The sequence below is a fragment of the Pseudomonas laurylsulfativorans genome (assembly GCF_002906155.1).
GTDB lineage: Bacteria > Pseudomonadota > Gammaproteobacteria > Pseudomonadales > Pseudomonadaceae > Aquipseudomonas > Aquipseudomonas laurylsulfativorans.
Map to the genome: position 1 here is coordinate 1 of NZ_MUJK01000011.1, position 57671 is coordinate 57671.

General features: G+C 60.1%; 47 protein-coding genes and 2 tRNA genes (1 of these 49 running past the window's edge). 35 read left to right on the plus strand and 14 right to left on the minus strand.

All coding sequences use genetic code 11. From position 1 onward, the window contains the following. Positions 1–233 precede the first annotated feature (233 nt). The 4 genes from B0D71_RS25035 to rsgA all read right to left on the minus strand — a co-directional run bounded on the left by B0D71_RS25035 (position 234) and on the right by rsgA (position 3325). On the minus strand, positions 234–725 hold the full coding sequence (locus tag B0D71_RS25035; RefSeq protein ID WP_103397098.1) for a toll/interleukin-1 receptor domain-containing protein: 492 nt from the start codon (positions 723–725) through the stop codon (positions 234–236). Beyond that, complete coding sequence (locus B0D71_RS25040; RefSeq protein ID WP_103397099.1) at positions 725–1684, minus strand: caspase family protein; 960 nt, start codon at positions 1682–1684, stop codon at positions 725–727. Before B0D71_RS25040 ends, B0D71_RS25035 begins: the two co-directional genes overlap by 1 nt. A gap of 2 nt (positions 1685–1686) precedes the next feature. Beyond that, on the minus strand, positions 1687–2094 hold the full coding sequence (locus B0D71_RS25045) for a TIR domain-containing protein (protein WP_103397100.1): 408 nt from the start codon (positions 2092–2094) through the stop codon (positions 1687–1689). A gap of 199 nt (positions 2095–2293) precedes the next feature. Then, positions 2294–3325 carry a small ribosomal subunit biogenesis GTPase RsgA gene (gene rsgA, locus B0D71_RS25050; RefSeq protein WP_008016907.1) on the minus strand — a complete coding sequence of 344 codons (1032 nt, stop codon included), beginning with the start codon at positions 3323–3325 and terminating at the stop codon, positions 2294–2296. 107 nt (positions 3326–3432) lie between these two features. On the opposite strand from rsgA, the gene orn reads away from it, so the two are divergent. Beyond that, complete coding sequence (gene orn, locus B0D71_RS25055) at positions 3433–3975, plus strand: oligoribonuclease (RefSeq protein WP_103397101.1); 543 nt, start codon at positions 3433–3435, stop codon at positions 3973–3975. Positions 3976–4128: 153 nt separating this feature from the next. Next, the gene (locus B0D71_RS25060) at positions 4129–4740 is read left to right on the plus strand and encodes a trimeric intracellular cation channel family protein (RefSeq protein WP_090452809.1); all 612 of its coding nucleotides are present in this window, start codon (positions 4129–4131) and stop codon (positions 4738–4740) included. Here the strand turns inward: B0D71_RS25060 and queG are convergent. Next, on the minus strand, positions 4722–5801 hold the full coding sequence (queG, locus tag B0D71_RS25065) for a tRNA epoxyqueuosine(34) reductase QueG (RefSeq protein ID WP_103397102.1): 1080 nt from the start codon (positions 5799–5801) through the stop codon (positions 4722–4724). The genes B0D71_RS25060 and queG overlap by 19 nt on opposite strands. 63 nt (positions 5802–5864) lie before the next feature. Here queG and B0D71_RS25070 point away from each other — a divergent pair, with 63 nt between their 5' ends. The 12 genes from B0D71_RS25070 (at position 5865) to B0D71_RS25125 (ending at position 20852) form a co-directional block, all read left to right on the plus strand. Next, complete coding sequence (locus B0D71_RS25070) at positions 5865–7364, plus strand: NAD(P)H-hydrate dehydratase (protein ID WP_103397103.1); 1500 nt, start codon at positions 5865–5867, stop codon at positions 7362–7364. Next, positions 7352–7822 carry a tRNA (adenosine(37)-N6)-threonylcarbamoyltransferase complex ATPase subunit type 1 TsaE gene (gene tsaE, locus B0D71_RS25075; protein WP_103397104.1) on the plus strand — a complete coding sequence of 157 codons (471 nt, stop codon included), beginning with the start codon at positions 7352–7354 and terminating at the stop codon, positions 7820–7822. The genes B0D71_RS25070 and tsaE overlap by 13 nt, the downstream gene beginning before the upstream one ends. Further along, positions 7823–9253 (plus strand): N-acetylmuramoyl-L-alanine amidase, encoded by a 1431-nt coding sequence (locus B0D71_RS25080; RefSeq protein ID WP_103397105.1) that lies wholly within the window; start codon positions 7823–7825, stop codon positions 9251–9253. Beyond that, positions 9250–11160: a DNA mismatch repair endonuclease MutL gene (gene mutL, locus B0D71_RS25085; protein ID WP_103397106.1), complete on the plus strand. Its 1911-nt coding sequence runs from the start codon at positions 9250–9252 to the stop codon at positions 11158–11160. Before B0D71_RS25080 ends, mutL begins: the two co-directional genes overlap by 4 nt. Continuing rightward, complete coding sequence (gene miaA / locus B0D71_RS25090) at positions 11160–12131, plus strand: tRNA (adenosine(37)-N6)-dimethylallyltransferase MiaA (protein ID WP_103397107.1); 972 nt, start codon at positions 11160–11162, stop codon at positions 12129–12131. The genes mutL and miaA overlap by 1 nt, the downstream gene beginning before the upstream one ends. 92 nt (positions 12132–12223) lie before the next feature. Beyond that, positions 12224–12484, plus strand: a complete 261-nt coding sequence (gene hfq / locus B0D71_RS25095) for an RNA chaperone Hfq (protein ID WP_003221112.1) — start codon at positions 12224–12226, stop codon at positions 12482–12484. Positions 12485–12496: 12 nt separating this feature from the next. After that, entirely contained in the window at positions 12497–13798 is a 1302-nt protein-coding gene (hflX, locus tag B0D71_RS25100; protein WP_103397108.1) for a ribosome rescue GTPase HflX, read from the plus strand. A gap of 96 nt (positions 13799–13894) precedes the next feature. Next, positions 13895–15070, plus strand: a complete 1176-nt coding sequence (gene hflK / locus B0D71_RS25105; protein ID WP_103397109.1) for an FtsH protease activity modulator HflK — start codon at positions 13895–13897, stop codon at positions 15068–15070. Continuing rightward, on the plus strand, positions 15070–15939 hold the full coding sequence (hflC, locus tag B0D71_RS25110) for a protease modulator HflC (RefSeq protein ID WP_103397110.1): 870 nt from the start codon (positions 15070–15072) through the stop codon (positions 15937–15939). The genes hflK and hflC overlap by 1 nt, the downstream gene beginning before the upstream one ends. 308 nt (positions 15940–16247) lie before the next feature. Next, the gene (locus tag B0D71_RS25115; RefSeq protein ID WP_008048076.1) at positions 16248–17435 is read left to right on the plus strand and encodes an ATP phosphoribosyltransferase regulatory subunit; all 1188 of its coding nucleotides are present in this window, start codon (positions 16248–16250) and stop codon (positions 17433–17435) included. 54 nt (positions 17436–17489) lie between these two features. Then, the gene (locus tag B0D71_RS25120; RefSeq protein WP_046819834.1) at positions 17490–18779 is read left to right on the plus strand and encodes an adenylosuccinate synthase; all 1290 of its coding nucleotides are present in this window, start codon (positions 17490–17492) and stop codon (positions 18777–18779) included. A gap of 138 nt (positions 18780–18917) precedes the next feature. Next, positions 18918–20852, plus strand: coding sequence for a methyl-accepting chemotaxis protein (locus B0D71_RS25125; RefSeq protein WP_103397111.1), 1935 nt, complete (start codon positions 18918–18920; stop codon positions 20850–20852). A 103-nt stretch (positions 20853–20955) separates the two neighbouring features. Here B0D71_RS25125 and B0D71_RS25130 read toward each other — a convergent pair whose 3' ends face one another. The 4 genes from B0D71_RS25130 to B0D71_RS25145 form a co-directional block, all read right to left on the minus strand. Then, the gene (locus B0D71_RS25130; protein ID WP_103397112.1) at positions 20956–22512 is read right to left on the minus strand and encodes an ABC transporter permease; all 1557 of its coding nucleotides are present in this window, start codon (positions 22510–22512) and stop codon (positions 20956–20958) included. After that, positions 22512–23522 carry an extracellular solute-binding protein gene (locus B0D71_RS25135; RefSeq protein WP_103397113.1) on the minus strand — a complete coding sequence of 337 codons (1011 nt, stop codon included), beginning with the start codon at positions 23520–23522 and terminating at the stop codon, positions 22512–22514. Before B0D71_RS25135 ends, B0D71_RS25130 begins: the two co-directional genes overlap by 1 nt. A gap of 273 nt (positions 23523–23795) precedes the next feature. Further along, positions 23796–23882 (minus strand) — tRNA-Leu (locus tag B0D71_RS25140). 167 nt (positions 23883–24049) lie between these two features. After that, positions 24050–24136: transfer RNA gene (locus B0D71_RS25145), tRNA-Leu, on the minus strand. 225 nt (positions 24137–24361) lie between these two features. Here B0D71_RS25145 and rnr point away from each other — a divergent pair. From rnr to B0D71_RS25200, 11 genes are all read left to right on the plus strand, one after another. Further along, positions 24362–26998, plus strand: coding sequence for a ribonuclease R (rnr, locus tag B0D71_RS25150; RefSeq protein WP_103397114.1), 2637 nt, complete (start codon positions 24362–24364; stop codon positions 26996–26998). Next, positions 26995–27762 carry a 23S rRNA (guanosine(2251)-2'-O)-methyltransferase RlmB gene (rlmB, locus tag B0D71_RS25155; protein WP_103397115.1) on the plus strand — a complete coding sequence of 256 codons (768 nt, stop codon included), beginning with the start codon at positions 26995–26997 and terminating at the stop codon, positions 27760–27762. The genes rnr and rlmB overlap by 4 nt, the downstream gene beginning before the upstream one ends. 315 nt (positions 27763–28077) lie before the next feature. After that, the gene (gene rpsF, locus B0D71_RS25160) at positions 28078–28500 is read left to right on the plus strand and encodes a 30S ribosomal protein S6 (RefSeq protein WP_008048087.1); all 423 of its coding nucleotides are present in this window, start codon (positions 28078–28080) and stop codon (positions 28498–28500) included. 28 nt (positions 28501–28528) lie between these two features. Next, a complete protein-coding gene (gene rpsR, locus B0D71_RS25165; RefSeq protein ID WP_002551829.1) occupies positions 28529–28759 on the plus strand; it encodes a 30S ribosomal protein S18 in 231 nt (76 codons plus the stop codon). A gap of 36 nt (positions 28760–28795) precedes the next feature. Beyond that, positions 28796–29689, plus strand: coding sequence for a YybS family protein (locus tag B0D71_RS25170; RefSeq protein ID WP_103397116.1), 894 nt, complete (start codon positions 28796–28798; stop codon positions 29687–29689). Positions 29690–29708: 19 nt separating this feature from the next. Continuing rightward, on the plus strand, positions 29709–30155 hold the full coding sequence (rplI, locus tag B0D71_RS25175; RefSeq protein WP_007973276.1) for a 50S ribosomal protein L9: 447 nt from the start codon (positions 29709–29711) through the stop codon (positions 30153–30155). Between the two features lie 121 nt (positions 30156–30276). Continuing rightward, the gene (gene dnaB, locus B0D71_RS25180) at positions 30277–31674 is read left to right on the plus strand and encodes a replicative DNA helicase (protein ID WP_034149637.1); all 1398 of its coding nucleotides are present in this window, start codon (positions 30277–30279) and stop codon (positions 31672–31674) included. Positions 31675–31960: 286 nt separating this feature from the next. Then, positions 31961–34264, plus strand: a complete 2304-nt coding sequence (locus B0D71_RS25185) for a YgiQ family radical SAM protein (protein WP_103397117.1) — start codon at positions 31961–31963, stop codon at positions 34262–34264. A 342-nt stretch (positions 34265–34606) separates the two neighbouring features. Further along, on the plus strand, positions 34607–37882 hold the full coding sequence (locus tag B0D71_RS25190; RefSeq protein WP_103397118.1) for a transglutaminase family protein: 3276 nt from the start codon (positions 34607–34609) through the stop codon (positions 37880–37882). An 88-nt stretch (positions 37883–37970) separates the two neighbouring features. After that, positions 37971–40457 carry a circularly permuted type 2 ATP-grasp protein gene (locus tag B0D71_RS25195; RefSeq protein ID WP_103397119.1) on the plus strand — a complete coding sequence of 829 codons (2487 nt, stop codon included), beginning with the start codon at positions 37971–37973 and terminating at the stop codon, positions 40455–40457. Further along, positions 40457–41347, plus strand: a complete 891-nt coding sequence (locus B0D71_RS25200) for a transglutaminase family protein (protein ID WP_103397120.1) — start codon at positions 40457–40459, stop codon at positions 41345–41347. Before B0D71_RS25195 ends, B0D71_RS25200 begins: the two co-directional genes overlap by 1 nt. A gap of 160 nt (positions 41348–41507) precedes the next feature. Here the strand turns inward: B0D71_RS25200 and B0D71_RS25205 are convergent, their stop codons facing one another. Both B0D71_RS25205 and B0D71_RS25210 read right to left on the minus strand, forming a co-directional pair. Further along, entirely contained in the window at positions 41508–41687 is a 180-nt protein-coding gene (locus tag B0D71_RS25205) for a hypothetical protein (RefSeq protein ID WP_103397121.1), read from the minus strand. A gap of 68 nt (positions 41688–41755) precedes the next feature. After that, the gene (locus B0D71_RS25210) at positions 41756–42343 is read right to left on the minus strand and encodes an LOG family protein (protein WP_103397122.1); all 588 of its coding nucleotides are present in this window, start codon (positions 42341–42343) and stop codon (positions 41756–41758) included. Positions 42344–42688: 345 nt separating this feature from the next. Between B0D71_RS25210 and azu the strand changes: the two genes are divergently transcribed. Continuing rightward, positions 42689–43135, plus strand: coding sequence for an azurin (gene azu / locus B0D71_RS25215; RefSeq protein WP_085727283.1), 447 nt, complete (start codon positions 42689–42691; stop codon positions 43133–43135). Between the two features lie 170 nt (positions 43136–43305). Here azu and nadE read toward each other — a convergent pair whose 3' ends face one another. The 3 genes from nadE to B0D71_RS25230 form a co-directional block, all read right to left on the minus strand. After that, positions 43306–44133: an ammonia-dependent NAD(+) synthetase gene (gene nadE / locus B0D71_RS25220; RefSeq protein WP_103397123.1), complete on the minus strand. Its 828-nt coding sequence runs from the start codon at positions 44131–44133 to the stop codon at positions 43306–43308. 4 nt (positions 44134–44137) lie between these two features. Next, complete coding sequence (pncB, locus tag B0D71_RS25225) at positions 44138–45364, minus strand: nicotinate phosphoribosyltransferase (RefSeq protein WP_103397124.1); 1227 nt, start codon at positions 45362–45364, stop codon at positions 44138–44140. 204 nt (positions 45365–45568) lie between these two features. Beyond that, positions 45569–46474, minus strand: a complete 906-nt coding sequence (locus B0D71_RS25230) for a LysR family transcriptional regulator (RefSeq protein WP_103397125.1) — start codon at positions 46472–46474, stop codon at positions 45569–45571. A gap of 175 nt (positions 46475–46649) precedes the next feature. Here B0D71_RS25230 and amaB point away from each other — a divergent pair, with 175 nt between their 5' ends. From amaB to B0D71_RS25285, 9 genes are all read left to right on the plus strand, one after another. Then, a complete protein-coding gene (amaB, locus tag B0D71_RS25235; RefSeq protein WP_103397126.1) occupies positions 46650–48140 on the plus strand; it encodes an L-piperidine-6-carboxylate dehydrogenase in 1491 nt (496 codons plus the stop codon). A 155-nt stretch (positions 48141–48295) separates the two neighbouring features. Further along, a complete protein-coding gene (gene amaA, locus B0D71_RS25240; RefSeq protein ID WP_103397127.1) occupies positions 48296–49579 on the plus strand; it encodes an L-pipecolate oxidase in 1284 nt (427 codons plus the stop codon). A gap of 363 nt (positions 49580–49942) precedes the next feature. Continuing rightward, positions 49943–51076: an ABC transporter substrate-binding protein gene (locus B0D71_RS25245; RefSeq protein WP_103397128.1), complete on the plus strand. Its 1134-nt coding sequence runs from the start codon at positions 49943–49945 to the stop codon at positions 51074–51076. Between the two features lie 250 nt (positions 51077–51326). Then, entirely contained in the window at positions 51327–52241 is a 915-nt protein-coding gene (locus tag B0D71_RS25250; RefSeq protein ID WP_103397129.1) for an ABC transporter permease subunit, read from the plus strand. 3 nt (positions 52242–52244) lie between these two features. Continuing rightward, entirely contained in the window at positions 52245–53528 is a 1284-nt protein-coding gene (gene livM, locus B0D71_RS25255; protein WP_103397130.1) for a high-affinity branched-chain amino acid ABC transporter permease LivM, read from the plus strand. Next, the gene (locus B0D71_RS25260) at positions 53525–54397 is read left to right on the plus strand and encodes an ABC transporter ATP-binding protein (protein ID WP_103397131.1); all 873 of its coding nucleotides are present in this window, start codon (positions 53525–53527) and stop codon (positions 54395–54397) included. Before livM ends, B0D71_RS25260 begins: the two co-directional genes overlap by 4 nt. Further along, on the plus strand, positions 54394–55110 hold the full coding sequence (locus B0D71_RS25265; RefSeq protein WP_103397132.1) for an ABC transporter ATP-binding protein: 717 nt from the start codon (positions 54394–54396) through the stop codon (positions 55108–55110). The genes B0D71_RS25260 and B0D71_RS25265 overlap by 4 nt, the downstream gene beginning before the upstream one ends. 852 nt (positions 55111–55962) lie before the next feature. Next, positions 55963–56724, plus strand: coding sequence for an SDR family oxidoreductase (locus B0D71_RS25280; protein WP_103397135.1), 762 nt, complete (start codon positions 55963–55965; stop codon positions 56722–56724). 220 nt (positions 56725–56944) lie between these two features. Beyond that, positions 56945–57671 carry the 5' portion of a cation diffusion facilitator family transporter gene (locus tag B0D71_RS25285; RefSeq protein ID WP_103397136.1) on the plus strand. The gene runs 179 nt beyond the window's last position, so the window shows 727 of its 906 coding nt (coding positions 1–727); it begins with the start codon at positions 56945–56947; the stop codon falls past the right edge of the window.

Here is a 57671-nt window from a genome sequence, read left to right on the forward strand (position 1 = left end):
TCGAGGCGCGGGGCGACACCCCCACTCAGACGCCGGATAGATGAAAGCAAGCCAAACACGCATCAAATACAGTATTGCAGAAAAGGGGGTAACCATAGATGTAGGAGCCAGCTTGCTGGCGATGGTCGTTAACGATTACGCGTACTGTCTGGAACCACTCGGCGAGCTTGAATCCATCGCCAGCAAGCCGGCTCCTACAGGTGTTGGGCAAGAGAACGGGGAGTGGAGCGTCGTCAGAAGCCGCGGATAATTCGCGACTTGAGCTCGGCGTGAAAGCGATCGGCGTTGGATTTATTGATGCTGCGCGCTGACTCGCTGCCGGTCACCGATTCCAGTGACATCGAGCGCTTGAGCGTGGCTTCGTTTCGATAGGCATCTATAAAGAAATCTATGTCCCGGTCGCTGGTCAGCTTCGGCCATTTGTCCAGGTACAGCGGCAGCTCGGTGGGGCCGGTCTTGAACGAGCAGATGCGCCGATTGGTGATGGTCGCTTCACCGATTTCGAATGGCACCCACCAGGACAGTGCGGTTTTCTCCGATACCACCGCCAGCAGGTGCGTGCATTCGCTGATGTTGCGGGTGATCACCCCGGTGATGTCGTCGGTGGTCTGGGATTCGGCATCCAGTACGTCGAGGTAGGTCTTGATGTTGGCCTGGATCAGGCGCGCGTTGATTTTGACCGCGTGGGCGCGATCCATGTGGCGGTAGCTGATAAACACTGGCATCAGAAATGTCCCTTGATCGCGAGTTCACGGTAATAGGCACCGAGGGCGGTGAGGCGGCAGCCGGTAGAGTGGATGGCGGCGTAGTACATGTGTTCGGCGTCCACCGGCTCGACCAGGCTGTGGCGGTTGCACTTTTGCAATTGGGCGAAGACCTCGCCTTGTTCCGGGTTGAACTCGGGTTCAGTGGGCTCAAAGCTGGGGGCAAGGGGGTAGACCGACTCCGCTTCGGCGAACCATTCAGGGAGTTTGCGCAGGATTTCCTTGGGGATCAGCGGCGAAACCTCGCGCAGGGAAATGAACTGCGAGACGTTGGTCTTGAACACCGGGCGCTGTTCCCAGGCATCGAGGGCGTTGTCGACAAACGAATAGAGGCTGCCAGGGGTGATCTTGCCCAGGATGTTCGCCGCTCCGCCGTGCAGGGCCTGGAGCAACAGTGCGGTGAATACGCCGTGCTGCACACCCTCCATCGCAGGCTCTTCCTTTTTGCATGCGGTCAAAATCGTCATGCCTTCGCCGACCACGCTGCCTTCACTGCGCAAGGCGCGCAATTCGCCGGCCGATCCGCTCTGGCAACAATCGAGAATGATCACCTTGTTTTTGATTTTAGTGGCTTTGCTCGCCCAGTTGAGGATATCGCTGAGGCGAATTCCGTCCTTGGCGCTCTTGTAGTCCTGCGGGATCAACATGCCTTCGTCGGTGTCGGTATCGAAGCTGCCGTGGCCGGCGAAATACAGCAGCGCGACATTGCAGTCCCCGGAAAACAGCTCGCGGATCTGGTCTTCGAGTTTTTCCCGGCTCAGGTAGTCCTCGGCGGAGGTCAGTACGATGTTCTTGAAGTTCGGATCGCCGTTGGCGTCGGTCTTCAGCACCGAGGCCATGGCCATGGCGTCATTGCTGCAACCGCTCAGGCGCGAAACGTGGGTGTAGTCATTGATGCCGATAAACAGTCCCTTGCGCATGGTTACACCGCCGTATGCTGGCGAATCGCATTGATGATGCTGTTGGTGTTCCACGCACATTCGGCGTGTGCCGCGTCGCGTACCACCGTGGAAATGCGCTCGGCACCGAACGGCTTGATCGCAATGATCACCTTGCCCATGCGCTTGGCGATCTCGATTTCCTTGTTGATCCACTTGCTGTAGGTGGAATACATCCCGGCCATGATCAGCACCGCCGAACAGGGACGGATCTTGTTTTCGATGGCCTCCTCAAGTTGTTTGTCGGTTTTCGCGCCGACAATCGGGTTGTCCGGTGGCACCGAAAAATTCTTGTAGGTGAAACCAGGCTTGGCGTTGAGCAGGCGCACGAGATTGTCGTGGGCGTGTGGGTAGTTCCACGAGTGGCTGATGAACAGATGGTAGGTTTGCATGGGTGTCCCTCGGTGTCGCTGGAGTGCGAAGAGGGTTTGAACTTAGGCGATTGCAGGGTGGCTACAAGGACCTGCGGCGGAAAGAGAAATGCCCTACAGGGGTGCCCGCGCACGTCTTACAGAAAGATCCGATGTTTAAGCAGGAGGAGGATTCAGACGCCGGCCGCCCCGCTGAAGGCAGGGCGGTCGGAACGACTGTTTAGTAGCCGTTTTCCGGCAGGCTGGCGATGATCGAGCGGTAGCTGTTCATCCGTTGCTGCTGCACGCGGCCGTCTTCAAGGGCCTTGAGCAGGGCGCAACCGGGTTCGCGGTCATGCTTGCAGTCGCGGAAGCGGCAGGTGCCAAGCAGGTCGTTGAACTCGATGAAGCCGGCTTCGACGTCGGCTCGACTGACGTGGCCCAGGCCGAATTCGCGGATGCCCGGGGAGTCGATCAACTCGCCACCGCCGGGGAAGTGGAACAACCGCGCGGTAGTGGTGGTGTGGGTGCCCTGGCCGGACAGTTCGGACAGCGGGCCGACGCGGGTTTCGACATCCGGCAGCAGGCTGTTGACCAGCGACGACTTGCCGACACCGGACTGGCCGACGAACACGCTGATGCGCCCGTCCAGTTGCGCCTGCAATTGTTCCATGCCGTTGCCGTGGTGGGCCGACACTTCCAGCACCGGATAGCCAAGGGTGCGGTACACCGCGAGCAAGGCATTCAGCGCCGGGGCGTTGTGTTCATCGATCAGGTCGAATTTGTTCAGCAGCAACAGCGGCTTGATGCCCGCATGCTCGGCGGCTACCAGGTAGCGGTCGATCAGGTTGGCATGAGGCTCGGGCAGCGGTGCAAACACGATGACAATCATGTCGACGTTGGCCGCCACCGGCTTGAGCTGGCCGCGGCTGTCCGGTCGGCACAGCTCGGTGTTGCGCGGCAGTTGCGCCACGATCACGCCGATGCCCTGGTTGCCGGCACGCCAGACCACCTGATCGCCGGTCACCAGCGCCGGCAGGTTGGCGCGCAGGTGACAACGGAACACCTGGCCGGCCAGTTCGCCGTCGCGGGCCTCGACCTCGACCTGCACACCGAAGTGCGCGATCACCAGGCCGTGCTGTTCCGGGCCCAGGTCGCCACCTTCGAGTGCCTCGACAGCCGAGGACTCGCGTTTGGCGGCGCGGGCAGCGCGTTCGCCTTGAATCTTTTCGATGCGCCAGTTTTGGCGGCGATTGAGTTGGCGTTTGGCCATGGGTGTTCCGTATAAAGAATGCAGCGATTAGGTAAAACGGCCGCGAGTTTAGCACGCCCGGCCACCGGCCTAGGCTAAACTGCGCAGCATTGCCTAGGAGCCGTCACATGCAAAATTCGCAGAACCTGATCTGGATCGACCTGGAAATGACCGGTCTGAACCCGGACACCGACGTCATCATCGAAATGGCCACCATCGTCACCGACAGTGAGCTGAACACCCTGGCCGAAGGTCCGGTGATCGCCATTCACCACAGCGACGCAGTTCTCGCCACCATGGACGAGTGGAACACCCGCACCCACGGCAACTCGGGCCTGACCCAACGTGTACGCGACAGCCGCATCAGCATGGCCGAAGCCGAAGCCGAAACCATCGCCTTCCTGGAGAAGTGGGTGCCAAAAGGCAAATCGCCGATCTGCGGCAACAGCATCTGCCAGGACCGTCGCTTCCTATATACCCACATGAAATCCCTGGAAAGCTATTTCCATTACCGCAATCTCGACGTGTCGACGCTCAAAGAGCTGGCTGCGCGCTGGGCACCGGACGTGCGTGACAGCTTCAAGAAGGGCAGCACCCACCTGGCCCTGGACGACATTCGCGAATCCATCGCTGAACTGCAGCACTACCGCAAGCATTTCATCAAGGCCTGAACTTGAGGCCCGACCTTGTAGGCGCTGGCTTGCCAGCGATGGAGCCCATGAGGACGCCATCGCCTGCAAGCCGGCTCCTACAAGTAGTGATGCCCTCTTTTGGTGCTCCAGCGAACTGAGTAGACTGCGCGCCTTTCTGCAAGGACCGCCACTATGCTGCTGATGCTCTACCTGATCGCCATCACCGCCGAAGCCATGACTGGCGCCCTCTCTGCCGGCCGGCGCGGCATGGACTGGTTCGGTGTAGTGCTGATCGCATGTGTCACGGCGCTGGGTGGTGGGTCGGTGCGCGATGTGCTGCTTGGGCATTACCCGCTGACATGGGTCAAACACCCGGAGTACCTGGTGCTGACCACGGCTGCCGCCATGATTACGGTATTCACAGCGCGCTGGATGCGGCATCTGCGTTCACTGTTCCTGGTGCTCGACGCCATGGGCCTGGTGGCCTTCACCCTGATCGGCTGCATCACCGCCCTGGAAATGGGCCATGGCATGTTGGTCGCTTCTGTCAGCGGTGTGATCACCGGCGTTTTCGGCGGCATCCTGCGGGATATTTTCTGCAACGATATTCCGCTGATCTTCCGGCGTGAGCTCTATGCCAGCGTTTCGTTTGCGGCGGCATGGTGTTACATGCTCTGCATCTATCTGCAATTACCCGATGAACAATCGATTTTGATCACCTTGTTCGGCGGTTTTCTGTTGCGCTTGCTGGCGATACGTTTTCATTGGGAGATGCCCAAATTCGTCTACAACGACGAAGCCTGACGTTCGGCATGTTGCCGCAGCGCCCATTCGACATGTTCACGTACCAGTTCTGAAGGGTGCTCACGTCGCGCCTTCAGCGCCTCCAGTACCGGAATCGTTGAAGGCGCATTCCCCAACCCCACCGCCAGGTTGCGTAACCAGTTTTCGTAACCGGTCCGGCGCAGCGGCGAGCCTTCGGTACTGCTGAGAAACTTCTCTTCATCCCACATGAACAGTTCCGCCAGCCCGGCATTGTCCAGGTTGTGCCGCGGCTTGAAGTCGTTTTCACCGGACGGCCGGGCGAAGCGGTTCCACGGACAGACAATCTGGCAATCATCGCAACCGAACACCCGATTGCCGATCAGCGGTCGCAGGTCTTCAGGGATCGCGCCTTTGAGTTCGATGGTCAGGTAGGAAATGCAGCGCCGGGCATCCAGCACATAGGGGCCGACGAAGGCGTTGGTCGGGCAGATGTCGAGGCACGCACTGCAACGACCGCAATGTTCGGTGGCGTGGGGCGGGTCCACCGGCAGTGGCAAATCGACGAATAGTTCGGCGAGGAAGAAATAGCTGCCTGCCTTGCGATTCAGAACCAGGGTGTTTTTGCCGATCCAGCCCAGGCCGGCCTGTTCGGCGATGGCTTTTTCCAGCACTGGGGCGCTGTCGACAAAGGCGCGAAAGCCAAACGGGCCGATTTCTGCCTGAATCTTGTCCGCCAGTTGTTGCACGCGTTTGCGGATCAGCTTGTGGTAGTCACGGCCCAGGGCATAACGCGAGACGTAGGCTTTTTCCGGTTGGGCGAGCATTTTTGCCATTTGCGTGTCGCCCGACAGGTAATCCATACGCAGCGAAACCACGCGTAACGTGCCGGGCACCAGTTCTTCCGGGTGCGAGCGTTTGCTGCCATGGGCGCCCATGTAGTCCATTTCGCCGTGGTAGCCGGCGGCGAGCCAGCGCTCCAGGTGCTGCTCGTGCTCGCCCAGGTCGAGGCCGCTGATGCCGACTTGTTGAAAGCCCAGCTCGCGACCCCAGTCCTTGATGGATTGGGCGAGGGCAGGCAGGTCTGTGGTAATAGCGGGCATGAGGCGAGAGAAACCGGAGCTGAGGTGCGTATAATTCTGCCAGACATCGGAGCCCGAAGACGCATGCCGCACACTAAAGATGAATTACCCGACGCGCTGTACAGCGCCGCGCAAGTGCGGGCACTCGACGCGAGCCTGATCGCCGCCGGCACGCCGGGCTTCGAATTGATGCAGCGCGCCGCGCGGGCGACGTGGCGGGCGTTGGTGCGACAATGGCCGACAGCGAACGAACTGAGTGTACTTACCGGTCATGGCAACAATGCCGGGGACGGGTATCTGGTGGCAGCATTGGCCCAGCGTGCCGGTTGGTCGGTTCGGGTGCTGGCGGTGGGAGATCGGCAGCGCCTGCAGGGGGATGCGGCATTGGCCCATGCCGAAGCAGTGTCTGCAAGCGTCTCCATCGAGCCCTGGGGTGTCCAGTCCGAATTGCGCGGCATTGTGTTGGACGCCTTGTTGGGTACTGGCCTGACCGGTGAAGTGCGCAAGCCGTACGTCAGTGTCATCGCCGCGATCAATGCCAGTGGACTGCCAGTTGTTGCGGTGGATATCCCTTCCGGGCTATGCGCCGACACCGGTCGCCTCCTCGGCTGCGCGGTGCGAGCGGATCTGACGGTCACCTTCATCGGCCTGAAACTGGGCTTGTTCACCGGCGATGCGGCGGATGTCGTGGGTGAGCTGGTTTTCAATGACCTGCACGCCGATCCGCAGTTGCTTGAGGGGGCGCAGACGAGTGCCCGGCGTCTTACGGCTAATAATCTGCCGCGCCTGGCCCCCCGGGCCCCGGCTTCCCATAAAGGCCGATTCGGCCATGTGCTGCTGATCGGCGGTGATCGCGGGTTTGGTGGTGCAATCCTGCTCAGTGCGCAAAGCGCCTTGCGCAGCGGCGCGGGCATGGTCTCGGTGGCGACCCGCAGCGAACATGTCCCCGCCGCGCTGGCGCGGATTCCCGAGGCAATGGTGCTGGGCACCTCGTCAGCCAATCAGTTGATGGGTTTGCTTAAAAAAGTTTCTGTGCTGGTTGTCGGTCCGGGGCTGGGGCAGGCTGGCTGGGGGGGCAGCCTGTTGTCGGCCGCCGCCAACGCACCGCTACCGCAAGTCTGGGACGCCGATGCACTGAATATGTTGGCCGCGGAACGTGTGAGTTTGCCCGAGGACTGCGTGATCACGCCGCATCCGGGGGAGGCCGCGCGTTTGCTCGGAATGAGTACGGCCCAGGTTCAAGCTGATCGATCCGCTGCGGCCCATGCATTGAGCAAAAAATATACAGCGGTCGTGGTGCTCAAGGGCGCCGGGAGTCTGGTCGCCAGTCCTGATGGGCGTCTGGCGCTGTGTCATCAGGGGCATCCGGCGATGGCTACGGCGGGTTTGGGCGATGTACTGGCCGGTTTGATCGGCGCGTTGCTGGCCCAGGGCATGGAGGCATTCGATGCGGCCTGCCTGGCGGTCTGGCTACATGCCAGTGCCGGTGAGCAACAAGGTAAATTGGGCCGTGGGCTGGCGGCCAGTGATCTGATACCAGCCATTCGTCAGTTGTTGGAGGAGCAAGCACCGTGTCTGAAGTAACCCTGTACCTGGCCGATGAGCAGGCCATGAGCGACTTTGGCGCACGCATTGCCGGAATCACCCGGGGCCACGGCCTGATCTTCCTCGAGGGCAACCTGGGGATGGGCAAAACCACGTTGTCCCGAGGCATCATCCGCGGTCTTGGGCATGTCGGGGCCGTAAAAAGCCCCACCTTCACCTTGGTTGAACCCTACGAGATCGGCGACATCCGTGCTTTCCATTTCGATTTGTACCGTCTGGTCGATCCGGAAGAACTGGAGTTCCTCGGTATCCGCGACTACTTCGAAGACGATGCCCTGTGTCTGATCGAATGGCCTGATAAAGGTGCAGGCTTTTTGCCAAAGCCGGACCTGACCATTACCATTAGCCCGCAAGACAGCGGGCGTTCGCTGAAAATTTTGTCCCAGGGCTCGCGTGGCGAGGCCTGGTGTGCCGCTTTGGCATTGGAATCCAAATAGATGATGGGGTTAGGTATGCGCTTTCGCGCGTTGGTGGCTGCCGTAGGGGTGTTGTTTTTGGCGGTGACCGTCGACGCTGTGGCCGACTCGAAGGTCAACAGTGTTCGTCTGTGGCGGGCCCCGGACAACACTCGACTGGTGTTTGACCTGACGGGGCCGGTGCAGCACAGCGTCTTTACCCTGACGGCTCCGGATCGCCTGGTCATCGACATCAATGGCGCGACCCTCGGTGCGCCGCTCAACGTCAACACCTCGAACACCCCGATTACCGCCATGCGCTCGGCTCAACGCACGCCGACCGACCTGCGGGTGGTCATCGACCTGAAAAAGGCGGTAACGCCGAAAAGCTTCTCCCTGGCGCCGAACGCCCAGTATGGCAACCGCTTGGTGGTCGACCTGTTCGATAACGCCGCGGATGCCGCGCCTCCTCCTGCGCCGACACCGTCGGTCGCCACTGTGCCTGCAGTGCCGGTCACGCCTGCCGAACCGGCAATCAAGTTGCCGCCGGCCCCGGCCGGCAAACGCGACATCGTTGTGGTCATCGACGCCGGACACGGTGGCGAAGACCCGGGAGCATCGGGTTCTCGCGGCCAGCGTGAGAAAGACGTGGTGTTGCAGATCGCCCGCGAAACGCAGCGTCAGATCAGCGGCATGAAAGGCTTCCGCGCCGAACTGACCCGTACCGGCGATTACTTCATTCCGTTGCGCGGCCGTACCGAAATCGCCCGCAAGAAAGGCGCCGACCTGTTCGTCTCGATCCACGCCGACGCAGCGCCTTCTGCCGCCGCTTTCGGTGCCTCGGTATTTGCCCTGTCTGATCGCGGCGCGACTTCGGAGACGGCCCGCTGGCTGGCCGACAGTGAAAACCGGTCCGACCTGATTGGTGGTGCCGGCAATGTCAGCCTCGATGACAAGGACCGCATGCTCGCCGGTGTGCTGCTTGACCTGTCGATGACGGCATCCCTGACATCCAGCCTGAACGTTGGCCAGAAGGTGCTGAGCAACATTGGCCGGGTGACGCCTCTGCACAAGCAGCGGGTCGAACAGGCGGGGTTCATGGTGCTGAAGTCGCCGGATATTCCGTCGATTCTGGTGGAAACCGGGTTTATCTCCAACGCCAACGAAGCCTCGAAGCTTGCCGCATCAGGCCACCAGCAGGCGCTGGCGCGTTCGATCAGCAGTGGCGTGCGCCAGTTCTTCCAGCAGAACCCGCCACCGGGCACCTACATTGCCTGGCTGCGCGACTCTGGCAAGATTGCGCAGGGGCCACGTGATCACCGCGTCAACCCGGGCGAGACCCTGGCAATGATCGCCGTGCGCTATCAGGTATCGCCCGCGACCCTGCGCAGTGCCAACAATCTGTCGAGCGATGAGCTCAAGATCGGTCAGCACCTGACTATTCCGGGCACTGAATTGGCGGCCAAAGAATGAATCAGGTCGTGAACAACAGCGCGCGAATCGAGCTACTCAGCCCGCGACTGGCGAACCAGATTGCTGCGGGTGAGGTGGTCGAGCGCCCGGCTTCGGTGATCAAGGAGCTGCTGGAAAACAGCCTCGACTCCGGTGCCAAGCGCATCGACGTCGATGTCGAGCAGGGCGGCGTCAAGCTGCTGCGGGTGCGCGACGATGGCAGCGGCATTTCCGCCGATGATCTACCGCTAGCCCTGGCCCGTCACGCCACCAGCAAAATCCGCAACCTGGAAGACCTCGAACAGGTCATGAGCCTGGGTTTCCGCGGCGAGGCCCTGGCATCGATCAGTTCCGTCGCGCGGCTGACCCTGACCTCCCGTACCCGCGACGCCGATCAGGCCTGGCAAGTCGAGACCGAAGGCCGTGACATGGCGCCCCGGGTACAGCCGGCGGCCCATCCGGTGGGCACGTCGGTGGAAGTGCGCGACCTGTTTTTCAACACGCCGGCACGACGCAAGTTTCTCAAGAGCGAAAAAACCGAATTCGATCACCTGCAGGAAGTGATCAGGCGTCTGGCCCTGGCGCGCTTCGATGTGGCGTTCCATCTGCGCCACAACGGCAAGACCATCCTCAGCCTGCACGAGGCCCATGATGATGCGGCCCGTGCCCGGCGCGTGGCGGCGATCTGCGGTCCGGGTTTCCTGGAGCAGGCACTGCCGATCGAAATCGAGCGCAACGGTCTGCATCTATGGGGTTGGGTCGGCTTGCCGACCTTCAATCGCAGCCAGGCCGACTTGCAGTATTTCTTCGTCAATGGCCGTGCTGTGCGCGACAAGCTGGTGGCCCACGCGGTACGCCAGGCCTATCGCGACGTGCTGTTCAACGGCCGGCACCCGACCTTCGTACTGTTTTTCGAAGTAGATCCGACCGGCGTCGACGTCAACGTGCACCCGACCAAACACGAAGTGCGCTTCCGTGAAGGGCGCATGGTTCACGATTTCCTCTACGGCACCTTGCACCGCGCCTTGGGCGATGTGCGACCGGACGATCATCTGGCGGCGCCGGTTGCCACGGCGAGCGTTCGGCCCACCGGCCTCGAAGCCGGTGAGTTCGGGCCTCAGGGCGAAATGCGCCTGGCCGCCAATGCTCTACTGGAGCAGCCTCAGGCCCAGCCGTCGTTCAATACGCCGGCGGGTTCGGGTGCTGGCGCGGGTTATCAGTATCAATACACGCCGCGTCCGCAGTCCGGTGTTCCTGTTGCCGAAGCCCAGGCCGCCTATCGCGAGTTTTTTGCGCCGCTGCCCGAGGCCAATGCCGTTGCGCTACCGGCCGGGCAGGACGACATCCCGCCGCTGGGTTATGCGCTGGCACAACTCAAGGGCATCTATATTCTTTCGGAAAACGCTCAGGGTCTGGTGCTGGTGGACATGCATGCCGCCCACGAGCGGATCATGTACGAGCGACTGAAGGTGGCGATGGCCAGCGAAGGCCTGAGCGGCCAGCCGTTGTTGGTGCCGGAGTCCCTGGCCGTCAGCCAGCGTGAAGCCGATTGCGCCGAGGAACATGTCGCCTGGTTCCAGCGTCTGGGCTTTGAGTTGCAGCGCCTGGGCCCGGAAACCCTGGCGATCCGGCAAATCCCGGCACTGCTCAAGCAGGCAGAAGCCAACCGGCTGGTCGCCGATGTCCTGGCTGATCTGATGGAGTTCGGCACCAGCGACCGCATTCAGGCGCACCTGAACGAATTGCTCGGGACCATGGCCTGCCACGGCGCGGTTCGTGCGAATCGGCGCCTGGCCCTGCCGGAAATGAACGGTCTGCTGCGTGACATGGAGAACACCGAGCGCAGCGGTCAATGCAACCATGGCCGACCGACCTGGACCCAATTGGGCCTGGACGATCTGGACAAACTGTTTTTGCGCGGTCGTTGATGAGCCAGCTCCCACCTGCGATTTTCCTGATGGGCCCGACCGCCGCCGGCAAGACCGACCTGGCCATCGAGCTCACCAAAGTCCTGCCGTGCGAGTTGATCAGCGTCGATTCGGCGCTGGTCTACCGTGGCATGGACATCGGTACTGCCAAGCCTTCCAAAGAGCTGCTGGCGCAGTATCCGCATCGCCTGATCGATATTCTCGACCCAGTTGAAAGCTATTCGGCTGCGGATTTCCGCCGCGACGCCCTGGAAGCCATGGCCGATATCACCGCACGCGGAAAAATTCCGCTGCTGGTGGGCGGCACGATGCTCTATTACAAGGCTTTGGTTGAAGGTCTGGCGGATATGCCGGCTGCCGACCCCGACGTCCGTGCGCAAATCGAAGAGGAGGCTGCACGCCTTGGCTGGCAAGCCTTGCACGAACAATTGGCGGTGATTGATCCGGAGTCTGCGGCGCGAATACATCCGAACGATCCCCAGCGGTTGAGTCGAGCGCTGGAAGTTTATCGTGTCAGCGGTCAAAGCATGACTGCCCTGCGTTTGAAACAATCTGTGCAAAGTACTGAAGCAGCCGCTTCGGGACGGCAACAATTGCCCTATACTGTCGCAAACTTGGCTATTGCCCCGGCAAATCGCCAGGTACTGCACGAGCGAATTAAACAAAGATTCACTTTAATGTTGGAACAGGGATTCATTGACGAGGTCGTAGCCCTGCGTAAGAGAAGTGACCTGCATGCCGGGTTGCCGTCTATACGTGCAGTAGGCTACCGCCAAGTCTGGGACTACCTGGATGGCAAGCTGACGTCAGCCGAGATGCAGGAGCGTGGAATCATTGCCACGCGCCAGTTGGCGAAACGCCAGTTCACCTGGCTGCGCAGTTGGACTGATCTGCATTGGCTGGACAGTCTGGATTGCGACAATCTGCCGCGCGCCTTGAAATACCTTGGGACCATCTCCATATTGAGCTGAGTCCTTGCAATTGCCGTCTATCCTTGGGGGTGTGGCGGCTAAAGCCATCTGATTACCTATTTTTATATTGAATCCTTAAAGGAGTGCGGCACATGTCAAAAGGGCATTCGCTACAAGACCCTTACTTGAATACTTTACGTAAAGAGAAAGTTGGGGTGTCCATCTACCTGGTCAACGGTATCAAACTGCAAGGCACGATCGAGTCGTTCGACCAGTTCGTCATCCTGCTGAAAAACACCGTAAGCCAGATGGTCTACAAACACGCTATCTCTACAGTGGTGCCGGTTCGTCCAATTCGTCTGCCTAGCGCAACCGAATCCGATGCAGGTGACGCTGAGCCAGGTAACGCCTGATAGGAGTCTCCTTTGTTCTTTGAGCGCCACGGTGGTGGTGAGCGAGTCATCCTCGTTCACTTGGAAGGTCAGGACCCTGAGGCGCGCGAAGATCCGCAGGAGTTTCAGGAATTGGCTAATTCGGCGGGCGCCGAGACCGTTGCGTTTTTTAACGTGCCGCGTCATCGGCCAACCGCCAAATTCCTGATTGGCAGCGGCAAGGTCGAGGAACTACGCGACCTGGTCCATGCCGAAAAGGCCGATCTGGTGATTTTCAATCACATCCTCACGCCCAGTCAGGAACGTAACCTCGAACGTGTTTTCGAGTGTCGCGTGATCGACCGTACCGGTCTGATTCTCGATATTTTCGCCCAGCGCGCCCGTACCCATGAAGGCAAGCTCCAGGTAGAACTGGCCCAGCTTGACCACATGAGCACCCGGCTGGTTCGTGGGTGGACCCACCTTGAGCGTCAGGGTGGTGGTATCGGCATGCGTGGACCGGGTGAGACCCAGCTGGAAACCGACCGCCGTTTGCTGCGGGTTCGCCTGCGACAGATCAAGGGTCGGTTGGAAAAAGTGCGCAGCCAGCGCGAGCAATCGCGACGTGGCCGATCACGTGCGGATATTCCTACCGTGTCCCTGGTGGGGTATACCAACGCCGGTAAATCCACACTCTTCAATAACGTGACGAAATCCGACGTGTACGCGGCTGACCAATTGTTTGCCACGCTGGACCCGACCTTGCGCCGTCTGGAATTGGACGATCTGGGGCCGATTGTTCTGGCTGACACTGTAGGTTTCATACGCCACTTGCCCCACAAGCTGGTCGAAGCATTTCGGTCTACGCTCGAAGAGTCGAGCAATTCCGACCTGCTGTTGCACGTGATCGATGCGGCCGAACCGGATCGCATGTTGCAGATCGAGCAGGTGATGGTGGTGCTGGGCGAGATCGGGGCCCAGGACTTGCCGATCCTCGAGGTCTATAACAAACTCGATTTGCTTGACGGCGTTGAGCCACAGATCCAGCGCAATGCCGAAGGCAAGCCGCAACGGGTCTGGCTGTCGGCGCGTGATGGCACTGGTCTGGAATTGCTTGAACAAGCCATTGCCGAGTTGCTGGGCAGTGATTTGTTTGTCGGTACCTTGCGCTTGCCGCAACGATTCGCTCGACTGCGTGCGCAGTTTTTCGAACTCGGTGCGGTGCAGAAAGAAGAACACGACGAAGAAGGCATCAGTTTGCTGGCCGTTCGTTTGCCCCGGGTCGAGTTGAATCGACTGGTAAGCCGCGAAGGATTGCAGCCGATGGAGTTCATCGAGCAACACACTTTGCAATAAAAGCCTGGGAAAGCGGTTGTGCCGTGGTGACAGGCATTCTGTAGCATTGGTCGGCGCGCCGTGGGTGCGTCTTTGCTTTATCAGATGGAGAGCGCTATGGCTTGGAATGAGCCGGGTGGCAACTCGAATAATCAGGATCCTTGGGGTGGCAAGCGTCGTAACAACGGCGACCGCAAGGGACCACCGGATCTCGACGAGGCCTTCCGAAAGCTGCAGGAAAGCCTGAACGGTTTGTTCGGTGGTGGTAAGAAACGTGGTGGCGACGACGGCGGTGGTCCGGGCAAGAGTGGCGGCTTTGGCGGCCTGCTCGGCATCGGTCTGGTCGTGCTGGCCGCCGTTTGGCTGTACAGCGCGGTTTATGTCGTCGACGAGCAGGAGCAAGCCGTGGTGCTGCGCTTCGGCAAGTACTACGAAACCGTGGGTCCGGGCCTGAATATCTATTTCCCGCCGATCGACAAGAAGTACATGGAAAACGTCACGCGTGAGCGTGCCTACACCAAGCAGGGCCAGATGCTGACTGAAGACGAAAACATCGTCGAAGTGCCGCTGACCGTGCAGTACAAGATCAGCAACCTGCAGGACTTCGTGCTGAGCGTCGATCAGCCGGAAATCAGCCTGCAGCATGCGACCGACAGCGCCTTGCGCCATGTGGTGGGTTCCACCGCGATGGACCAGGTACTGACTGAAGGTCGTGAGTTGATGGCCAGCGAGATCAAGGAGCGTCTGCAACGCTTCATGGATACCTATCGCACCGGTATCACCGTCACCCAGGTGAACGTTCAGAGCGCAGCGGCACCGCGTGAAGTCCAGGAAGCCTTCGATGACGTGATCCGTGCCCGGGAAGACGAACAGCGTTCGCGCAACCAGGCCGAAACCTATGCCAACGGCGTCGTGCCGGAAGCCCGTGGTCAGGCCCAGCGCATCCTTGAGGATGCCAATGGTTACCGTGACGAGACCGTCTCGCGCGCCAAGGGTGAGGCCGATCGCTTCACCAAACTGGTCGCCGAGTACCGCAAGGCTCCTGAAGTTACCCGCCAGCGTCTGTACCTGGACACCATGCAGGAAGTCTTCAGCAACACCAGCAAGGTACTCGTGACCGGCAACAAGAACGGCCAGAGCAACCTGCTGTACCTGCCGCTGGACAAGATGGTCGAAAGTGGTCGCAGCGTCAGTGCTCCGATAAGCAGTTCGGCAGCCTCCAGCAATGAAGCGAATGCGCGTGCGGCAGCAGACCTGCAGCAACAGCAAGCACGTACCAGGGAGAGTCGCTGATGAGCAATAAATCGCTGATCGCCCTTATTGTCGGCGTCGTCGTGGCGATCGCTGCCTGGAACTGCTTCTACATCGTGGCTCAGACCGAGCGTGCGGTGTTGCTGCAGTTCGGTCGCGTGGTTCAGGCCGATGTTCAGCCAGGCCTGCATGTGAAAGTGCCTTACGTTAACCAGGTGCGTAAATTCGACGCACGCCTGATGACGCTGGATGCACCGACACAGCGCTTCCTGACGCTGGAAAAGAAAGCCGTGATGGTCGATGCCTACGCCAAGTGGCGTGTGAAGGACGCAGAGCGTTACTACACCGCGACTTCCGGCCTCAAGCAGATCGCCGACGAGCGTCTGTCCCGTCGTCTGGAGTCGGGTCTACGTGACCAGTTCGGTAAGCGCACCCTGCACGAAGTGGTCTCTGGTGAGCGCGATGCGCTGATGGCGGATATCACGGCTTCGCTGAACAAGATGGCCGAGAAAGAGTTGGGCATCGAAGTTGTCGATGTCCGGGTCAAGACTATCGACCTGCCGAAAGAAGTGAACCGCAGTGTGTTCGAGCGTATGAGCACCGAGCGTGAGCGTGAAGCTCGCGAGCACCGCGCCAAGGGTAACGAGCTGGCCGAAGGCATCCGTGCCGACGCCGATCGTCAACGCCGCGTGCTGCTGGCTGAAGCCTATCGTGAATCCGAAGAGGTTCGCGGTGATGGCGATGCCCAGGCCGCTGCTATCTATTCCAAGGCCTACGGTCAGGATCAGGAGTTCTACGCGTTCTACCGTAGCCTGCGTGCCTACCGTGAAAGCTTCGCGAACAAATCCGACGTTATGGTCCTCGACCCAAGCAGTGACTTCTTCCACTACCTGGAAAAAGCCAAGCCTTGATACGGCGTTGACCTGAATCACTCCGCCGGGCGGCTAAAAGCTCTGGCGGGGTGATCCTTTGGGAAAACGTGTGTATGATGCGGCAGCCGGGAAATTCCCGGCTTTTTTGCGTCTGCACGTTTGATTGCTGTATTTGAGCAGATGCCGGGCCATTGGCTCGACAGTTTTTCGAGGAAAGTGGTTGGCGAAGCCGGTAAAAGGCTTTTCGCTTCGTCGCTCATGCGCGTGGTTTGTGCATAAGCCGATCATTTTCTGCTTCACTCAAGGCTCGCCGACTGGCTGGCTGCCCGGAGATAGGGGAAGGCGTAATGGCAACGGTAGACCGCTGGCTTCTGCCAGATGGCATCGAAGAAGTACTGCCACCGGAAGCTGCGCGTATTGAAGTCGCGCGTCGTCAGGTGTTGGATCTGTTCCAGAGCTGGGGTTACGAGTTTGTCGTGACTCCCCATATCGAGTACCTGGAATCCCTGCTGACTGGCGCAGGCCAGGATCTGGATCTGCGCACCTTCAAGGTCATCGACCCGCAATCGGGTCGGCAGATGGGTTTCCGGGCCGACATCACGCCGCAAGTGGCGCGCATCGATGCGCATACCCTGCGCCGGGAAGGTCCGAGCCGCCTGTGCTATGCCGGTAGCGTGCTGCATGCCCAGCCTCGCGCCTTGTCGTCCTCGCGTAGCCCGATTCAACTGGGTGCCGAGCTGTACGGCGACGGTAGCCCAAGCAGCGACGTCGAAGTCATCAGCCTGATGCTGGCCATGCTGCAACTGGCCGATGTGCCGGATGTGCACATGGACCTCGGTCATGTCGGTATCTACCGTGGCCTGGCCCGCGCGGCTGGTTTGTCCGGTGAAGTCGAGCAGCAGTTGTTCGATGCCTTGCAACGCAAGGCCATCGACGAGGTCATTACCTTGACCGAAGGCTTGCCTGCCGATCTGTCGGGCATGTTGCGTGCGTTAGTCGATCTGTGTGGTGGCCGTGAAGTATTGAGTGCTGCCCGCGAGCGTCTGGCCAAGGCGCCGGCCCCTGTACTGGCAGCGCTGGACGACTTGCTGGCGATTGCCGAGCGGCTGTCCGTGCGTTTCCCAGAGCTGCCGTTGTACTTCGACCTGGGCGAGCTGCGTGGCTACCACTACCACACCGGTGTGGTGTTCGCCGTGTTCGTGCCGGGTGTTGGCCAGTCCATTGCCCAGGGCGGTCGTTACGACGACATCGGCGCCGACTTCGGTCGCGCCCGTCCGGCAACCGGCTTCTCTACCGATTTGAAAACCCTGGTGACCCTGGGGCGTGCTGAGATCGAGCTACCGTCTGGCGGTATCTGGATGCCTGACAGTACGGATGCGGCACTCTGGCAGCAGGTTTGCCAGTTGCGCAGTGAGGGTCAGCGTGTCGTTCAGGCCTTGCCTGGACAACCTTTGGCCGCCGCCCGTGAAGCGGACTGCGACCGGCAATTGATTCAGCAGAACGGGCTTTGGCAAGTATCGCCACTGGCTTCTTGAGTTTTCCCGCCGGCTGCCGCCGGCACCAAGTTTGCGCGAATGAGGACAAGTGTTATGGGTAAGAATGTCGTAGTCCTGGGCACCCAATGGGGTGATGAGGGCAAAGGCAAGATCGTTGATCTGCTGACCGAACATGCTGCCGCCGTAGTGCGCTACCAGGGTGGCCACAACGCGGGTCACACGCTGGTGATCGACGGCGAAAAAACCGTCTTGCACCTGATCCCGTCGGGCGTGCTGCGCGAAGGCGTTCAGTGCCTGATCGGCAACGGCGTGGTGGTCGCACCTGACGCCCTGCTGCGCGAGATCACCAAGCTGGAAGAAAAAGGTGTGCCGGTGCGCGAGCGCCTGCGTATCAGCCCGTCCTGCCCGCTGATCCTGTCCTTCCACGTTGCGCTGGACCAGGCCCGTGAAAAGGCCCGTGGCGAGCTGAAGATCGGTACTACCGGTCGCGGCATTGGCCCGGCCTACGAAGACAAGGTTGCACGTCGTGGCCTGCGTGTGGGCGACCTGCTCAACATGCCGCGCTTTGAAGACAAGCTGCGTGAGCTGGTGGATTACCACAACTTCATGCTGGTGGGTTACTACAAAGAGCCAGCCATCGAATTCGACAAGACCCTGGCCGAATGCAAAGAATACGCTGAGCTGCTCAAGCCGCTGATGCTGGACGTGACTGCCGAGCTGCACGACCTGCGTCGCGCTGGCAAAGACATCATGTTCGAAGGCGCCCAAGGCTCCCTGCTGGACATTGACCACGGTACCTACCCGTACGTGACCAGTTCTAACACCACCGCTGGCGGCGTTGCTACCGGTTCGGGTGTTGGCCCTATGTTCCTGGACTACATCCTGGGCATTACCAAGGCTTACACCACGCGTGTAGGTTCGGGTCCATTCCCGACGGAGCTGTTCGACGAAGTCGGTGCGCACCTGGCTAAACAAGGTCACGAGTTCGGCGCGACTACCGGCCGTGCTCGTCGTTGTGGCTGGTTCGACGCCGTTATCCTGCGTCGCGCTATCGATGTGAACAGCATCTCGGGCATCTGCCTGACCAAGCTGGACGTACTCGACGGTCTGGAAACCATCAACATCTGCGTCGGCTACAAGGATGCGGAAGGCAATGCCGTTGCTCCGACTGATGCTGACAGCTACGTGGGCCTGCAGCCTGTGTACGAAGAAGTGCCAGGCTGGACCGAGTCGACCGTGGGTGCCAAAACCCTGGAAGAGCTGCCGGCTAACGCCCGTGCTTACATCAAGCGCGTTGAAGAGCTGATCGGCGCGCCGATCGACATTATTTCGACGGGCCCGGATCGCAACGAAACCATCGTTCTGCGTCATCCGTTTGCTTGATAAGTCGTTGATGTAAAACACAAAGGCTCCTTTATCGGGGCCTTTGTCGTATTTGTCTGTAGGACGGCATGACCTTTGCTGTAAATATTCTCAAAAGAATGCCATCAATTTAATGGCGTCCAAGTAGAGGGATTCACAGTGTCGGCCGTTCTCTCACTGTTACAAAGCCGTTTGTTGCGGCCCGTGTTCGTTACCCTTGGTATCGCCCTTTTGGTGCAGGTGCTGGTAGCTGTTGCTCTGACCCGGAGCACGGTGACCGCGCTGGAAGCCGATTTGGGTAAGCGCCTGGGCGCGGACAGCCAAAAGCTCTCCGCGGAGCTTGAGCAGGCAGGACGCGAAGTCACGTCCAGTCTGGACAGCCTCTCTACCAGTACCCGTCAGCGCCTCACGGCCGGTTTGTCCTCGCGACTTGAGGAAGAGCAGGCGCAATTGCGTTCGACCCTGGAAAAGGACTTGAAGGATTCCGCCAGCGATATGGCGCAGCTTCTGGCTTCGGTCGCGCCCCGCGCCATGTGGGACAACGACGTTCCAACACTGTCCGAATTCGCCCGCCGGGCCCAGCGCAATCCGAATGTGCTGTTCGTGGTGTATGACGATGCCACTGGCCAGCACCTGACGCGCTACCTCAACCGGGAAAATCCGATCAACAAGGCGCTGCTGGAAAAAGGCCAGGGCGAGCGGGCGCTCGACAAGGTGCTGGATGCGGCGAAGAACGATCCTTCGGTCTTCTATATCGAGGCGTCGATCAACCCCAATGGCGTGGAAATCGGCAAGGTCCTGATGGGGGTCTCGACCGCTTCGGTGGAGACTGATCTCGCGGCTCTCGACAAGCGCTTCTCGGCGTTGATCGCCAGCAGTGATCAGCTGGTGGGCGACAGCCTCAAAGGTGCGGCGGCTGACAGCGCAACAGCCATGCGCTCGCGTCTGCAGTCGGCGCAATCCACGGCGGCTGAAATGAAAGCCAACACCACCAGTACCGTGCAGGAAGCGGCTGCGACTTTGCGCTGGCGCATCGGTGTGTGCCTGGCGGTGGTGGGTTTTGGTGTTCTGCTGTTGTTGGCGGTGGTGCTCGGTCGCCGAGTGGTCAATCGCCTGAAAATGTTGATCGTTGCCATGGATGACCTGGCGGCGGGCGAGGGCGATCTGACCAAGCGTGTGCAGATCAACAGCAAGGACGAAATCGGCGACATGGCCTCAGCGGTCAATCGCTTTGTGGATAAGTTGCAGCCGATCGTGCGCGAGGCGGGCGATGTGGCCCAGCGTACCGGTGTGGAAATTGGCGCCATGACCTTGCGCAACGCAGGCGCGGATGCGGCGGCTGGCATGCAGCGTGACGAGGTGGCGGAGAGTTTGCGTGCGCTGTCGCAAATGGCCGATGAGGCTCAGTCGGAAAGCCACGCCATGCAGGCTGCGCTTAAGCAGGTGGTGGACATTCGTCAGGCCACTGATGAAAACACCCGAACTTCGGCGAAGGTCGGCAGCCTGATTGAGGCGTTGGCCGGTCAGGTCGATACCGGGGCGCAGGTCATTGAGCGCCTGGCACAGCAAAGTGAGCAGATTGAAGTGGTGTTGACGGTGATTCATGGCATCGCCGAGCAGACAAACCTGCTGGCGCTGAACGCGGCTATTGAAGCGGCGCGTGCCGGCGAGACCGGGCGCGGGTTCGCGGTGGTGGCCGATGAGGTGCGGGCGCTGGCGAGCAAGACGCAAAGCTCCACCGGCGATATTCAGGCGCACATCGTTGCGCTGCAGCAAGGCGCGCGCGAGGCGGTTGCGGCGATTGGTCAGGCCGGGCGCCAGGCCAATGAGGGCTTGCTGGTGCTGCGTGACAGTGCGCGGTTGCAGCAGTCAGTGCAGGCGTCGGTAGAGCAGGTCCATGCGGCGATTGGTCTGGCTACCCAAGCTGCGGCGCATCAGGCGCAGGGTGCGCAGGCAGTGCGGGGGCGGGTCCAGACCATTCACGCGCAGGCCGAGAAAGCAGCGCAAGCTGTCGTGGAGACCACGGCGAGCGGCAAAGTGCTGGATGGCCTGGCGGCGCAGTTGAAGGCGAGCCTGGGGCAGTTCAGGGCTTGATCTGTCTTCTGTGCCGGCCCCTCCCACAGTGGTCCTCTGCCGAACACAAATATGATGTTCACGAAGGGCCAATGTGGGAGCAGGCTTGCTCGCGAAAGCGGTTTCAGCGGCTCAGATACATCCGGGTCGTCAGCAAATAGACCGGCAATCCCGACACCACAATCAACAACGCCGCATAAGGCGCCGCCGCTGCAAACTCCACATTCGCGGTATGCGCCCAGACTTCCGTCGCCAGGGTATTCAGCCCGGTCGGGCTCAGCAGCAAGGTCGCCGTCAGTTCCTTCATCGCATCCAGAAACACCAGCGCAAATGCCGCGCCCAGCGCCGGGAAAATGATCGGCAGTGTTACTCGACAGAACGCGCTGAAAGACGAGGCTCCGAGTGTGCGTGCTGCCTCTTCCAGTTGCGGTGCCGCCTTGTTCAGGGCGGTGCGGATAGGCGCCTGGGCCAGTGGCAGAAACAGCAAGGCGTAGGCGATCAGCAGCAGTGCCGAGGTCTGGTACAGCATCGGCACATAGTGCAGGGCGAAATACACCAGCGTCAGGGCAATGACCAGCCCCGGCAGGGCATGTAGCAAGTACGGCAAGCGCTCGGCCCAGATCGCCAATTGACCTTTGTAGCGCACGACCAGCAGGCCGACCGGCACCGCCAGCACCAGGCAAACCGCGGCGCCACCCAGCGAAAGTGCGAGGGATGACAGCAATGCTTCGCCGATTGCCGCCACGGGAAACGCTGCCGATGATCCCACTGCCAACCAGTACGCCAGCATGCCCAGCGGAATCCCGCTGCCGATGATTGCCAGCAGCAGGCAATAAAGCTGTCCCGCCACGGCCCAGGGCCCCAGTTGAACCTGCTCCGCCTGTCGCGCGGCACCCTGGCCGGTGCGCACGTGTCGACCTTTGCCGCGCACGCGCAGCTCCAGCCACAACAGCGCCAGGCACAGCATCAGCAGCACGGCGGAGAGCATCGCCGCGTTGGCATTGCTGAACTCCAGCTCGAACTGTTGATAGATCGCAGTGGTGAAGGTTTGCAGGCCGATGATCGACAGCGCGCCGAACTCCACCAGCATGTGCAGGGCAATCAGCAAAGAACCGGCGAGCAGTGACGGCCAGAGCAGGGGTAGGGTGACCTTGAAGAATACGCCCCAGCGGTTCTGTCCCAGTGTGCGCGCAGATTCCTCCAGTGATGGGTCGAGATTACGCAGGGTCGCCGCCACCGGCAGGAAAATCAGCGGGTATTTAGAGAGCGTCATCACCAGAATTGCCCCGCCGAGCCCTTCGAAATGCGCGCTCAAGGAAACCCAGGTGAAGCTGCTGACAAACGCCGGTACCGCGAACGGCAGGCACAGAATCACGCCCCACAGGCGCCGGCCTGGCAGATTGCTGCGCTCCAGCAACCACGCCAGCGACAGGCCGATCACGCCGCAGGCCAGCGTTACGCCGGCCATCAGCGCCAGAGTATTGCGCAGCAGCCCGAACACATAGGGGCGCCACAGCAAGTGCAGCGCCTCGGCCCAGCCTGCTTGCCAAGCCTTGAGCCCGACATAGGCCAACGGCAGCAGGCTGAGCACCACCAGCAGCAAAACCGGCAGGACCAGCCAGATCGACGGCCGCTTGCGCCGTGGCACGTACCCGTCATGCGCGGAAAGCGATGCGCTCATCAGTTCAGGCCAACGTCACGTTCCAGATCCAGGGCTTCTTCGGCATTACCCAGGTCGGCTGGCGTGACTTTCGGTGCTTCCAGCTCGCTGAATGGCTTGAGCCCGCGATCAGATTCCATGCCTTTGTGCAGCGGGTATTCGGCGGTGGTCTGGGTGATCACGCGCTGGCCTTCCTCGCTGGCCATGTAGGCGAGCAATTGCTGTGCTTCTTTTGGGTGTTTGCTGGATTTCAGGACCGCTGCGCTGGAAACGGTGATCAGCCCGCCGACGTCGCCGCCGGTGAAATAATGCAGTTTCGAATCGAGCTGGCCTTTTTCACGCTGCAAGGCAAACCAGTAGTAGTTGTTGACCAGTACGGTGGCCACTTCGCCATTTTCCACGGCTTTGAGCGCGACCATGTTGTTGCTGTAGGTTTTACCGAATGCGCGCAGCCCGGTCAGCCATTCTTCTGCAGCGTCCATGCCGTGCACCTTGATGATCGCAACGGCTTGCTCCTGGAAGGCACCACTGGTGGGTACAAAGCCGACCTTGCCTTGCCATTTTGGATTGGAGAACTCCATCACAGACTTCGGCAGATCTTTTTCGTCGATCAGTTTGGGGTTGAACGCAACGACGCGCACCCGGGCAGTCACGCCAATCCAGGTGCCATTGCTGGCGACGTATTCCTTGGGCAGAACGGCCAGCGTGGCGTCATCCGCCTTGGCCAGCAGGCCTTGTTCACCAAGTTTGTTCAGTGGAGGCGATTCTTCGGTGTAGATCACGTCGGCAGGGGAGCGATCGCCTTCTTCGACGACCTGGCTGGCGAGCTGGTTGCTGCTACCTTTGCGCACGTTGACGTGGATGCCGGTTTTGGCTTCGAAGGCTTTGGCGACCGCGTCACCGACTTCTTTGTGTTGGCCGTTGTAGAGAGTCAGGGAAACCGGGTCGGCGGCTTGGGTGAGGGGAGAGGCAAGTGCCAGGCCAAGCAGGGTAATGGTCAAGCCGCGGCGCAGGGTATTTCGAAGCATCATTCGCAGGGTTCCTCACTGTCGCATTGCAAAAACTTGCAACAATGATAAACGATATTGTTTCTCAAATGCGCCGATAAATCCTGTAGGAGCGAGCTTGCTCGCGATGGGCGTGAACGATGATGCGTACTGACTGGAGAATCGCGTCGTTTGGAAAATTATCGCGAGCAAGCTCGCTCCTACAGAGGGGGCGTGTTGTTTTTCAGGCGTCAGAAACGCAAAAACCCGCTTTCGCGGGTTTCTGTGAAATTCAGGGTCGTAACCTTGAATTTGAATTGGTGCCCAGAAGAAGACTCGAACTTCCACGACCGTAAGGTCACCAGCACCTGAAGCTGGCGTGTCTACCAATTTCACCATCTGGGCATTCATCGCAAGCGTTGCCGCTGTTGATGTGGCGCACTATACGGAGAGCGATTTGATCTGTAAACCCCTGATTTTAAAATTAATAAACCAGTCGTCCAGAATGCAAAAACCCGCTTTCGCGGGTTTTTGTGTGAGCCTTGAAATTGATCTAATCTCAAGCTCGAAATTGGTGCCCAGAAGAAGACTCGAACTTCCACGACCTTGCGGTCACCAGCACCTGAAGCTGGCGTGTCTACCAATTTCACCATCTGGGCAGTATCGGCAACGTTGTCCGTCGTCGATGGCGCGCACTATACGGAGCGTCTTTTTAACTGTAAACCCCCGGAATCAAAAAAACCTGAAAAATTTCGCCAGTGGTCTTCAAAACAGCTTTGCAGTGTCGATACAGGGCTTTAGATGGGTCGTCTTAGCCTGAAATTTCCCGTTTCATTACGCCTATGCCAAACTAACCCGCATATAGACAAGGTGAAAACTCTCTAATGGCCGATTGGCAGTCCCTCGATCCCGAGGCCGCTCGTGAAGCGGAAAAATATGAAAACCCTATTCCTAGCCGTGAACTGATCCTTCAGCACCTTGCTGATCGAGGTTCGCCTGCTAACCGCGAGCAGTTGGTCGAAGAGTTTGGTCTGACCACAGAAGACCAGATCGAAGCCCTGCGCCGCCGCCTGCGCGCCATGGAGCGCGATGCTCAGCTTATTTACACTCGTCGCGGCACTTATGCGCCGGTGGACAAGCTCGACCTGATCCTGGGCCGCATCAGCGGTCACCGCGACGGCTTCGGCTTCCTGGTCCCGGACGATGGCAGTGATGACCTGTTCATGAGCCCGGCGCAGATGCGTCTGGTGTTCGACGGTGACCGTGCCCTGGCCCGTGTTTCCGGTCTGGATCGTCGTGGTCGCCGCGAAGGCATGATCGTCGAAGTGGTATCCCGCGCTCACGAAACCATCGTCGGCCGCTATTTCGAAGAGGGCGGCATCGGTTTTGTCGTTACCGACAATCCGAAGATCCAGCAGGAAGTGCTGGTCACGCCGGGTCGAAACGCCAACGCGCAGATCGGTCAGTTCGTCGAAGTGAAGATCACTCACTGGCCGACACCACGCTTCCAGCCGCAAGGCGACGTGGTTGAAGTCGTGGGCAACTACATGGCGCCGGGCATGGAAATCGACGTTGCCCTGCGCACCTACGATATTCCTCATGTCTGGCCTGATGCCGTGCTCAAGGAAGCCGGCAAGCTCAAGCCGGAAGTCGAAGAGAAAGACAAAGAGAAGCGCATCGACCTGCGTCATCTGCCGTTCGTTACCATTGACGGCGAAGATGCCCGCGACTTCGACGATGCGGTCTACTGCGAAGCCCGTCCGGGCAAGCTGCGTCTGTTCTCCGGCGGTTGGAAGCTGTACGTGGCGATTGCCGACGTATCCAGCTACGTGAAGCTTGGTTCGGCGCTGGATGCCGAAGCGCAGGTTCGCGGCAACTCGGTGTACTTCCCCGAGCGCGTGATTCCGATGTTGCCTGAGCAGCTGTCCAACGGTTTGTGCTCGCTGAACCCGCAGGTCGATCGCCTGGCCATGGTTTGCGAGATGACCATCTCCAAATCCGGCGAGATGACCGATTACTGCTTCTACGAAGCGGTGATCCACTCCCATGCGCGCCTGACCTACAACAAGGTCAGCGCGATGCTGGAAACGCCGAAGGCTACCGAGGCGCGCAAACTGCGTGGCGAGTACACCGACGTCGTACCGCACCTCAAGCAGCTGTACTCGCTGTACAAGGTATTGCTGGCAGCCCGTCATGTGCGTGGCGCAATCGATTTTGAAACCCAGGAAACCCGGATCATCTTCGGTTCCGAGCGCAAGATCGCTGAAATCCGTCCGACCATTCGTAACGATGCGCACAAGCTGATCGAGGAATGCATGCTGGCGGCCAACGTGGCCACCGCCGAATTTCTGAAAAAGCACGAAATCCCTGCGCTGTATCGCGTTCACGATGGTCCGCCACCAGAGCGTCTGGAAAAGCTGCGTGCTTTCCTTGGCGAGCTCGGCCTGTCGCTGCACAAAGGCAAGGACGGTCCGTCGCCAAAGGATTATCAGGCACTGCTGGCCGGTATCAAGGATCGTCCGGATTTCCACCTTATCCAGACCGTCATGCTGCGTTCATTGAGTCAGGCGGTGTACAGCGCCGATAACCAGGGCCACTTCGGCCTGAATTACGAAGCCTATACCCACTTCACTTCGCCGATCCGCCGCTACCCGGACTTGCTCACGCACAGGGCGATTCGCAGTGTGATCCATTCGAAGCAGGACACCCCGCACGTTCGCCGTGCCGGTGCGATGACCATTCCAAAAGCGCGCATCTATCCGTACGACGAAGCGGCCCTGGAGCAACTCGGCGAGCAGTGCTCGATGAGCGAGCGCCGTGCCGACGAAGCGACCCGTGACGTGGTGAACTGGCTCAAGTGCGAGTTCATGAAGGATCGCGTGGGCGAATCGTTCCCAGGCGTGATCACTGCAGTGACCGGTTTTGGTCTGTTCGTCGAGCTGACCGATATTTACGTCGAAGGCCTGGTGCACGTCACCGCGCTGCCGGGCGATTACTACCACTTCGATCCTGTGCATCACCGCCTGGCCGGTGAGCGTACCGGTCGAAGCTTCCGCCTGGGTGACACCGTGGAAGTGCGGGTCATGCGCGTCGACCTCGACGAGCGCAAGATCGACTTCGAGATGGCTGAAAATACCATCAGTGCGCCGATCGGCCGCAAGAAGCGTGGCACGGAAGCGGCAGCACCTGCGGCCCCCTCTACAAAAACAGTCGCAGAGCCGGCCCCGGCGAAAACCGGCCGTCGTCCTGCCAAGGAAAAGGCTGTAGAAGCCTATCGCCCGAGCGATGCGGCAGCGAAAAACGCCGAAGTGCGCAAAAGCCGTGAAATGAAACAGGCGTTGCTGGCCGGTGCGAAGAGCGGCGGTAAAGCGGCGTCTGGGGGAAAGACCAGTCGGTCGACGCCTGAGAAGGCCGTCGGCGGCAAGCCAGCCAAACCGAGCAAACATCGTAAAGGCCCGCCAAAAGCGGGCTCGGCTCCAGCCAAGAGTGGCGGGGCGCGTAAACCTAAGGCCAAACCATGAGTCAGTTGGAAAAGATCTACGGCGTACACGCTGTAGAAGCGTTGTTGCGTCATCACCCGAAACGCGTGAAGCAGATCTGGTTGGCCGAAGGCCGCAATGATCCTCGGGTCCAGGTGCTGATCGAGCTGGCCAACGAAAACCGGGTCCAGGTCGGCCAGGCCGAGCGCCGCGAAATGGATGCCTGGGTTGAAGGCGTGCACCAGGGTGTGGTGGCGGACGTGAGTCCTAGCCAGGTCTGGGGCGAGGCGATGCTCGACGAGCTGCTCGATCGCACCGACGGTGCGCCGTTGTTGCTGGTGCTCGACGGCGTGACCGATCCGCACAACCTCGGCGCCTGCCTGCGCTCCGCCGATGCGGCGGGTGCTCTGGCGGTGATCGTGCCGAAGGACAAGTCAGCGACCCTGACTCCGGTTGTACGAAAAATTGCCTGCGGTGCTGCGGAAGTGATTCCACTGGTTGCCGTGACCAACCTGGCGCGCACCCTGGAAAAGCTCCAGCAGCGTGGTTTGTGGGTTGTCGGTACGGCCGGTGAAGCTGAAGTCAGCCTGTATGACCAGGATCTGACCGGTCCGACCATCCTGATCATGGGCGCCGAAGGCAAAGGCATGCGCCGCCTGACCCGCGAGCATTGCGACTACCTGGTGAACCTGCCAATGGCCGGTAGCGTCAGCAGTCTTAACGTTTCCGTGGCGACTGGCGTTTGCCTGTTTGAGGCGCAGCGCCAGCGCAGTGTCAAAGCCAAGGCAGCCGCCAAAAAAGCCTGATTCACCCACGACCCACTGTAGGAGCGAGCTTGCTCGCGAAGGACTCAAGATCAGCGCGGAGTATCAGCTTCCCCGCGTTATCGTTGACGACCTTCGCGAGCAAGCTCGCTCCTACAGTGTTTTGTGGTGTGGCACGAATTGGGGCTGTTCAAATAATCACCAATTACCTTGCGCCTCCCTCGTCCCTTCTCTACAATTGCGCCCCTTGCTGTGATGGCAGGCACCAACGTGTCTAGCGTCCGCAAGTCCATAAGTGTCATTCACTCCTTGTCTGACCGCTTTTGAGCGGCAGGCTACAACCCGTAAGGAGCATTCATGCGTCATTACGAAATCATCTTTTTGGTCCACCCGGATCAAAGCGAGCAAGTCGGCGGCATGGTTGAGCGTTACACCAAGCTGATCGAAGAAGACGGCGGCAAAATCCACCGTCTGGAAGATTGGGGCCGTCGTCAACTGGCCTACGCAATCAACAATGTTCACAAGGCTCACTACGTGATGCTGAACGTTGAGTGCACTGGCAAGGCCCTGGCCGAGCTGGAAGACAACTTCCGCTACAACGATGCAGTGATCCGTAACCTGGTCATCCGTCGCGACGAAGCCGTTACCGGCCAGTCCGAGATGCTCAAGGCTGAAGAAAACCGCAGTGAGCGCCGTGAGCGTCGCGACCGTCCTGAGCACGAAGGCGCTGAAAGCGCTGATAGTGATGACAGCGACAACAGCGATAACGCTGACGAGTAATCCACGGACCTTTTAAGGAGCCTATCAAATGGCACGTTTCTTCCGTCGTCGTAAATTCTGCCGCTTCACCGCTGAAGACGTGAAAGAGATCGATTACAAAGATCTCAACACTCTGAAAGCCTACGTATCCGAGACCGGCAAAATTGTTCCAAGCCGCATCACCGGTACCAAAGCTCGTTATCAGCGTCAGCTGGCCACCGCTATCAAGCGCGCCCGCTTCCTGGCCCTGCTGGCCTACACCGACAGCCACGGCCGCTGAGACCGGGCAGTCGACACGTAGCAAAGGATTGAATGCATGCGGGCCATAGCTGAGTTCATCATGCGCGGCCGTATGCAGGCCACTCTGGTAGTGGCTGGATGCGCGGCGATGCCGTTGTTGTATTGGTTGGGTGCTGCCGCCGGATGCCTTGTGCTCCTGCGGCGCGGATTGAGGGACGCCCTGGGCGTTCTTGCTCTGGGACTGCTGCCGGCATTGGCCTGGTGGCTGTACTCCGACGACCCACGGGCACTTCTGGTGCTGCTGGGGTCTGCGAGCCTTGCGTTGGTTTTGCGCGCAAGCGAGTCCTGGAACCGCGTGCTGCTGGTCAGCATAGCGATGGGAGTGGTGTTTTCAGTGGTGTTGGGGATAGCTTTTGCTCCCCAGATCGAGATGCTGGCGCAGGCTTTGATCAAAGTCATGCCGTCGCTACTCGGTGATGTCTACCAGAAGTTGTCGGTAGACGAACAAGCGCGTTTCGCGTCCCTGATTGCACCGGTCCTGACCGGCCTGATTGCGGCGTTGTTGCAAATCGTCAGCTTGCTGAGCCTGCTTGTCGGGCGCTACTGGCAGGCGTTGTTGTACAACCCGGGCGGTTTTGGTCGCGAGTTTCGCGCCATCCGCTTCCCGCTGTTGCCGGCGATGTTGCTGCTGGCGTGCATGCTTCTGGGGCCGAACATCGGTTCGCAGATGGCCATGTTGACGCCGTTGTGCAGCGTACCGCTGGTGTTCGCCGGGCTGGCCCTGATTCACGGGCTGGTGGCGCAGAAGCGACTGGCCAGGTTCTGGCTGGTGGGGTTGTACGTGACGCTGTTGCTGTTCATGCAGCTGATCTATCCGTTGCTGGTGGTCCTGGCCATCGTCGACAGCCTGATTGATTTTCGCGGTCGTTCGGCACCGAAAGATGCCGATAGCGCGAACGGTGAAGGTTAAAAGTTAAGAGGATTTTCACATGCAACTGATCCTTCTGGAAAAAGTCACCAACCTGGGCAACCTGGGTGACAAAGTGAACGTTAAGGCTGGTTACGGTCGTAACTACCTGCTGCCTTACGGCAAAGCTACCGCTGCGACCCCAGCCAACCTGGCTGCGTTCGAAGAGCGTCGCGCTGAGCTGGAAAAAGCTGCAGCAGATCGCAAAGCATCGGCTGAAAGCCGCGCTGCCCAACTGGCCGAGCTGGAAGTGACCATCACTGCCACCGCTGGCGACGAAGGCAAGCTGTTCGGTTCGATCGGTACTCACGACATCGCTGACGCACTGACCGCCTCCGGCGTTGAAGTGCAGAAGAGCGAAGTTCGTCTGCCGAACGGCACCATCCGCAACGTAGGCGAATTCGACGTAGCCGTGCACCTGCACGCCGAAGTTGAAGCCACCGTACGCGTTGTCGTGGTAGCAGCTTAAGCAGCACTTGTCGGCTGGCACCCTCGGGTGCTTGCCGGTAACATCGGGCACGATCCTGTTTACAGGTCGTGCCCTTTGTCTTTCTGGCATCCCAGTTTTTAAATTCTGATTTCAAGTGGCCATGAACGAAATTTCCGCTCCCGAGCAATACGATCTGCAAACCGCCGCGCTGAAAGTGCCGCCGCATTCCATCGAGGCCGAACAGGCTGTACTCGGTGGTCTGATGCTGGACAACAACGCCTGGGAGCGTGTGCTCGATCAAGTCTCCGACGGCGATTTCTATCGACATGACCACCGTCTGATTTTCCGTGCGATCGCCAAACTGGCCGATCAGAACTCTCCGATTGACGTCGTGACCCTTGCCGAACAACTGGACAAGGAAGGTCAGACGTCGCAGGTGGGTGGCCTCGGTTACCTCGGCGAATTGGCGAAAAACACGCCATCCGTCGCCAACATCAAGGCTTATGCGCAGATCGTCCGTCAGCGTGCGACGTTGCGCCAACTGATCGGCATCAGCACCGAGATCGCCGACAGCGCCTTCAACCCGGAAGGTCGCACCGCCGAGGAAATCCTCGACGAAGCCGAGCGCCAGATCTTCGCGATTGCCGAGGCCCGGCCGAAAACCGGTGGCCCGGTGGGTGTGAACGATTTGCTGACCAAGGCCATCGATCGCATCGATACGCTGTTCAACACAGACAACGCCATTACCGGACTGTCCACTGGCTACACCGACCTTGATGAGAAGACCAGCGGTCTGCAACCGGCTGACTTGATCATCGTCGCCGGTCGTCCGTCGATGGGTAAAACCACGTTCGCGATGAACCTGGTGGAAAACGCCGTACTGCGCAGCGACAAGGCGGTTCTGGTGTATTCCCTCGAGATGCCAGGCGAATCGCTGGTCATGCGTATGCTGTCGTCTCTCGGTCGGATCGACCAGACCAAGGTACGTTCCGGTCAGTTGGAAGATGACGACTGGCCGCGTCTGACCTCGGCGGTCAACCTGCTCAATGACCGCAAGCTGTTCATCGACGACACCGCCGGTATCAGCCCGTCGGAAATGCGTGCGCGTACCCGGCGTCTGGCGCGTGAGCATGGTGACATCGGCCTGATCATGATCGACTACCTTCAGTTGATGCAGATTCCAGGCTCCGGCGGCGACAACCGAACCAACGAGATTTCTGAAATCTCGCGTTCCTTGAAAGCCCTGGCCAAGGAATTCAACTGCCCGGTGGTGGCGTTGTCCCAGCTCAACCGTTCCCTCGAGCAGCGACCGAACAAACGTCCGATCAACTCCGACCTCCGGGAGTCCGGAGCGATCGAGCAGGACGCCGACGTGATCATGTTCGTGTATCGCGACGAGGTGTATCACCCGGAAACCGAGCACAAGGGCATTGCCGAGATCATCATCGGCAAGCAGCGGAACGGCCCGATCGGCTTTATCCGCCTGGCGTTCATCGGCAAGTACACCCGATTCGAGAATCTGGCGCCGGGTAGCTATAACTTCGACGACGACGAGTAACTGTTGATACAGGGCCTCTGTGGTGAGGGGGCTTGCCCCCGTTGGGTTGCGAAGCGACCCCAAAACCTGCGGTCGCCATTCTCCAGATGAAACGAGTCGGCTGATTTACGACTGCTTCGCAGCCGAACGGGGGCAAGCCCCCTCGCCACAGGGGTTGTGTGTTGCTCAAGGGAGCTGTGCTAAAACAGCTCCCACCAATTTCCGACCACAGCCGTCGGAATTGGTCAAAATTTGTGCTATATTCCGCGCCCGCGAAATTCAATGAAAGCCAACACCGGTTATCGACATGCAAGCAGCCAAGCCGTTATTTGACTATCCCAAGTACTGGGCCGAATGTTTCGGGCCAGCGCCGTTCCTGCCCATGAGCAGGGAGGAGATGGATCAGCTCGGCTGGGATTCCTGCGACATCATCATCGTCACCGGCGATGCCTACGTCGATCACCCGTCGTTCGGCATGGCGATCATCGGCCGGCTGCTGGAGTCCCAGGGCTTCCGCGTCGGGATCATTGCCCAGCCGAACTGGCAGTCCAAAGACGACTTCATGAAGCTCGGCGAGCCGAACCTGTTCTTCGGTGTCGCGGCCGGCAACATGGACTCGATGATCAACCGCTACACCGCCGACAAGAAAATCCGTTCCGACGATGCCTACACGCCGGGTGGACTGGCCGGCAAGCGTCCGGACCGCGCCAGCCTGGTCTACAGCCAGCGCTGCAAGGAAGCCTACAAGCACGTACCGATCGTGCTCGGCGGCATCGAAGCGTCCCTGCGCCGCATCGCCCACTACGATTACTGGCAGGATCGGGTGCGCAACTCGATCCTGATCGACGCCTGCGCCGACATCCTGCTCTACGGCAACGCCGAGCGTGCGATTGTCGAAGTCGCCCAGCGCCTGTCCTACGGTCACAAGATCGAAGACATCACCGACGTGCGCGGCACCGCGTTCATCCGTCGTGACACGCCGCAAGGCTGGTACGAAGTCGATTCCACGCGCATCGACCGTCCGGGCAAGATCGACAAGATCATCAACCCGTACGTCAACACCCAGGACACCCAGGCCTGCGCCATCGAGCAGGAAAAAGGTCCGGTCGAGGATCCGCAGGAAGCCAAGGTCGTACAGATCCTGGCCAGCCCGCGCATGACCCGCGACAAGACCGTGATCCGTTTGCCGTCGGTGGAGAAGGTCCGCAACGATGCGGTGCTCTACGCCCACGCCAACCGCGTGCTGCACCTGGAAACCAACCCGGGCAACGCCCGTGCGCTGGTACAGAAGCATGGCGAAGTCGATGTCTGGTTCAACCCGCCACCGATTCCGATGACTACTGAAGAAATGGACTACGTGTTCGGCATGCCTTATGCGCGCATTCCGCACCCGGCGTATGGCAAGGAAAAAATCCCGGCCTACGACATGATCCGTTTCTCGGTGAACATCATGCGTGGCTGCTTCGGCGGCTGTACTTTCTGCTCGATCACCGAGCACGAAGGCCGGATCATCCAGAACCGTTCCCACGAGTCGATCATTCGCGAAATCGAAGAAATTCGCGACAAGGTTCCCGGTTTTACCGGCGTGATCTCCGACCTCGGCGGCCCGACCGCGAACATGTACCGCATCGCCTGCAAAAGCCCGGAAATCGAATCCGCGTGCCGCAAGCCATCGTGCGTATTCCCTGGCATCTGTCCGAACCTGAACACCGACCACTCGGCGCTGATCCAGTTGTATCGCAGTGCCCGTGAATTGCCGGGTGTGAAGAAGATCCTGATCGCTTCCGGCCTGCGCTACGACCTCGCGGTCGAGTCGCCGGAGTACGTCAAGGAACTGGTAACCCACCACGTCGGTGGTTACCTGAAGATCGCCCCGGAACACACCGAGGAAGGTCCGCTCAACCAGATGATGAAACCGGGCATCGGCAGCTATGACAAGTTCAAGCGCATGTTCGAGAAGTACTCCAAGGAAGCGGGCAAGGAGCAGTACCTGATTCCGTACTTCATCGCTGCCCACCCGGGTACCACCGATGAAGACATGATGAACCTGGCCCTGTGGCTCAAGGGCAACGGCTTCCGTGCCGACCAGGTGCAGGCGTTCTACCCGTCGCCGATGGCCACCGCCACCGCGATGTACCACTCGGGCAAGAACCCGCTGCGCAAGGTCACCTACAAGAGTGACGCGGTGACCATCGTCAAGAGCGAAGAGCAGCGTCGTCTGCACAAGGCGTTCTTGCGTTATCACGACCCGAAAGGTTGGCCGATGCTGCGTGAGGCCCTGACCCGCATGGGTCGCGCCGACCTGATCGGGCCAGGCAAGAACCAGTTGATTCCTTTGCATCAGCCGTCGACCGACAGCTACCAGAGCGCCCGTCGCAAGAACTCGACGCCGGCCGGCAGCCACAAGGTCGCAGGGGAAAAAACCACCAAGATCTTGACCCAGCACACCGGCCTGCCACCACGCGCGAGCGATGGCGGTAACCCGTGGGACAAGCGCGAACAGGCCAAGGCTGCGGCATTTGCCCGCAACCAGCAGGCAGCCAAGGAGCGCAAGGACGCGGCCAAAGGCAAAGGGCCAAAGCCGACCCGTAAGCCGGTCGTGCCGCGCTAAGCCGCGCTAGAGCTGAACAGAACGCCAACCTTCGGGTTGGCGTTTTGCATTTCTGGATTCAAGAAGTGTATCGGGGCAACAGGCCCGTTCGCGAGCAGGCTCGCTCCTACAATGAAATGCATTCCCCCTGTAGGAGCGAGCCTGAACTCGCGATGAGGCCGGAACTGGCAACCAATTTTTGGTTGATCGCTACATTTATGTGCGCCAGCGCCAAACCATTTCCCTGCATCGCCCGATTTTGGTGCTGTACTGCCTCCTGTAACGGGAGAAAGCGCCAGCACCGCTGGATGGCATAAGTCTTGCGCGCTTTCTCATACGCTCAAGGCTCGCAGGAGGCACGCCGTGTCGATTCATGTCGCATTGCACCACGTCACGCATTACCGCTATGACCGCGCTGTCGAACTCGGCCCGCAGATCGTTCGCCTGCGTCCCGCCGCCCACAGCCGCACGCGGATTCTATCCTATGCGCTGAAAGTCTCCCCTGAGCAGCACTTCATCAACTGGCAGCAGGACCCTCAGGGAAACTACCTGGCGCGGCTGGTGTTCCCGGAGAAAACCGAAGAGCTGCGGATCGAGGTCGATCTGCTGGCAGAGATGGCGATCTTCAATCCATTCGATTTCTTCCTAGAGCCCTACGCGGAAAAAATCCCCTTCGCCTATGCCGCCGATGAGCGCAAGGAGTTGGCGCCGTACCTGGAAACGTTGCCGCTGACGCCGAAGTTCAAGGCCTATCTGGACGGCATCGACCGCACACCGTTGCCGGCCGTGGACTTTCTCGTCGCGCTCAACCAGCGTCTGAGCGAAGACATCGACTACCTGATCCGCATGGAGCCCGGGGTACAAACGCCTGAACACACCCTCGATCAGGCCTCCGGTTCGTGCCGCGATTCCGCGTGGTTGCTGGTGCAACTGCTGCGCAACCTGGGGCTGGCGGCACGTTTCGTGTCGGGCTACTTGATCCAGCTGACCGCCGACGTCAAAAGTCTCGACGGTCCATCCGGTACCGACGTGGATTTCACCGACCTGCACGCCTGGTGCGAGGTGTACTTGCCTGGGGCCGGCTGGATCGGACTGGATGCGACTTCCGGGCTGTTTGCCGGTGAAGGACATATTCCGTTGGCCTGTAGTCCCGATCCATCTTCCGCGGCGCCGATCAGTGGCCTGGTGGAACCCTGCGAGTGCGAATTCAGCCACGAAATGTCCGTGGAGCGGATTTGGGAAGCTCCGCGGGTCACCAAGCCCTACACCGACGACCAGTGGCTGGCGATCCAGGCCCTGGGCCGTCAGATCGATGCCGACCTGCTCGAAGGCGATGTGCGCCTGACCATGGGCGGTGAGCCGACCTTCGTGTCCATCGATGATCCGGACGGCGCCGAGTGGAATACCGCTGCGCTGGGGCCGGATAAACGACGCTTGTCCGCCGAACTGTTCCAGCGCATGCGTAAACACTATGCGCCCCAGGGGCTGGTGCATTTCGGGCAGGGCAAGTGGTATCCCGGCGAGCAACTGCCGCGCTGGTCGCTCAATTGCTACTGGCGCCGTGACGGCGTGCCGGTCTGGCACAACAGCGCGTTGATCGCCGACGAGCAGGAAGATTACGGCGCGGATGGCGCACTGGCCGGGCGTTTTCTCGCGAGTGTCGCCGAGCGTTTGAAGATTCCGACACGCTTTGTGTTTGCGGCCTACGAAGACAATTTCTATTACCTCTGGCGCGAAGGGATGTTGCCGCAGAACGTCAGCGCCGAAGACTCGCGTCTGGAAGAACCGCTGGAGCGTGTGCGTCTGCGCAAAGTGTTTAGCCAAGGCTTGGATAAGGTGATTGGCCAGGTCCTGCCACTGGCGCGCACTGCCAAGGGCGATCAATGGCAGAGCGGCCGCTGGTACCTGCGTGACGAGCATTGCCGATTGGTGCCGGGAGATTCGCCGCTGGGCTATCGCTTGCCGCTGGGCTCGCAACCGTGGGTGAAAGCGGCGGAGTATCCGTTCATTCATCCGCAAGACCCGAATCAAGACTTCCTGCCGCTGCCCGACACTGCGCAGCTGCAAAGCCAAACCGAGGCTGCCCAGGTGCAAGACCGCGCCCCGAAGCTCGGCGAATCCGCCGACTGGCTGACCCGCACCGCCTTCTGCGCTGAAGCGCGGGAAGGCCGGCTGTACCTGTTCATGCCGCCGCTGGAGCGGGTCGAGGATTACCTCGAACTGGTCGCTGCCATCGAAGCCACCGCCGAAGAACTGCTGTGCCCGGTGTTGCTGGAGGGCTACGAACCGCCGAGTGATCCACGCTTGAGCAATTTCCGCATCACCCCCGATCCCGGGGTGATCGAGGTCAACGTGCAGCCTTCCGCGACCTGGGATGAATTGGTCGAGCGCACCGAATTCCTCTACGAGGAAGCTCGCCAGACCCGGCTGACCACCGAGAAATTCATGATCGACGGCCGGCATACCGGTACGGGCGGTGGTAATCATTTCGTGCTGGGCGGCGCGACACCGGGGGACTCGCCGTTTCTGCGTCGTCCGGACCTGCTGCGCAGCCTGATCAGCTACTGGCACAACCATCCGTCGTTGTCCTACCTGTTTTCCGGATTGTTCATCGGCCCGACATCCCAGGCGCCGCGGGTCGACGAGGCGCGCAACGATGCCTTGTATGAACTGGAAATTGCCTTCGCGCAGATGCCTGAAGCGGGGGAGGAATGTCCGCCATGGTTAGTGGATCGTCTGCTGCGCAACCTGCTGATCGATGTGACCGGCAATACCCATCGCGCCGAGTTCTGTATCGACAAACTCTACTCCCCTGACGGCGCCACCGGGCGCCTCGGATTGCTGGAGCTGCGGGCGTTCGAGATGCCTCCCCATGCGCGCATGAGCCTGGCGCAACAATTGTTGCTGCGGGCGCTGGTTGCGCGGTTCTGGCGCGAGCCCTATGCCCCGCCGAAACTGGCGCGCTGGGGCACGGAGCTGCACGATCGCTTCCTGCTGCCGCACTTTATCGAGCAAGACTTTGCCGATGTCATCGTCGACCTCAACGCCGCCGGTTATCCGGTGCGGGCCGAATGGTTCGCCGCGCATCTGGAGTTTCGTTTTCCCAAGGTTGGCGATTACGCCGTCAGTGGTATTGCGCTGGAGCTGCGCCAGGCGCTCGAACCCTGGCACGTGCTGGGTGAAGAGGGTGCCATGGGTGGCACGGTGCGTTACGTGGATTCGTCGCTGGAGCGTTTGCAGGTCAAGCTCAACGGCTTGCCGCCCCAGCGTTATCTGCTGACTTGCAACGGCGTACCGGTGCCATTGCAGCCGACCGGACGTGTAGGCGAATTCGTCGCTGGCGTGCGTTTTCGTGCGTGGCAACCGGCCAACTGCCTGCAACCGACCATTCCGGTCCATGCGCCGCTGGTGTTCGACCTGCTCGACACCTGGATGCAGCGTTCGCTGGGTGGTTGCCAGTACCACGTCGCCCATCCGGGCGGGCGCAATTACGACAGTTTGCCGGTCAATGCCAACGAGGCTGAGAGCCGGCGGATGGCGCGTTTTTTCCGCATCGGACATACGCCGGGGAAACTTCCTGTCCCGATTGTGGAAATTAACGATGAGTTGCCGATGACACTCGATTTGCGACGTTTCTAAACCGTACGCGACGCCCGTATTTTTCGTCTATCCGGGCGTCACGAGCCTGCGCTAGTCTGACCGTTCATTGCTGTCTGCCGAGCTTTCCATGCCTGACCTGCTAGACCGCTACCCGCTGACGGCGGGCACCTATCACGAACTGCTCGATGACAGTGGCGCCGTGCGCCCGCACTGGCGCCGGCTGTTCGAGCAGTTGCAACGCAGCACACCGGCACAACTGGTGCAGCGTCAGGCGCTGTTGACCCGGCAAATCCAGGAAAACGGCGTTACCTACAACGTTTATGCCGACCCCAAGGGCGCGGACCGGCCGTGGGAGCTTGACCTGCTGCCCCATGTCATCGCGGCTGATGAGTGGCAGCAGTTGTCGGCCGGCATCGCGCAACGGGCGCGCTTGCTCAATGCGGTGCTGGCTGATCTTTACGGCCCACAACGCCTGATTGCCGAAGGTCTGCTGCCGGCGGAGCTGGTGTTCGGTCACAACAACTTCCTTTGGCCCTGTCAGGGCATCAGCCCGCCTGACGGAGCCTTTCTGCACCTGTATGCCGTGGATCTGGCGCGCACACCCGATGGCCGCTGGTGGGTGACGGCGGATCGTACCCAGGCGCCTTCGGGGGCCGGGTATGCGCTGGAAAACCGCACCATCGTGTCCCGGGCCTTTCCTGAGTTGTACCGCGATCTGAAAGTGCAGCACCTGGCCGGGTTTTTCCGCACCTTGCAGGAAACCCTGGCTCGTCAGGCCCCGAGCGATGGGGGCGCACCGTTGGTGGTGCTGCTGACGCCGGGGCGTTTCAACGAAAGCTATTTCGAACATCTGTATCTGGCTCGCCAGCTCGGGTATCCGCTGGTGGAGGGTGGCGACCTGACGGTGCGCGACGCCACGGTCTACCTCAAGACCCTGAGTGGTCTGCGTCGTGTGCACGCGATCATGCGTCGGCTCGATGACGATTTCTGCGACCCGCTGGAGCTGCGTACCGACTCAGCCCTCGGCGTGCCGGGCCTTCTGGAAGCCGTGCGCCAGGGGCGGGTGCTGGTGGCCAATGCGCTGGGCAGCGGTGTGTTGGAGTCGCCGGGGTTGTTGGGTTTCCTGCCGAAGATCAATCAATTCCTGTTCGGCGAAGAACTGATCCTGCCATCCATCGCCACCTGGTGGTGCGGTGAAACGCCGGTCTTGGCCCAGGCCCTGGAAAAACTGCCGGAGCTGTTGATCAAACCGGCGTTTCCGTCCCAGAGCTTTGCGCCGGTATTTGGCCGTGATTTGAGTGATAAGCAGCGCCAGGAGCTCGCCGAGCGCATGCAGGCACGGCCATACGCTTATGTGGCGCAAGAACTCGCGCAATTGTCCCAGGCGCCGATCTGGCAAGCCGAAGACGGTCAACTGCAGCCCCGAGCTATCGGTATGCGTGTGTATGCGGTGGCCAGTCGCGAGGGTTATCGGGTACTGCCCGGTGGCTTGACCCGGGTCGCCGCGCAAGCCGATGCCGAAGTAGTGTCGATGCAGCGCGGCGGCGCCAGCAAGGACACCTGGGTGCTGGGCGATCGTGCGCCCAGCGGCGAACAATGGAAGGCCCAGCGCAACATCGGTGTGCATGATCTGGTGCGGCGCGATCCTTACCTGCCGTCGCGGGTGGTGGAAAACCTGTTCTGGTTTGGCCGTTACTGCGAACGTTGCGATGACAGTGCCCGTTTGCTGCGCATCATGCTGGCGCGCTATGTCGACGGCGACGACCCGCAAGCCCTGCAGGCCGCGGTCGATCTTGGCGAACGGCTAATGCTGCTGCCCGATGAGGGCGAGTTGCCGGAGCGCCTGTTGGCGGCGTTGCTCGGCGATGACTGGCCGTTCAGCCTGCGCTCCAACCTGCAACGCTTGCAGTGGGCTGCTTCACAGGTGCGCGGCAAGCTCTCGCGGGAAAACTGGCAGGCGCTGGTGGAGTTGCAGCGCGAAGCCATGGAGCTGGAAACCGAAGAACCGGATTTCGGCGAGTTGCTGGATTTTCTCAACCGTCTGGTGATGTCCCTGGCGGCGTTGTCCGGCTTTGCCCTGGACGACATGACCCGGGACGAAGGCTGGCGTTTCCTGATGATTGGCCGGCGGATCGAGCGTCTGCAATTTCTCAGTGGCAGCCTGGCGGCGTTCTTGCGGGGCGCCGGGGCTTTCGATCAGGCCGGGCTGGAATGGTTGCTGGAACTGGGTAACAGCAGTATTACCTATCGTTCCCGCTACCTGGCGGTGGCGCAGTTGATCCCGGTACTCGACCTGCTGTTGCTCGACGAGCAGAACCCTCACGCCGTGTTGTTTCAGTTGAAACTGGTGACCCGCACCCTCAAACGCCTCAACGATGACTTTGGCGTGCCGCGCGAAGCAGCGCTGCCGCAATTGGTGGAGCGCCTGGCGCGATTCGATCTGGGTTGCCTGGAAAACCCGCTGTTCGGTGACGCCAGTGTGCGCGCCGCCATCGAGGGGCTGGCCGCGCTGCTGCAAGAGATCGCCGACGCCAGCGGCCAAGTTTCCGATCGCCTGGCGCTGCGGCATTTCGCCCATGTCGATGATGTCAGCCAGCGCACGGTGTCCGTCTGATGAGCGCCCACTACCAGATTTTTCACGACACCCATTATCACTACGACAGCCCGGTGTCCCTGGCCCAGCAACTGGCGCATTTGTGGCCACGGCCTTGTGCCTGGCAGCGCTGTACCGACCAGCAATTGCTGATCAGCCCGCAGCCGAACTCGCGTCGCGATGAACTGGATGTGTTCGGCAATCCGCTGACCCGGCTGGCGTTCGAGCGTCCCCACGATGAATTGTTGGTCAACGCCAGCCTGACCATTGAAGTGCTGCCCCGACCTTCATTGGACTTCAGTCTGTCGCCAGCGTGGGAAGAGACCCGTAGCGCGCTGACCTACAGCAGCCAACCGCTGACGCCCGAGCTGCTAGAAGCCTGCCGATACCGCTTTGAATCGCCGTATGTGCATTTGAAGAGAAACTTCGTCGAGTTTTCGCAAAGCTGTTTTCCGCCCGGCCGACCGTTGTTGCTCGGCGTGCAGGCGCTGATGGAGAAAATCTTCAGCGAGTTCACCTTCGATGCCGAAGCGACCCAGGTGGCGACGCCGCTGGTGGAGGTGCTGGAGCGCCGACGCGGGGTCTGCCAGGACTTTGCTCACCTGATGCTCGCTTGCGTGCGTTCCAGAGGGTTGGCGGCGCGGTATATCAGCGGTTACTTGTTGACCCAGCCACCACCGGGGCAGCCACGGCTGATCGGCGCTGATGCGTCCCACGCCTGGGTCTCGGTATTTTGCCCGGTGCTGGGGTGGGTGGATTTCGATCCGACCAACAATGTGCAACCGGCGCTGGAGCACATCACCCTGGCCTGGGGCCGGGACTTTTCGGATGTGTCGCCGTTGCGGGGGGTGATTCTGGGAGGGGGTAATCATGACCCGGAAGTTCGGGTAACGGTGATGCCACTGGATTAACTAAAATCAACTGTAGGAGCGAGCTTGCTCGCGATGGACGTCAACGATGACGCGTTCTGTCTGGAAAAACGCGCTGTCTTCGATACCTTCGCGAGCAAGCTCGCTCCTACACGGGACACAGATCCGGTGGGACTGATCAGATCAACCGGCCCGGAGGTTCTCAGGCGTCGGGCGCCGGGTCTTTCGGTGCATCAACATCATCTTCTGCCGCCACTTCACCCTCAGGGTTCAGTGCCGATTCTTCAGCTGTAGCTTTCTTGCGCTGAAGCTTTTCCTCTTTCTTCTGCTCCTTGGCCAAGTCTCTCTGACGTTTGGCGAAGGAATAATTAGGTTTAGCCATGGGCGATCCTCTTGGGTCGAAGGTGAGGTTGAGCGGCGCATATTCTGCCCTGTATCGGTGCCGAGCCGTTAGCTGGGTTTTTGCTCGGCCCATTTTGGCGCTACGGACGGTTGCCAGGCATCCAGTGCATCGAGCAGGGTTTGCGGTGATTCGCTCACTTGCAGCATGTCACGGTGCTGCCCGCGAACGAAGCCTTCGCCGACGATGTGATCGAGAAAAGACGTCAATTTGCTGTAGAAACCGTTCACTTCCAGCAAACCCAGCGGTTTGCCGTGGTAGCCGAGCTGGCCCCAGGTCCAGACTTCGAACAGTTCTTCCAGGGTGCCAAGGCCGCCGGGCAGCGCGATAAAGGCATCGCTAAGCTCAGCCATTCGGGCCTTGCGCGCGTGCATGCCATCGACGACTTCCAGGCGAGTCAGGCCGCTGTGGCCGATTTCCTTGTCCTTGAGGCTTTGCGGGATGATGCCGATCACTTCACCGCCGGCCGCCAGGGCTGCGTCGGCGACGATTCCCATCAGGCCCACGGCGCCGCCGCCATAAACGAGGGTCAGCTTGCGCTCGGCCAGAGCCCGGCCAAGGGTCACGGCGGCTTCGCGGTAAGCCGGGTTGGTGCCGGTGCTGGCGCCACAAAATACACAAACAGATGCTAAAGACATGCCTTGCTCCTTGGTCGATCAGGGCCACAGAGTAAAGGCAGGCGCACCGTACTCCAAGGGCTAGACTTGGTGTTCCTGGGTTTCGTAAGTACCGCTGGCGCCGCAAGCGTAGGCGGCCAGCAAACTGCACAACAGACTGTTGATCGACATGACAGATGTTCCATTTGAAGGGGGGACGGCCTGATGATAGGCCCGGACCAGACCCTTGGCCGGTAGATAGTTTGCATCGGGTTCATAGCCCGAAAGTTGTATACAATTTTTGATTCAAGTCATATGAACTTGCGAAGTTTTCAGGCAGTCTTCTGTTCATTCGCGATTTCGTTAACCCTGCCTTGGAGATTCACCATGTTTGCCAAACTCGCTGCGGTATCCCTGTTGACACTGGCCAGCAGCCAACTGATGGCTGCCGAGTGCAAGACCACCATTGACTCCACCGATCAAATGGCCTTCAGCACCAAGGCCATTGAGATCGACAAGAGCTGCAAGACCTTCACCGTCGAGCTGACCCACTCCGGCAGCCTGCCGAAAAACGTCATGGGCCATAACTTTGTGCTGAGCAAAGAAGCCGACATGCAGCCGATCGCCACCGACGGCCTGAGCGCCGGCATCGACAAGAACTACCTGAAGGAAGGCGACGCCCGTGTGATCGCCCACACCAAGATCATCGGCGCCAAGGAAACCGACTCGGTGACCTTCGATGTGTCCAAGCTGGATGCGGCTGAAAAATACGGCTTCTTCTGTTCGTTCCCGGGCCACATCTCGATGATGAAAGGCACCGTGACCCTGAAGTAAGCAGGTTCACCGCGTCATCGTTCTTCGCGAGCAGGCTCGCTCCCACAATTAGACCGCGATCAAATGTGGGAGCCCGCTCGCGAAGGGGTCATCTGCATCAATGAATCTAACGGCCAAAGAAAAACCCGCTGAGGTTCGCTCCTCAGCGGGCTTTTTCATTCACTCACGCCTCAAGGCGCAAACGGCATCACCCGCTTGTGATGGGTCTTGTTGTACGTGTCGCAAATAATCTTGAACGCTTCCTCGCGCACCGGGTTGCCATGCAGGAAGGCGTCGATCTCGGCGTAGGTCACGCCGTGGGAGGCTTCGTCCGGTTTGCCAGGCGACAGGTCTTCGAGGTCGGCGGTCGGGACTTTCTCCACCAGCGACTCCGGCGCGCCGAAGCTGCGGGCGATGGCACGGACCTGGTTTTTCACCAGGCCACTCAGTGGCGCCAGGTCGCAGGCGCCGTCACCGAATTTGGTGAAGAAGCCCATCACTGCTTCCGCCGCGTGATCGGTGCCGATCACCAGGCCGTGGGCCGCGCCGGCGATGGTGTACTGGGCGACCATGCGCATGCGCGCCTTGGTGTTGCCGAGCACGAAGTCCACCGACACCGCATGTTTGCCTTCGAAGGCCGCCACTTCATTGGCCAGGGCCTTGACCGCCGGGCCGATGTTCACGGTGTGGCGCTCGTCCGGTTTGATGAAGTCCACCGACGCCTGGGCGTCGTGCTCATCGAACTGGGTTTCGTAGGGCAGGCGCACGGCGATGAATTTGTAGGCGGCATCACCGCTGCGCTGACGCAGTTCACGGACGGCGCGTTGGGCCAGCAGGCCGGCGGTCAGGGAGTCGACACCGCCACTGATGCCCAATACCAGGGTCTTGAGCCCGGAGTTGACCAGGCAGTCCTGAATGAAAGTCACCCGTCGGGCGATTTCGGCCTCAAGGGCGGCTTCGTCGGCGAATGGCGGCTGGACCTTGAGCTGTTCAGCAATCTCACGCTGTACGGCTTGCATGAATTCACTCCTTGCTTGATGTACTTGAAAGGGCGGCAGGAACCTGGAAAACGTGTCGCAAGTAAGCGACGAAATTCGGGTCTTTGCAGTGCGTCTTGCCTGGCTCGTCGGAGATCTTCGCCACCGGCTGGCCGTTACAGGCGGTCATTTTAAGCACGATGCTCATCGGTTCGACACCCGCAATATCACAGGTCAGGTTGGTGCCGATGCCGAAGCTGACATTGATCCGACCGCGCAGCGCCCGGAATATCTCCAGGGCCTTGGGCAGGTTCAGGCTGTCGGAGAAGGTCAGCGTCTTGCTCATCGGGTCGATGCCGAGCTTGTGATAGTGGGCGATGGCTTTTTCCGCCCACAGCACCGGATCGCCTGAATCGTGGCGCAAGCCGTCGAAAAGCTTGGCGAAGAACAGATCGAAATCGCCGAGGAAGGCATCCATGGTGATGCAGTCCGTCAGGGCAATCCCCAGCAGGCCACGGTATTCGCGAACCCAGCAATCGAGTGCGGCGATCTGGCTGTCGATCAGCCGCGGGCCGAGTTGCTGGTGGGCCATGATCCATTCATGGGCCATGGTGCCCAGGGGTTTCATGTCCAGTTCCCGGGACAGGTGCACGTTGCTGGTGCCGACGAAGCGTCCGGGGAAATCGTGCTTGAGCACGTTCACCACTTCTTCCTGCACGCGGTAGGAAAAACGGCGACGGGTGCCGAAATCGGCCACCTGCAATTCAGACAATTCATCGCTGCTGGCGTTGACGCTCAGCCAGTCGAACTTGCGGTAGAGCTGCTCGCGGACCTGCTCCAGCACGACTTCGGGGTAGCGGTAGCGGTTGCGCACCTCGCTGACCAGCGCCAGCAGCGGCACTTCGAACAGGATCACATGCAGCCAGGGGCCCCGCAGGCGGATAAACAGCTCACCGTTTTCGACGCCGGTGTGGATGTAGCGCAGATTGAAGCGAAACAAACCGAGAAAACGCAGGAAGTCCGGCTTCAGGAAGCTGATGCGCTCCAGAAAGCTCAACTGGTCGGCGCTCAGGCTCAGTTCGGCCAGGCGCTCGATCTGGAAGCGGATCTCCGCCAGGTACGGGCGCAAGTCCTCACTGTTACGGCAACGAAACTCCCATTCGACTTCGACGTTCGGGTAGTTGTGCAGCACCGCCTGCATCATCGTCAGTTTGTAGAAGTCGGTGTCGAGCAGGTTCTGCACGATACGATCGGCAAACACACTCTCGCTCATAACGGGAATCTCCAGCGTTGACGCGGTATTGATCAGTGGCGTTAGTGGCGCATATCAGTAGCAGGGATTGCCAGCATTTTTTCGATTAAAGCAGACCCCTGTAGGCGCTGGCTTGCCAGCGATGGCGTAACACCAGTCAATGTGGATTTTGAATGTGCCGGCCTCTTCGCTGGCAAGCCAGCTCCTACAGAACCAAGGCGTCCTTCAGGTCGCATCCGGGCTATCAATCTGCTCCAGCATCCACTTCACAAAGTCCCGCACTTTCGGCACTTCCGCCGAATGCTCCGGGTAGGCCAGGTAGTAGGCGTCGCTGCTGGGCATTGCATGCTGCCAGGGAATGACCAGCTTGCCGTCGGCCAGTTCCTCTTCCACCAGAAACCGTGGCAACAGCGCCACGCCGCAACCGACCTGGGCGGCGCGGATGCACATGTAAAAGGTTTCGAAACGCGGGCCGTGGTAGCTGTGCTCGGTGTGGTAGCCCTGGTGGTCGAACCAGTCATGCCAGGCCTGGGGGCGGGAAGCGTTTTGCAGCAGGACCAGGTCGGTCAGTTGCGTCGGATCGGTAAACGGCGTGTCCGGCAAGCTGCCGGGGGCGCAAACCGGCACCAACTCTTCGCCGAACAGCTTCAGGCATTCGGTGCCGGGCCGCGAGCCCTGGCCGAAGTAGAACGCCAGGTCGCTGCGACCTTGCAGCAGATCGTCGGCTTCCTGCTCGCTGCACAGGTCCAGATGAATCGAAGGATGCCGCAGGCGCCAGCCTTTGAGGCGCGGCACCAGCCAGCGCGCGCCGAATGTAGGAGGTGTCGAGACGCGCAAGACTTCGGTTTCACCGCCGTAGGAACGAAGGTAATGGGTCGACATCTCGACTTGCGTGAGGATTTTTCGCACCTCAACCAGATATAGATCGCCGGCCGGCGTCATCTGCAGGCGTCGGCGCACCCGGCGAAACAGCAGGTGCTGCAACAGCTCTTCGAGTTGCGCGACCTGTTTGCTCACGGCACTTTGGGTCAGGTTCAGCTCTTCGGCGGCCCGGGTGAAGCTCAAGTGCCGGGTGACGGCCTCGAAACACTGCAGCGCAGTGATCGATGGCAGGTAGCGTTTATTCAGCATGGGCGGTCCTTGGTTCTTGTTTCTTTATTGCCAGCAATGCACAGCATGAATAAACGGAATGATATCTCTCTTAAAGGTCGTTTGTTGAGTAACCTCCGGGCAGCTAAAACTACAGGTCTGATCAGCCGTGAACTTCCGGCTGCACGTGTTCTGTCTTTTGCTTGAGGAGTGACCCATGGTTGCCGCATTGCTTGATCGTCTAGGTGTGAACCCGGCCCTGTACCAGAACGGCAAAGTGCCGGTGCACTCGCCGATCGATGGCAGCAGGATCGCCGCCGTGAACTGGGAAGGCGCGGCTGAAGTCGAGCAGCACATCAGTCGCGCAGATCATGCGTTCGAACTGTGGCGCAAGGTTCCGGCACCGCGCCGTGGCGAACTGGTGCGGCAATTGGGTGACATCCTGCGTGAATACAAGGCCGACCTCGGCGAGCTGGTGTCCTGGGAGGCCGGCAAGATCACCCAGGAAGGCCTGGGTGAAGTTCAGGAAATGATCGACATCTGCGACTTCGCCGTCGGCCTGTCGCGTCAGTTGTACGGTTTGACCATCGCCTCCGAGCGTCCTGGCCACCACATGCGCGAAACCTGGCATCCGCTGGGCGTCGTCGGTGTGATCAGTGCGTTTAACTTCCCGGTCGCGGTTTGGGCCTGGAACGCCACGCTGGCGCTGGTCTGCGGCAACCCGGTGATCTGGAAGCCGTCGGAAAAGACGCCACTGACCGCACTGGCTTGCCAGGCGCTGTTCGATCGCGTGCTGAAGAACTTCAGCGATGCGCCGCCGCACCTGAGCCAAGTGATTATTGGCGGTCGCGATGCTGGTGAAGCCCTGGTCGATGATCCGCGTGTCGCACTGGTCAGCGCCACCGGCAGCACCCGCATGGGCCGTGAAGTGGCGCCGAAAATCGCCGCGCGCTTCGCCCGCAGCATTCTCGAACTGGGCGGCAACAACGCGATGATCCTCGGCCCAAGCGCCGACCTGGACATGGCCGTTCGCGCAATCCTGTTCAGCGCCGTCGGCACCGCCGGTCAGCGCTGTACCACCCTGCGTCGCCTGATCGCCCATGAATCGGTGAAAGAAGAAATCGTCACCCGCCTGAAAGCTGCGTACTCGAAAGTGCGTATCGGTCATCCGCTGGAAGGCAACCTGATCGGCCCGCTGATCGACAAGCAAAGCTTCGACAACATGCAGGACGCGCTGGAACAGGCCCTGAGCGAAGGCGGCCGGGTGTTTGGCGGTGAGCGCCAACTGGAAGGTCAATTCCCGAATGCCTACTACGTGTCGCCGGCGATCGTCGAAATGCCGGAGCAGAGCGACGTGGTCTGCCACGAAACCTTCGCCCCGATCCTGTACGTGGTCGGCTATACCGACTTCCAGGAAGCCCTGCGCCTGAACAACGCCGTGCCACAAGGCCTGTCCTCGTGCATCTTCACCACCGACGTGCGTGAAGCCGAACAGTTCATGTCGGCAGTGGGCAGCGACTGCGGCATCGCCAACGTCAACATCGGCCCGAGCGGCGCGGAAATCGGTGGTGCGTTCGGTGGCGAGAAAGAAACCGGCGGCGGTCGTGAGTCCGGCTCCGATGCATGGCGCGGCTACATGCGCCGCCAGACCAACACCGTGAACTATTCGCTGGAGTTGCCGTTGGCGCAGGGTATTACGTTCGATTGAATCTCTAATCGAACAACGATCCCCTTGTAGGAGCGAGCTTGCTCGCGAAAAACGTCAGAACAACGCGTTTATGCAGCAAGCACGCGTTATCGTTGGCGTCCATCGCGAGCAGGCTCGCTCCTACAGTTTGTTAGGTTTCTGCCTGGAGTCTGGCAATGCCGTTACGCGAAGAGTGTCTGTGGGAAAAACTGACGCCGCAAAGGCCGGACAATTCGGCCCTTAAGGGTGAGATCACGGTGGATGTCTGCGTGATCGGCGCCGGGTTTACCGGTTTGTCGGCGGCGGTGCATTTGCTGGAGCAAGGTAAAACAGTCTGTGTGCTGGAAGCCCATCGCGCAGGCCACGGCGGCTCAGGGCGCAACGTCGGGTTGGTCAACGCCGGGATGTGGATTCCCCCGGACGAGATCGAAGCCGGGTTCGGCAAGGAGGTCGGCAGTCAGCTCAACCGCATGCTGGGCGCCGCGCCATCACTGGTGTTCAGCCTTGTAGATAAATACAACATCGATTGCCAGTTGCGCCGCGAAGGCACGTTGCACATGGCGCACAACGCCCGTGGCGAAGCCGACTTGCGCAGTCGTGAAGAACAATGGAAGCGACGCGGTGCGCCGGTGGAATTGCTCACCGGTCAGGCCTGCGAGCAAGCCACCGGCACGAAAAAGATCGCCGCTGCGCTGCTCGATCGCCGCGCCGGCACGCTCAACCCGATGGCCTACACCACGGGGCTGGCCAAAGCGGCCATCGGCCTGGGCGGTCAATTATTCGATCATTCCCCGGTCACCCGACTCGAACGTCAGGGCCAGCGCTGGTCAGTGCAAACCGCCCAGGGTTCGGTCATGGCCGAGAAAGTGGTGATTGCCTCCAATGCCTACACCGAGGGCGACTGGACGGAGCTGCGGCGCAATTTCTTCCCCGGTTATTACTACCAGGTGGCCTCTGTCCCGCTGACAGAAGAGGCTGCCCAGCAAATTCTTCCCGGCGGCCAGGGATCCTGGGATACCCGCCAAGTTCTGAGCAGCATCCGTCGGGACAAGGACGGAAGGTTGTTGCTGGGCAGTCTCGGTAATGGCAATCAGAAACCGGCCTGGTTTCTCAAGGCCTGGGCCGACCGAGTGCAACAGCACTATTTCCCCTACCTCAAACAGGTGGAGTGGGAGTGCACCTGGACCGGTTGCATCGCCTTCACCCCCGATCATTTGATGCGCCTGTTCGAACCGGCACCCGGTTTAGTGGCAGTTACCGGTTACAACGGCCGGGGCGTGACCACGGGAACGGTGGTCGGCAAGGCTTTCGCCGACTACCTGTGTAACGGAAATCCTCAAGCGCTACCGATTCCTTTTGCGCCCATGCAGCCATTGGCCGGGGTGGGATTGCGCAGCTGTCTGTATGAGGCGGGATTCTCGCTGTATCACGCAGGCCAGTGCCTGCGGATCGTGATCTGAAGGTTGATTTTTGCAGTGGGAAGCGGCGCTTTTTCGATCTGCAGCTAGCCTGTAGTGGTGCGGGTTGTAGCAGTCCCGCACCAGCAGTGTGCACTTCGGTGACGCACGTTGTTACAGGCTGGTTGCACGTCGTTTAAAGCCGCGGTTGCAATGATGGCGCAGTCGGGTTGCGCCTCAAAAAAATATTGGTTTCACCTTCCGCGGTTTAGACGGTTGCACGCCCAATGAAAATGGGCCCGAAACAGTCGAAATAACAAGAAAGCAGCGACTTTTTTCAGAATAAAAAACCGATGGCACGGCCCTTGCTCTGAGCATTCAGTGAAGTCGCAGTGCTAATTAAAAAAAACCATGGAGCACCACCTCATGTCCCAGACGTTTTACAAGAAAGGCTTTCTGGCCCTCGCAGTGGCAACTGCGTTGGGTGTTTCTGCGTTTGCTCAGGCTGACATCAAGATCGGCGTAGCGGGACCAATGACGGGCGCCAACGCGGCATTTGGCGAACAGTACATGAAGGGTGCACAGGCGGCGGCCGATGCGGTCAACGCAGCAGGCGGCGTGAACGGGGAAAAAATCGTACTGGTCAAGGGCGATGACGCCTGCGAACCGAAACAGGCTGTGACGGTCGCCAAGGACCTGACTAACCAGAAAGTCGCCGGCGTGGTCGGTCACTTCTGCTCCTCGTCGACCATCCCGGCCTCCGAGATCTATGACGAAGCGGGCATCATCGCCATCACTCCAGGCTCCACCAACCCGGCCGTTACCGAACGCGGCCTGAGCGCCATGTTCCGTATGTGCGGTCGTGATGACCAGCAAGGCATCGTGGCCGGCGATTACATCGTCGACGTGCTCAAGGGCAAGAAAGTTGTCGTGCTGCACGACAAGGACACCTACGGCCAGGGCCTGGCGGATGCCACCAAGGCTCAACTGGTCAAGCGCGGCGTAACGCCTGTGCTGTATGAAGGCCTGACCCGTGGCGAGAAAGACTTCAGCACCATCGTGACCAAGATCCGCGGTGCCGGCGCTGATGTCGTCTACTTCGGTGGCCTGCACCCGGAAGCCGGTCCACTGGTGCGTCAACTGCGTGAGCAAGGCCTCAAGGACGTCAAGTTCATGTCCGACGACGGCATCGTGACCGACGAACTGGTAACCACCGCTGGTGGTCCGCAATTCGTTGACGGCGTGCTGATGACCTTCGGCGCCGACCCACGCCTGCTGCCAGACAGCAAGACTGTGGTAGACGCCTTCCGCAAGGCCGGTACCGAGCCTGAAGGCTACACCCTGTACGCCTACGCTTCGGTGCAGACCCTGGCTGCAGCTTTCAACGGCGCCAAGTCCAACAAGGGCGAAGACGCTGCCAAGTGGCTGAAAGCCAATCCGGTCAAGACCGTCATGGGCGAGAAGACCTGGGACTCCAAAGGCGACCTGAAAATCTCCGACTACGTGGTTTACCAGTGGGACAAGGATGGCAAATACCACCAGCTGGAAAAACAGAAGTAAGGGCTGACGCGATCATTTGAGCCGCGCTGCTCCCCTGTAGGAGCGAGCACGCTCGCGAAAAACGTCAACGATAACGCGTGCTTGCTGGTTAAACGCGTTGTCCTCAGGTTCTTCGCGAGCATGCTCGCTCCTACAGGGGGCCGTGGTGGCTTGCCTGATCATGGCTGACATTGCTCCGACGTATATCTGTATTTTCCTTAGAGGAACCGCACAGCCACATGTGCAGGTTCTCATTGCGTGAGATTGCGTTATGGATGGTATTTTCCTGCAGCAACTGGTCAATGGCCTGACCCTCGGGTCGGTCTATGGCCTGATCGCCATCGGCTACACAATGGTCTATGGCATCATCGGCATGATCAACTTCGCCCACGGCGAGGTTTACATGATTTCCGCTTACCTCGCGGCGATCAGTCTGGCTCTGCTGGCTTACTTCGGTATCGAATCTTTCCCGCTGCTGATGCTCGGCACTCTGATTTTCACCATCATCGTCACGGCGGTGTATGGCTGGGTCATCGAGCGTGTCGCCTACAAACCCCTGCGTAACTCCACCCGACTGGCACCGCTGATCAGCGCCATCGGTATTTCCCTGATCCTGCAAAACTATGCACAGATCGCCCAGGGCGCGAAGCAACAAGGGGTGCCCACGCTGCTCACGGGAGCCTGGCGCGTCGAAGTCGGCACAGGTTTTGTGCAGTTGACCTACACCAAGGTCTTCATTCTGGTCGCCGCGTTTGTCGGAATGGGCCTGCTGACCTACATCATCAAGTACACCAAGCTCGGCCGCATGTGCCGTGCAACCCAGCAAGACCGCAAGATGGCTTCGATTCTGGGGATCAACACCGACCGGGTGATTTCCTACGTGTTCATCATCGGTGCAGCGATGGCGGCCTTGGCCGGCGTGCTGATCACCATGAACTACGGCACATTCGACTTCTATGCCGGCTTCATCATCGGGATCAAGGCGTTCACCGCCGCGGTGCTCGGCGGGATTGGCTCACTGCCTGGCGCGATGCTTGGCGGGATCATTCTCGGCATTTCCGAGTCGCTGTTTTCCGGTCTGGTGAACTCGGACTACAAAGACGTTTTCAGCTTCTCGCTGCTGGTCCTCGTTCTGGTCTTTCGGCCTCAAGGCCTGCTCGGCCGTCCTCTTGTGTCGAAGGTGTAAGCGATGTCTTCAACCACTAAAAAAACCATTGATATCAAAAAAAGTCTGGTTGACGCGATTCTTGCCGGCCTCATTGCCCTGATTGTGTTCGGGCCGATTGTCGGCGTCGTTCTCGATGGCTATGGCTTCAACCTGGAAACCACCCGGGTGGCGTGGATCGTGGCGATCGTCATGGCCGGCCGCTTTGCCTTGAGCATGTTCCTGCAGACACCCAAGGGCCTGAAAATCCTCGAGGGCTTTGAAACGACAGGCTCCGGGGTGCATGTGCTGGCGCCCGACTACAAGTCGCGGTTGCGCTGGATCATCCCGCTGGTCATCGTGATTGCCGTGGTGTTCCCGTTTTTCTCCAACTCCTACCTGTTGGGCGTGGTCATCCTCGGGCTGATCTATGTGCTGCTGGGGCTGGGGCTGAACATCGTGGTCGGCCTGGCCGGCCTGCTCGACCTCGGTTACGTGGCGTTCTACGCCATCGGTGCCTACGGTCTGGCGCTCGGTTATCAATACCTGGGCCTGGGCTTCTGGACGGTGCTGCCGCTGGCGGCGATCACCGCCGGTCTGGCTGGTTGCATCCTCGGTTTCCCGGTGCTGCGCCTGCACGGCGACTATCTGGCGATCGTGACCCTGGGCTTCGGTGAAATCATCCGCCTGATCCTCAACAACTGGTTGTCGCTGACTGGCGGCCCGAATGGCATGGCGGCACCACTGCCGACTTTCTTCGGCCTGGAGTTCGGCAAGCGGGCGAAGGATGGCGGCGTGCCGTTCCATGAGTTCTTCGGCCTTACCTACAACCCGGACGTGAAGTACTACTTCATCTACGCGGTGCTGTTCCTGGTGGTACTGGCCGTGCTGTACATCAAGCATCGCCTGACCCGCATGCCAGTCGGCCGCGCCTGGGAAGCCCTGCGAGAAGACGAAATCGCCTGCCGTTCCATGGGCCTGAACCACGTACTGGTCAAGCTCTCGGCGTTCACCATTGGTGCCTCGACGGCCGGTCTGGCCGGCGTGTTCTTCGCCACCTACCAGGGCTTCGTCAACCCGACCTCGTTTACCTTCTTCGAGTCGGCGCTGATCCTTGCCATCGTGGTACTGGGTGGCATGGGTTCGACCATCGGCGTGGTGATTGCAGCCTTTGTGCTGACCGTTGCCCCGGAACTGCTGCGCGGCTTCGCCGAGTACCGCGTGCTGCTGTTCGGCATCCTGATGGTGTTGATGATGATCTGGCGACCGCGCGGCCTGATTCGGATCAGCCGTACCGGTGTGACCCCGCGTAAAGGAGTAGCGCCATGAGCGAAGTCGTACTCAGTGTCGAAAAACTGATGATGCACTTCGGCGGCATCAAGGCGTTGAGCGACGTCAGCCTGAAAGTGCACCGCAACTCGATCTTCGCCCTGATCGGTCCTAACGGCGCCGGCAAAACCACGGTGTTCAACTGCCTGACCGGGTTCTACAAGGCCTCTGGCGGCAAGATCGAACTCAACATCCGTGGGCAACAGACCAACGTCATCAAACTGCTGGGCGAGTCGTTCAAACCAACGGATTTCGTTTCGCCGAAATCCTTCGCCAGTCGGCTGTTCTACAAGGCATTCGGCGGTACCCACCTGGTAAACCGCGCCGGGCTGGCGCGTACGTTCCAGAACATTCGCCTGTTCAAGGAAATGTCGGTGCTGGAAAACCTGCTGGTGGCCCAGCACATGTGGGTCAACCGCAACATGCTGGCCGGCATCCTCAATACCAAGGGCTATCGCAAGGCTGAAAGCGATGCGCTCGACCATGCGTTCTACTGGCTGGAAGTGGTGGACCTGGTGGACTGCGCCAACCGCCTGGCCGGCGAGCTGTCCTACGGTCAGCAACGCCGCCTGGAAATCGCCCGTGCCATGTGCACCCGTCCGCAGATCATCTGCCTCGACGAACCGGCCGCCGGCCTCAACCCTCAGGAAACCGAAGCGCTGAGCGCGATGATCCGGCTGCTGCGCGACGAGCACGATCTGACCGTGGTGCTGATCGAACACGACATGGGCATGGTAATGAGTATTTCCGACCACATCGTGGTGCTGGACCACGGCATCGTCATCGCCGAGGGTGGCCCTGACGACATCCGTAATGACCCGAAAGTGATCGCCGCTTACCTGGGCGCGGACGAAGAGGAGGTGGTATGAGCAAACCCATCCTCGAACTCAAGGAGCTGGACGTGTTTTACGGGCCGATCCAGGCCCTGAAGAAAGTCTCGCTGCACATCAACGAAGGGGAAACCGTCAGCCTTATCGGCTCCAACGGCGCCGGCAAGTCGACCCTGCTGATGTCGATCTTCGGCCAGCCAAGGGCGGCGGACGGGCAGATCCTCTACCAGGGCGTGGACATTACCCACAAGTCGTCCCACTACATCGCCTCCAACGGCATCGCGCAATCGCCGGAAGGGCGGCGGGTGTTCCCCGACATGACAGTCGAGGAAAACCTGCTGATGGGCACTATCCCTATCGGTGACAAGTACGCCAAGGAGGACATGCAGCGCATGTTCCAACTGTTCCCTCGGCTCGAAGAGCGGCGTACCCAGCGTGCGATGACCATGTCGGGCGGCGAGCAGCAAATGCTCGCCATCGCCCGGGCGCTGATGAGCCGGCCCAAGTTATTGCTGCTCGATGAGCCGAGCCTGGGCCTGGCGCCGATCGTGGTGAAGCAGATCTTCGCGACCCTGCGGGAACTGGCCAAGACCGGCATGACCATCTTCCTGGTGGAGCAGAACGCCAACCACGCCCTGCGGTTGTCGGACCGGGCGTACGTGATGGTCAACGGTGAAATCCGCATGACCGGCACCGGCAAGGAGCTGTTGGTCAACGAGGATGTGCGTAACGCCTATCTCGGCGGGCACTGAGTTTCAGTGTTGTACACAAGCCCCGGCGCGCAAGCTCCGGGGCTTTTTTACATCTCCAATCCACCACCAATCCCCCGTAGGAGCGAGCTTGCTCGCGAAGGTCTCCGGGGCAACGCGTTCATCCAGAATGTTCGCGTTATCGTTGACGCCCATCGCGAGCAAGCTCGCTCCTACAGGGTTCGGTGGCGGCATTCGGGGAAATTGTGGAAAACAAAATTTCAGAGCTCCGAAACCGCGACATAAAGCCGCTGCAAATAGTTGTTTTGTCACGGTTTTGACTTGTCCCCGTTTGCTGTGGAACCGGCTGTGAATAACGTGGGAGTAGCTGGCTGGAGGCCTTTGAAACCGTGGTCTGCAGAGGTGTGGCTATTTTTTGATCAAGCGTTTTTGCGCAGCTTGAAGGCCGCGTTGTCAACCTTTTTGTTCGGAGTGAAAGTGTGTGGAATCGGTGTGGGAAAGCCTGTGGATAAGTCTGTGATTAAACTCTGGAAAGACTCCGCTGAAGGCCGTGGTTACTGGCTTGGCGCCATCGCCGGTTTGACCCGTCAGTCATGAAAATGACCAAGGGCTACACAGCGGGCGGTTGAGGGTCAAGCGAAAAAGTTTCAAAACCCCGCGTAAAGCCTTGTGGATAGCGGCTTGCAGCTTTTTCACTTGCCCCCAAAGACTGTGGACCGGCCTGTGGATAACGTGCGCGCACATGGCTGCAGGCCACGCTGGCCAAGGGCTTGCTGGGGTTGAGCGTTTTTTGAACAGTTTGAACGGTGGTTGCCGCTGTGAACAAGGCCGGGCATGCTGCCTGCTGATTTTCTATTCCAATGGCTGGCGATCAGCCGAAGCAAGGAGAACACGATGTCCAACACCCTGTTTATTACCGGCGCGACCTCCGGTTTTGGTGAAGCCTGTGCCCGACGTTTTGCCGAGGCTGGCTGGAAGCTGGTGCTGACAGGCCGTCGTGAAGAGCGCCTCAATGCGCTGTGCGCCGAGCTGTCCAAGCAGACCGAAGTCCATGGCCTGGTGCTCGATGTGCGTGATCGCAAGGCCATGGAGGAGGCGATTGCCAATCTGCCACCATCCTTTGCCAAGCTGCGCGGTTTGATCAACAACGCCGGGCTGGCGCTGGGGGTTGATCCGGCGCCCAAGTGCGACCTGGACGATTGGGACACCATGGTCGATACCAACGTCAAAGGCCTGATGTACAGCACCCGTCTGCTGTTGCCACGCCTGATCGCCCACGGTCGCGGCGCGGGCATCGTCAACCTGGGCTCCATCGCCGGCAACTACCCGTACCCGGGCAGCCACATCTATGGCGCGACCAAGGCGTTCGTCAAACAGTTCTCCCTGAACCTGCGCTGCGACCTGCAAGGCACGGGCGTACGGGTCAGCAACATCGAGCCGGGCCTGTGCGAGAGCGAGTTCTCGCTGGTGCGTTTTGCCGGTGACCAGGAGCGCTACAACGCCACTTACGCCGGCGCCGAGCCGATTCAGCCGCAAGACATCGCCGAGACTATTTTCTGGGTGCTCAATGCCCCGGCGCACATCAACATCAACAGTCTGGAGCTGATGCCGGTGAGCCAGACCTGGGCCGGGTTTGCTATTGATCGCAAGTCTTAATGGTGGCGAGGGGGCTTGCCCCCCCGTTCGGCTGCGAAGCAGTCGCAAACCGGTGGATGAAGTACATCTGAAAAATTGAGCGCTATGGTTTCGGGGCTGCTCCGCAGCCCAACGGGGGCAAGCCCCCTCGCCACAGGAACGGTCCAATCCGGACATCAGCTAGACTCCTCCCTCAAGCAACCCGCCACACCCGGCGGTCTAGAGGTTTAGAGGGGATCCAGTGAGTAATCGAGGCGAGCAGTCGCTGCTCAAACAATCGACCTTCCTGATGCTCGCCGTGACATTCGCCGGGATCATCACCGGTTTTGTTTCGGGCGCCCAATCCATCCTGTTCGATGGCTTCTTTTCGTTAATCGCGGCCTTCATCAAAGTGCTGATGCTGATCACTGCCCGACTGATCGCCAAGGAGAGCAATCAGCGCTTCCAGTTCGGCTCCTGGCACCTGGAACCCATGGTGCTGGTGATCGAGGGTAGCTTCATTTTCCTGGTCGCCATTTATGCCTTTCTCAACGGTGTGTTCGGCATCATCAGTGGTGGCCGCGAGGTCGAACTCGGGCTGGTGATCTTCTACGCGGCGTTCTTCACTGTCGTTGAGCTCATTTATTTCTTCTACGTCCGTCATCGCAATCGCACACTCAACTCATCGCTGATCCAGTTCGACAACATCAGTTGGCTGGTGGACGCAATGCTGTCGGCGGGACTGTTGGTGAGTTTCCTGATCGCGCTGTTGCTCAAGACTCAGGGTTACGACAAGTGGGCCGTGTATGTCGACCCGATGATCCTGATTCTGCTGGCCTTGGGCATGCTCCCCCCGGCCTTCAAAATCCTCGGCCCGGCCTTGCGCGATGTGTTGGGGATCGTCCCGGATCAACTGGACGACAAGGTGCGTCAGGTGATGGAAGTGGCGAAGGTCGAGCATGGTTTCGACGACTACATTTCCTACGTGC

What these genes read in the sequence shown, in the direction of transcription:
- azu (WP_085727283.1), top strand. Translation starts at nt 42,689, where the DNA reads ATGTTTGCCAAACTCGCTGCGGTATCCCTGTTGACACTGGCCAGCAGC.
- B0D71_RS25210 (WP_103397122.1), bottom strand. Translation starts at nt 42,343, where the DNA reads ATGTCTTTAGCATCTGTTTGTGTATTTTGTGGCGCCAGCACCGGCACC.
- B0D71_RS25135 (WP_103397113.1), bottom strand. Translation starts at nt 23,522, where the DNA reads ATGATGCTTCGAAATACCCTGCGCCGCGGCTTGACCATTACCCTGCTT.
- B0D71_RS25200 (WP_103397120.1), top strand. Translation starts at nt 40,457, where the DNA reads ATGAGCGCCCACTACCAGATTTTTCACGACACCCATTATCACTACGAC.
- livM (WP_103397130.1), top strand. Translation starts at nt 52,245, where the DNA reads ATGTCTTCAACCACTAAAAAAACCATTGATATCAAAAAAAGTCTGGTT.
- B0D71_RS25280 (WP_103397135.1), top strand. Translation starts at nt 55,963, where the DNA reads ATGTCCAACACCCTGTTTATTACCGGCGCGACCTCCGGTTTTGGTGAA.
- B0D71_RS25070 (WP_103397103.1), top strand. Translation starts at nt 5,865, where the DNA reads ATGCCGCACACTAAAGATGAATTACCCGACGCGCTGTACAGCGCCGCG.
- B0D71_RS25230 (WP_103397125.1), bottom strand. Translation starts at nt 46,474, where the DNA reads ATGCTGAATAAACGCTACCTGCCATCGATCACTGCGCTGCAGTGTTTC.
- B0D71_RS25245 (WP_103397128.1), top strand. Translation starts at nt 49,943, where the DNA reads ATGTCCCAGACGTTTTACAAGAAAGGCTTTCTGGCCCTCGCAGTGGCA.
- rlmB (WP_103397115.1), top strand. Translation starts at nt 26,995, where the DNA reads ATGAGTCAGTTGGAAAAGATCTACGGCGTACACGCTGTAGAAGCGTTG.
- B0D71_RS25170 (WP_103397116.1), top strand. Translation starts at nt 28,796, where the DNA reads ATGCGGGCCATAGCTGAGTTCATCATGCGCGGCCGTATGCAGGCCACT.
- B0D71_RS25250 (WP_103397129.1), top strand. Translation starts at nt 51,327, where the DNA reads ATGGATGGTATTTTCCTGCAGCAACTGGTCAATGGCCTGACCCTCGGG.
- B0D71_RS25205 (WP_103397121.1), bottom strand. Translation starts at nt 41,687, where the DNA reads ATGGCTAAACCTAATTATTCCTTCGCCAAACGTCAGAGAGACTTGGCC.
- B0D71_RS25080 (WP_103397105.1), top strand. Translation starts at nt 7,823, where the DNA reads ATGATGGGGTTAGGTATGCGCTTTCGCGCGTTGGTGGCTGCCGTAGGG.
- rsgA (WP_008016907.1), bottom strand. Translation starts at nt 3,325, where the DNA reads ATGGCCAAACGCCAACTCAATCGCCGCCAAAACTGGCGCATCGAAAAG.
- rpsR (WP_002551829.1), top strand. Translation starts at nt 28,529, where the DNA reads ATGGCACGTTTCTTCCGTCGTCGTAAATTCTGCCGCTTCACCGCTGAA.
- miaA (WP_103397107.1), top strand. Translation starts at nt 11,160, where the DNA reads ATGAGCCAGCTCCCACCTGCGATTTTCCTGATGGGCCCGACCGCCGCC.
- hflK (WP_103397109.1), top strand. Translation starts at nt 13,895, where the DNA reads ATGGCTTGGAATGAGCCGGGTGGCAACTCGAATAATCAGGATCCTTGG.
- hfq (WP_003221112.1), top strand. Translation starts at nt 12,224, where the DNA reads ATGTCAAAAGGGCATTCGCTACAAGACCCTTACTTGAATACTTTACGT.
- B0D71_RS25035 (WP_103397098.1), bottom strand. Translation starts at nt 725, where the DNA reads ATGCCAGTGTTTATCAGCTACCGCCACATGGATCGCGCCCACGCGGTC.
- pncB (WP_103397124.1), bottom strand. Translation starts at nt 45,364, where the DNA reads ATGAGCGAGAGTGTGTTTGCCGATCGTATCGTGCAGAACCTGCTCGAC.
- rnr (WP_103397114.1), top strand. Translation starts at nt 24,362, where the DNA reads ATGGCCGATTGGCAGTCCCTCGATCCCGAGGCCGCTCGTGAAGCGGAA.
- queG (WP_103397102.1), bottom strand. Translation starts at nt 5,801, where the DNA reads ATGCCCGCTATTACCACAGACCTGCCTGCCCTCGCCCAATCCATCAAG.
- B0D71_RS25115 (WP_008048076.1), top strand. Translation starts at nt 16,248, where the DNA reads ATGGCAACGGTAGACCGCTGGCTTCTGCCAGATGGCATCGAAGAAGTA.
- nadE (WP_103397123.1), bottom strand. Translation starts at nt 44,133, where the DNA reads ATGCAAGCCGTACAGCGTGAGATTGCTGAACAGCTCAAGGTCCAGCCG.
- B0D71_RS25060 (WP_090452809.1), top strand. Translation starts at nt 4,129, where the DNA reads ATGCTGCTGATGCTCTACCTGATCGCCATCACCGCCGAAGCCATGACT.
- hflC (WP_103397110.1), top strand. Translation starts at nt 15,070, where the DNA reads ATGAGCAATAAATCGCTGATCGCCCTTATTGTCGGCGTCGTCGTGGCG.
- B0D71_RS25260 (WP_103397131.1), top strand. Translation starts at nt 53,525, where the DNA reads ATGAGCGAAGTCGTACTCAGTGTCGAAAAACTGATGATGCACTTCGGC.
- B0D71_RS25195 (WP_103397119.1), top strand. Translation starts at nt 37,971, where the DNA reads ATGCCTGACCTGCTAGACCGCTACCCGCTGACGGCGGGCACCTATCAC.
- B0D71_RS25185 (WP_103397117.1), top strand. Translation starts at nt 31,961, where the DNA reads ATGCAAGCAGCCAAGCCGTTATTTGACTATCCCAAGTACTGGGCCGAA.
- rpsF (WP_008048087.1), top strand. Translation starts at nt 28,078, where the DNA reads ATGCGTCATTACGAAATCATCTTTTTGGTCCACCCGGATCAAAGCGAG.
- rplI (WP_007973276.1), top strand. Translation starts at nt 29,709, where the DNA reads ATGCAACTGATCCTTCTGGAAAAAGTCACCAACCTGGGCAACCTGGGT.
- mutL (WP_103397106.1), top strand. Translation starts at nt 9,250, where the DNA reads ATGAATCAGGTCGTGAACAACAGCGCGCGAATCGAGCTACTCAGCCCG.
- amaB (WP_103397126.1), top strand. Translation starts at nt 46,650, where the DNA reads ATGGTTGCCGCATTGCTTGATCGTCTAGGTGTGAACCCGGCCCTGTAC.
- amaA (WP_103397127.1), top strand. Translation starts at nt 48,296, where the DNA reads ATGCCGTTACGCGAAGAGTGTCTGTGGGAAAAACTGACGCCGCAAAGG.
- orn (WP_103397101.1), top strand. Translation starts at nt 3,433, where the DNA reads ATGCAAAATTCGCAGAACCTGATCTGGATCGACCTGGAAATGACCGGT.
- B0D71_RS25040 (WP_103397099.1), bottom strand. Translation starts at nt 1,684, where the DNA reads ATGCGCAAGGGACTGTTTATCGGCATCAATGACTACACCCACGTTTCG.
- B0D71_RS25045 (WP_103397100.1), bottom strand. Translation starts at nt 2,094, where the DNA reads ATGCAAACCTACCATCTGTTCATCAGCCACTCGTGGAACTACCCACAC.
- B0D71_RS25265 (WP_103397132.1), top strand. Translation starts at nt 54,394, where the DNA reads ATGAGCAAACCCATCCTCGAACTCAAGGAGCTGGACGTGTTTTACGGG.
- B0D71_RS25120 (WP_046819834.1), top strand. Translation starts at nt 17,490, where the DNA reads ATGGGTAAGAATGTCGTAGTCCTGGGCACCCAATGGGGTGATGAGGGC.
- B0D71_RS25130 (WP_103397112.1), bottom strand. Translation starts at nt 22,512, where the DNA reads ATGAGCGCATCGCTTTCCGCGCATGACGGGTACGTGCCACGGCGCAAG.
- dnaB (WP_034149637.1), top strand. Translation starts at nt 30,277, where the DNA reads ATGAACGAAATTTCCGCTCCCGAGCAATACGATCTGCAAACCGCCGCG.